This is a genomic window from Acinetobacter sp. YH12235 (genome assembly GCF_013417705.1).
Lineage (GTDB): Bacteria > Pseudomonadota > Gammaproteobacteria > Pseudomonadales > Moraxellaceae > Acinetobacter.
This window is the reverse complement of the sequence record NZ_VPDL01000006.1, coordinates 57,672-114,152: the sequence shown is the minus strand read 5'-3', so window position 1 is coordinate 114,152 and position 56,481 is coordinate 57,672. Positions and strand designations below refer to the sequence as shown.

Here is a 56,481-nt window from a genome sequence, read left to right as displayed (position 1 = left end):
GATCTCCATCACATTCTTAATTCCCAATTGTTCTTTTAATTGAGCTTTAAGTTCGTCGTTGTAACGTGCTTTAAGTCTGGCCATTGCCTTTTTCAACCTATTACTTCGCTACCGCCACTGATTCACCATTAGATTTGAATACGCGAGTTTTCACGCCGTCAATCGTTTGGTAACCAACACGGTCAGCCTTTTGGGTTGTAGCATTAAAAATTGCCACGTTTGAAATGTGAAGCGAAGCTTCTTGAGTTACGATGCCGCCTTCAGCGCCAGTAACACGGTTCGGCTTTTGATGCTTCTTCACCAAGTTAAGGCCTTCAACCTTAACGCGGTCATTAGAAACAGACAGAACAGTACCCTGTTTGCCTTTTTCTTTACCTGCGATCACAATTACTTGATCGCCTTTTTTAATCTTAGCCATGATCGCCTCTTATAGAACTTCAGGAGCCAATGAAATAATTTTCATGAACTGTTCAGTACGAAGTTCACGAGTCACTGGTCCGAAAATACGAGTTGCAATCGGCGCTTTGTTGTTGTTCAAAATAACAGCAGCGTTATCGTCGAAACGAATCACTGAACCGTCTGGACGACGGATACCGAATTTTGTACGTACAACTACTGCATTCATCACGTCACCTTTTTTAACACGTGCGCGTGGAATTGCTTCTTTTACAGTAACTTTAATAATGTCGCCAACAGAAGCATAACGACGATGTGAACCACCAAGTACTTTAATACATTGTACGCGGCGAGCACCACTGTTGTCTGCTACGTCGAGCATAGTTTCGGTCTGAATCATTGCCCTACTCCAAAACCGAGCATCACCGGTCACAATTTCGAAAGGCTCAAAGAGTACTCGAAATTGACCGATGATGCAACAAGAACGTTAATTACTCAGCAGCTGCTTCAACAACTTCAACTAAAGTCCATGACTTAGTTTTAGACATTGGGCGGCTTTCTTTAATGGTTACAACGTCGCCAACTTTAGCTGTGTTGTTCTCATCATGAGCATGTAATTTTGTTGAACGGCGGATTGATTTGCCATACAACGGGTGTTGAACACGGCGTTCGATAAGAACAACGATAGATTTTTCCATCTTGTCGCTTACTACTTTGCCTGTTAACGTGCGGACTGTATTTTCACTCATTGTCCGTTCCCCTGTTTTTCGGTAAGGAGGGTCTTGATACGAGCAATAGTCTTGCGAGTCAATTGCACTTCGTGCGATTTACCCAATTGACCAGTTGCTTTCGCCATACGAAGACGGAATTGGTTTAGCTGTTGCTCATCAAGCAAAGCTGTCAACTCTTCTACCGACTTTTCACGTAGATCTTTAGTTTTCATTACATTACCGTCCGAGTCACGATAGTGGTTTTAAACGGAAGTTTAGCAGCAGCAAGCGTGAACGCTTCGCGAGCTAGGTCTTCGTTAACACCATCAATTTCGTACAAGACTTTACCTGGTTTGATTTGGCAAACCCAGTATTCCACAGAACCTTTACCTTTACCCATACGCACTTCAAGTGGTTTAGAAGTAATTGGCTTGTCCGGGAATACACGGATAAAGATTTTACCACCACGTTTAATACGACGGCTAATTGTACGACGCGCTGCTTCAATTTGACGTGCAGTCATTTGACCACGTTCGATTGATTTAAGTGCGATAGTACCAAAAGATACTGAGCTACCGCGGTGAGCTAGACCAGTGTTACGGCCTTTTTGCACCTTACGGAATTTAGTACGTTTAGGTTGCAACATGGATTATTCTCCTTTTTCAGCAGAACGATCATTGCGACGACCACGACGCTCTTGACCTTCACCACGACCGCGACCGCGTTTAGCTGGACGTTCTTCAGCTGGAGCTGGGTTCATGACTTGTTTCATGCCACCCAAGATCTCGCCACGGAAGATCCAAACTTTAACACCAATCGTACCGTAAGTAGTCTCAGCACGCATAGTCGCGTAGTCGATATCTGCACGAAGAGTATGTAGAGGTACACGACCTTCACGATACCATTCAGTACGAGCAATCTCAGCACCACCTAAACGGCCTGAAACTTCTACTTTGATACCTTTCGCACCAGCACGCATAGTGTTTTGAACCGCACGCTTCATAGCACGACGGAACATTACACGTTTTTCCAATTGAGAAGCGATAGCTTCAGCAACTAGACGCGCGTCTAAGTCTGGACGATCAATTTCGTTGATACTTACTTGCGCAGGAACACCCATAATAGATGTTAATTCGCGTTGTAATTTCTCAATGTCTTCGCCTTTTTTACCGATTACGATACCAGGACGAGCAGTGCTAATAGTTACTTTAGCAGCGCCTGTTGGACGTTCGATAAGAATATTGCTGATCATTGCATTCTTAAGTTTTTTAGTTAAAAACTCACGAACTTGCAAATCTTTAAGCAAGTATTCAGCGTATTGTTTCGGACTCGCATACCAGTTAGCGTTATGACGTTTCACAACACCTAGGCGGATACCGATTGGATGAACCTTCTGACCCATATCAAACCCCTACCTTAACGGTGATGTGACAAGTACGCTTAGTAATACGATCTGCACGGCCTTTAGCACGTGGCATAATACGTTTCAGGCTCATGCCTTCATCAACGTAGATCGTAGAAACTTTAAGGTCGTCTACATCTAAACTGTTATTATGTTCAGCGTTTGCAATTGCAGATTCCAACGCTTTCTTAACCAATACTGCAGCTTTTTTGTTGCTGAAGTTTAAGATGTTAAGAGCGTGCGCAACAGATTTGCCGCGGATAAGATCTGCAACCAAACGAGCTTTTTGTGCCGAGATAGCGGCACCGCGTAATTTAGCAGTTACTTCCATCATAGCACCTATTAACGTTTAGATTTCTTGTCAACACCGTGACCACGGTAGGTACGAGTCGGTGCAAATTCACCAAGCTTGTGTCCAACCATATGTTCAGAGATGATCACTGGAACATGGTTACGGCCATTGTGTACAGAAATTGTTAAACCAACAAAATCCGGGAGGATCATCGAACGACGCGACCAAGTTTTGATCGGCTTACGGTTATTAGCCGCGATAGCCGCTTCAACCTTAGCGAACAAGTGCGCATCGACGAATGGGCCTTTTTTCAGAGAACGAGGCATTGTCAGATTCCTTTACTTGTTACTTAACGCGACGGTCGCGAATAATCATCTTAGTCGTACGCTTGTTGGTACGTGTTTTGTACCCTTTAGCTTTTTGACCCCATGGGCTTACAGGTTGAATACCTTTGTTACGCCCTTCACCACCACCGTGTGGGTGATCAACTGGGTTCATCGCCATACCACGAACGGTAGGACGAACACCACGCCAGCGTGATGCACCAGCTTTACCTAGTGAGCGAAGGTTGCTTTCTGAGTTAGATACTTCACCTAACACAGCGCGGCATTCAACATGAATTTTACGCATCTCGCCTGAACGAAGACGAACGATAGCGTAGGAACCGTCACGACCCAACAACTGAACAGAAGTACCAGCTGAACGAGCTAACTGCGCGCCTTTACCGATTTTAAGTTCGATGTTGTGAAGAGTAGAACCGATAGGCATGTTGCGAAGTGGCAAGCAGTTACCTGGACGGATTGGAGCATCGTTACCAGATTGAACTGAATCACCAGCGCGTAAACCTTTAGGCGCGATGATGTAGCGACGTTCACCGTCAGCATACTTCAACAACGCAATGTGCGCAGTACGGTTTGGATCGTATTCAATACGCTCAACTACAGCTGGGATGCCGTCTTTGTTACGTTTGAAGTCGATTAAACGGTAGTGTTGTTTGTGACCGCCACCAACGTGACGAGTCGTAATGTGACCGTTGTTATTACGGCCGCCAGTACGTTTTTTAGCTTCAACTAGTGGAGCATAAGGCGCGCCTTTGTGAAGGTGATCATGAACCACTTTCTCTACAAAGCGACGTCCTGGAGACGTTGGCTTACATTTTTGAATAGGCATAGTTTTCGTCCTTATTCCGCTGCGCTTTCAGCGGCATCGCCCAAGTCAGCCATTTCAACATCTTGGCCAGCTTTCAGGGTGACGTATGCTTTTTTAACATCAGAACGACGTCCTAATGTTTTACCAAAGCGTTTAGTTTTACCTTTAGTGATCGTAGTGTTAACTTTAACAACTTCTACACCAAACAATTGTTCCACTGCTTTTTTGATTTCAAGCTTGTTTGCATCAAGTGCAACTTTGAATACTTGAACACCAGCAGTTTCACCTAAAACTTGTGCTTTTTCTGAGAAAACAGGTCCTTGCAGGACTTGATATAAACGTTCGTTGTTCATCCGAGTTCTACCTCAATTTTCTTAGCAGCAGCTACAGACATAACAACTTTATCGAACGCGATCAAGCTAACAGGATCGATTGCAGTCGCATCAACCACATCAACGTGTGGAAGGTTACGAGCAGCTAGATACAAGTTCTCATCAACAGCATCAGTAACGATCAATGCACGAGTAGCATTCAAGTCGTTAAGTTTTGCAAGCAATTCTTTAGTTTTTGGAGCTGCAACAGCAAACTCTTCAACTAGAACTAAGCGATCTTGACGAACAAGTTCAGCCAGGATGCATTGCATAGCACCGCGGTACATTTTACGGTTTACTTTTTGAGACCAGTCTTGTGGACGAGCAGCAAAAGTTTTACCACCGCCAACCCAGATTGGGCTACGAATAGAACCAGCACGAGCGCGGCCAGTACCTTTTTGACGGAATGGTTTTTTACCACCGCCAGAAACGTCTGCACGTGATTTCTGAGCTTTAGAACCTTGACGACCACCAGCTAAGTAAGCTGTAACAACTTGGTGTACAAGAGCTTCATTAAATTCACGACCGAACGCAACTTCTGATAATTCAACAGCAGAGCCGGAAACAGTATTTAAATTCACGTTATTTCCCCTCAGGCCTTGATCGTAGGACGAACAGTTACGTCGCCACCAGTAGCGCCAGGAATCGCACCTTTAACTACTAGAACTGAACGTTCTGCGTCGATAGATACAATTTCAAGACCCTGTACAGTTACGCGTTCAGCACCTAAATGGCCAGCCATTTTTTTGCCTTTGAACACGCGACCAGGAGTCTGGTTTTGACCTGTAGAACCTAGAACACGGTGAGAAACAGAGTTACCGTGAGTAGCGTCTTGAGTACGGAAGTTCCAACGCTTAACACCACCTTGGAAACCTTTACCTTTAGACTGACCAGTTACGTCAACAATTTGACCCACTGTGAACAGATCTACACCGATAGTAGCGCCAACTTCACGACCTTCAAGCTCAGCTTCTGAAACGCGGAATTCTTGAACCAGACGACCAGCAGCAACACCAGCTTTCGCGAAGTGACCTTTCTGAGCGTTAGTTACGCGAGATTCGCGACGTTCACCAGTAGTGATTTGAATCGCTTGATAACCATCAGTTTCAAGCGTTTTGATTTGAGTGATGCGGTTAGGATCAACCTCAATCACTGTAACAGGCACAGAAACACCAGCATCTGTAAAGATACGTGTCATACCGCACTTGCGACCGACTAAACCAATAGCCATGTGCATAAACCTCTAAAAAAGCGGCCTAATTAACTTAGAGCGTTAATTAACCCGAAAGCCTTAACCCAATGCGATCTGAACATCAACACCAGCTGCAAGATCTAACTTCATCAATGCATCTACAGTTTTGTCTGTAGGTTGAACGATGTCGATCAAACGTTTGTAAGTGCGGATCTCGTATTGGTCACGCGCATCTTTGTTAACGTGTGGTGATGTTAAAACGTTAAAACGTTCAATGCGTGTAGGCATTGGAATTGGACCACAAACTTGTGCGCCAGTACGTTTTGCTGTTTCTACGATTTCTTGAGCTGATTGATCAATAAGACGGTGATCAAAAGACTTAAGACGGATACGAATTCTCTGGTTAGACATACCAGTTAACTCCAAGCCAAATATATAAAGAATCACTCTTGACGCATCTCACCCCACTATTTTAAGGCAAGTGTCAAGAGCAGTGAAATATCACTAAGGTCGTGATCGATGCCACGACTGTAACGATAGTTAACTACTTTCTTCGCAGTTAACCCCCTTCCTCTCGAAGGGTCGCTTATTATAGCCATTGTTTATTGCATAAGCAAATCCCTTTTACGGTTTTTCTTGCTGTATTTCAATTTATTCGGGAAATCAATTGTTTATTTTTTACTCACTAGGCTGTTTTTTCCAAAACATACTGAATAGCTTGATTTAGTATTTGATTTCCTTGGATAAAATTATTTTTGGTTGTTCTTTTCAGTTGTTGGATGTTCTGTACATATTTTCCAGAAAATTGTGAAATTTCTTCTTCATTTTCCAAAAACAGCTTTAAAGTTTCCGGGGTGATTTCCGGATGAAACTGGAACCCCAAGACATTCTTGCCGAGTTGATACATCTGATTACGACAGGCTTCATTTTCTGCCAGATGAATTGCCCCTTTAGGTAGTTCAAAGGTTTCACTATGCCACTGCATAATTTCAAACTGTTCAGGTAAAATAAAACAATCCTCGGGTACATGCGCGACTTTGCGTACCGTGGTCCAGCCTAACTCCTGCTCCTGGTTACGGCTGACGGCCGCACCCAAGGCATTGGCAATCAGCTGCCCACCTAAACATAGGCCAATCGCCGGTTTGCCTTGAGAAAGATAACGGCGTAACCAGCGTTTTTCGATCTTGAGCCATGGATAATTTGCCTCATCATTGACACTCATGGTGCCTCCCATGATGATCAGCAAATCAACTTCTTCAACTGCTGGTAAAGCTTCTATATCGAGTGGACGATCGACGGGTAAAGCAAAGAATTCAGTCGCAGTAATTTGCGCCTGATGCTGCTTTAAAAAATCAATACAACTACCAAAACCCTCGCCAGCAATATGCTGAAAATAATGTACTTTTAACTGCGACTTCATGCGCCTAAACCTTTTGTTGTAGCTCTCTGATTTTAGGTTTTGCAAAAATGAAGCCAACTTTTTAGCAATGTCAATTTTTTCAACATTTCACAACATAACTGGCAGCAATAATGAGATTCTCTTAAGCTAAAGCAATATTTGATTACATTTAAGAGCATTCACGTGAAAAAAAATCCTCAAACAGCGCTGATTCATGCACCACGAAAGGCCCCGCAATATATTTCCAGTATTCAACCTCCCCTGTTTCGTGCATCCACCATCATCTTTAACAATACTGATGCCCTATTTAATCGCCACTGGACTGATGACTATGACTATAGCTATGGCACGCATGGTACACCGACGACATTTACCTTAGGCGATAGCATTGCCCAGATCGAAGGCGGTCAATATTGCTTGCTGGCACCGAGTGGTTTATCCGCGATTAATCTCGTGAATTCTTGTTTTTTAAGCCAGGGCGATGAAGTGTGGGTTGCAGATAATATCTATAGTCCAAACATGGAACATCTACGCAATCTGGAAACCCGCTATGGTATTCAGGTCAAAGTCTATAATGCGATAGACACGGATACTTTTCAGCCCTCGGAAAAAGCCAAACTGCTTTGGCTGGAAGCGGCGGGTTCCGTGACTTTAGAATTTCCTGATTTGAGTCGCTTGGTCAAGAAGGCTCAAGCCAACAATATCCTCACTGCGCTGGACAATACTTGGGGCGCAGGTCTCGCCTTTAATGCATTTGATTTTGGTGAGGATCATTTAAGTGTCGATATGACCGTGCATGCCCTGACTAAATATCCAAGTGGTGGCGGTGATATTCTGATGGGTTCAGTGGTTACCCGCGATAAAGAATTACATCACAAATTGTTCCGTGCCCATGCCATTCAGGGTATTTCAGTATCAGGTGATGATGTCGCTCAGGTACAACGTAGTCTGGCTTCAATGCAACTCCGATATGAACATCAATCACAAAGCTGCTTAACCTTATTAGACTGGCTCAAACAACAACCAGAATTTGTTCAGGTCTTACATCCGGCTGATACTGACAATGCTGGCCATAAAAACTGGAAAGAAATTTGCAAGCAAGGACACAGTGCCGGAGTGGTCAGCGTAATTTTTGACAATAACTACAAGTTGCAAGATATTCGCAATTTCTGTGACAGCTTAAAACTGTTTAAGCTTGGCTTTAGCTGGGGTGGTCCTGTCAGTCTGGTCATGCTATATAACTTAAAAGAAATGCGTGTGCTTGAACATTCACATTTGAAGGAGGGTTTTCTGGTTCGTTTCTGTATTGGTCTGGAACATCCGGAAGATCTGATTGAAGATATTCAGCATGCACTACAAGAAATGAAAAAACTTAAAAATGAATAAATAACAACAGGAAAATTTATGGGTACACCAATCATTATTGCAAAAAAAACCAGTGATACTACGCAAGATATTGTACTGCACTCACAGCTTGCCAACCGTCACGGACTGATTGCCGGCGCGACCGGAACCGGCAAAACGGTAACCTTGAAAGTTTTGGCAGAAAACTTTTCTCGCATTGGTGTACCCGTGTTCCTTGCCGATGCCAAAGGCGATGTTTCCAGCCTGGCCAAGCCAGGCGAAAGTAATCCTAAGTTTGATGAACGTATTAAAAGTCTGAATATTGATTCGATTCCTTTTGAAGCTTCGCCGGTCGTATTCTGGGATCTGTTTGGTGAACAAGGCCATCCGGTCCGTACTACGATTTCTGAAATTGGGCCACTCTTGCTTGCCCGCATCCTGAACCTGAATGACACGCAAGAAGGTGTTCTCTCGGCAGTCTTCCGGATTGCCGACGATCAGGGCTTGTTACTGATCGATTTTAAAGACCTGAAAGCCATGCTCAGCTATGTCAGCGAACATGCTGCAGACTTTAAAGCGGAATATGGCAATCTCTCCCCCGCCAGCCTCGGTGCGATTCAACGCAATTTATTGGCACTTGCAGATCAAGGCGGGGATAAATTCTTTGGCGAGCCAGCACTCGACCTGATGGATTTCCTGCAAACGGATAGCCAAGGCCGCGGCAATATCAATTTGCTGGCTGCCGACAAGCTGATGAATACACCGAAGTTGTACGCCACTTTCCTGCTATGGATGCTGTCAGAGTTATTTGAACAGTTACCAGAAGTGGGTGATCTGGACAAACCGAAACTGGTGTTCTTCTTTGATGAAGCCCACCTACTCTTTGATAATGCCAGCCCTGCCCTGCAAGAAAAAATTGAGCAGGTGGTGCGTCTAATTCGCTCGAAAGGTGTAGGGATTTATTTTGTCACGCAAAATCCGTTGGACTTACCTGAAAGTGTCTTAGGCCAGCTCGGCAATCGGGTTCAACATGCTTTGCGGGCTTTCACTCCCAAAGATCAAAAAGCAGTGAAAACCGCAGCAGAGACTTTCCGAGCCAATCCTGAATTTAAAGTCGATCAGGTGATTACCGAACTTGCTGTCGGTGAAGCCCTAATTAGCTGCCTGGATGAAAAAGGCATTCCGCAAATAGTAGAGCGTGGCTGGGTCATGCCGCCGCATTCATCCTTTACACCGATCTCGCTTGAAGAACGCAAGGCTCTCATGCAGCAAAGTATTGTCGCCGGTATTTATGAGCAGCCAGTCGATCGGGATAGCGCCCATGAAATGCTGCAAAACAAGGTCGCAGAACGCCAGCAACAGGCTCAGGCCGCCGAACTTGCCAAACAGCAAAGCAAGGAACAGGAAGCTCTTGCCAAGCAGCAAATTAAAGAACAGGAACGTCTGGCACGAGAACAGCAAAAAGAAGCTGAACGCGCAGCCAAGCAACGAGAAAAACTGACTCAGGATATTGTCGGCACCTTTGCCAAAAGTGCAGCACGTAGTCTAGGTGGTAGTACCGGACAGAAAATTGTGCGTGGTCTATTAGGTTCCCTCTTCGGGCGCAAATAACCTTCCTTTCTCCGATCGAAAACATCATTTTTATGGGATATTTTTATATCCCATAATTTTTTTATGGTTTTATGCTTTTACTATATTGTAAAAGCATTTTATAAGATGTATTCTAAATACATCTTATAAATAACAGCCATGAGAGATCAGCTATGACTCCACAGCAAATTGACCTTGTAAAAGCCACTGTTCCTGTACTTCGTGAAAATGGGGTTGCCCTGACCGGTTATTTCTATAACCGCATGCTAGGCAATAATCCTGATTTGAAAGAAACCTTTAACATGGGACATCAACGCAGTGGAGCTCAAGCACAAGCCTTGGCAGGTGCGGTTCTGGCTTATGCTGAAAATATCGAAGATCCATCTGTGCTGTTACCCGTGGTTGAGCTGATCGCACATAAACACGTGAGCTTAAACATTAAGGCACCGGATTACGGTATTGTTGGGGAAAACCTGTTGCATTCGATCAGTGAAGTGCTGAACATTTCGATGGATGATCCATTGATTGATGCTTGGGCTGCAGCGTACGGTCAACTGGCGGATCTGTTCATTGCAACTGAAAAAGCGATTTACGACCAGCATGAACAGACTAAAGGCAGCTGGTTAGGCTGGCGCAACTTCAAGATTGCCAAGAAAGTCGTGGAAAGTGACGAAATCACTTCTTTCTACCTGGCTCCAGTCGACGGCGGTCCATTACCGAAATATGAAGCTGGCCAATATATCTCTGTACGTGTGTTTGTACCTGAGTTAAATCTGAGACAACCACGCCAATATACCCTGTCGACTTGCCCACAAGCAGACTACCTGCGTATCTCGGTGAAACGTGAAGACCAGAAAGGCGACATGGTTCCAGGTTGGGTATCGAATACTTTACATAGCCTTCCAGAAGGTTCAGAAATTGAAGTCTCTGCACCGACAGGTAACTTCTACCTGATTGATCCGAATAAACGTAATGTGTTCATCAGTGGCGGTGTAGGTCTAACTCCAATGGTGGCCATGCTAAACCAGCTGGTGACTCTGGACATGCCACAACCTGTGACTTTCATCCATGCCTGCCGTAGCAAACAGGTTCATGCGATGAAACAGCATATTCATGACCTGAAAGCCAAATATCCACGTTTAAGCACAATGACTGCTTATGAATTCCCGCACCCAAGCGATAAACTGGGCGAGGATTATGATGTTGCCGGTCGACTGGACTTAAGCACTGTAGATAGCGCATTATTACCAGCCAATGCAGACTACTATCTCTGTGGCCCAATGCCATTTATGGCTGAACAGCAAAAGGCGCTTGTCGCTCGCGGAATTCCTGCTGAGAACATTCATAGCGAAGCCTTTGGCACAGGTGGTGTACGCCACTAACTGCTTCTTCAGCTTAAAATAAAAACAGAGGGTTAGCCTGGTATGCTAGACTAACCCTAATTTTTTTCATCAAAAACATCAGTATTATCATGCAACTGAATAAATTTACTGACTATGCGCTGCGCATACTGATGTATGTTGCACAACCCCGCGATCTGCCTTATACGATTGCCGAGCTGGCGGAGCGCTTACAGATTTCACAGAACCATGCCATGAAAATTGCCTACTTTATGGCGAAACAGGACTGGCTCATTACCTCTCGCGGTAAAGGCGGTGGAATCCGTCTTAATCCGGCTGCCCTGAAAGTTCAGCTAGGACAGATTGTGCGTATTCTGCAACGTGACAACCAGATTGTGGAATGTAATGATCCACCCTGTGTATTACGTACCAATTGCGGATTAAAAGGCATTCTGGATCAGGCGGTGGAGCAGTTCTACACCAGTCTCGATCAATATATTCTGGGTGATGTCGTTGAACCGACCAAGGAACATTTTAGTATCCAGTCACCAATTAGCCTGATCAATCTCTAATACCCTTATTCTATTGGGCAATTCTAAAGTTCGCTTGCCCGCCCGACTTCCTTTATAATAGCTTCTTGTATAATTAGTCATTGAAGTTGAGCCATGCATCACAGCAGAGGAAAGTCGAAAAACAGTAAGGCATCAAATGCCCCAAAGCAAAAGATCAGCTATGAAAAAAAGGTCGATCCAGCCATTACTGAATATTCGGTACAAGCCCTCAACTGGTTACGCAAAGCTGAGTTCCTGATGAGTGCACCCAAGCTCAGCTTGTGTGTAGAAGATACCGGTTATGAGGTGGCTTTTGCTGGCCGTTCCAATGCGGGTAAATCGAGTGCCATCAATGCCCTGACCAATCAGAAACAGTTGGCCCGTGCGTCCAAAAAACCAGGCCGTACCCAGATGATCAACTTCTTTAGCCTTGGCAATCCGGATCAGCGTCTGGTCGATTTACCGGGTTATGGCTATGCAGCGGTCCCAGAAGCCATGAAAATTGTCTGGCAGAAAGAACTGGAAAACTATCTGATTCACCGCAAGAGCCTGCAAGGTCTGGTGTTGCTGATGGATATCCGTCATCCGCTACAACACTTTGATGTGATGATGCTGGAATGGGCCTATTCACGTAAATTATTCGTACATGTGCTGCTGACCAAAGCCGACAAGCTGAACCGTGGCCCTGCTTCGAAAGCGCTACAAGAAGTGAAAGCCAAACTGAAAAAGATGAAGCTGGATTTCTCGATTCAACTGTTTTCTTCTCTAAACAAGCAAGGTCTGGAAGAACTGGCCAGTGTGATGGGCGGGCGTTTGAACTTCACTTTGAATCAAGCACCTGAATTTGATCTGGACAGCATTCCTGAAGCTTCAATGCATGATTTAAACGAAGCTGATGAACCAATTGAATTATTAGAAGATGAAGATGAGACCAACAGCGCTCATGAAGTCAGTGCCAGTGAACTGAATGATCTGGACGCGCCTGTGGAAGTCGATCCAACAAAGATTGTCGAACAGGATCCACAAAAATAAGCCGAATGTGTTTCATCGGATAAAAGAATGTCCCGTATTGCCTGCTGCAATTCGGGATATTTTTTTCATACTGTCTTGATCAAGCAGTGATGGATTCACACCATGTCTTTACTTTCGCGCTTCAAAACAACAAGAATTGGCTCTTCCATTTCCTATTTTATCCAGCCTCGCAAAGTCAGCTTTGAATGGCAAGACACTCCAGTCGACTGGATTCCTGATCAGCCCTTTGCCAGTTACTTCGTCAATGAAATTAACAATATTCTGCCCGCGGGTGAACTCTGGTTCTGCCGTTTATATAACAAAGTCCTCCCCCAGATCACTGACGAAAAATTAAAGCATGATGTGCAGGCATTTATCCGTCAGGAAGCCATGCATGCCCAAGCGCATAATTCGGCCAATAAAGAATATTTATCTGAACGTCAGATTGATATCCAGCGCAATCTGCACATCATGCATTTCCTATTTAACAAGCTGCTCGCCGATCAGCCATTCGGTCTCAAAATTCCTAAAATCTTAGAACACCAATGGGATCTGTTCCGTCTCGGTATCATTGCGACGATAGAACACATGACCTGTGTCCTAGGTAAATACGCACTCTACAATACTGAATGGGAACGTCTGGGTGCTGATCCGAATATGCTGGATCTGGTGAAATGGCATGGTGCTGAAGAAATTGAACATCGTAGTGTGGCTTTTGATTTATATCGTCACCTAGGTGGCGGCTATATTGCCCGTTATTATCTAAGTGTGGTGGTCATTATTGGTGTAATTGGCCTTTGGGTGGATGGTGCTGCACATCTGTTATCGCAGGATTCACGTTTCAAGCAGTATAAGCCAGCCGTATATAAACCCTGGATCTGGAAAGAATGGTTGCGTATTTCCCAGTCAGATAACCGCCTTCTGCCTAACCCGCTGTGGTTAGTATCCCAACAGCTCGGTTATTTAATGCCTTGGTATGATCCGGTGCATGAAGGCAGTACCGATGATGCGCTGCATTATCTCAACCATTCACAGGCAGCCAAACGCGCTACTCTCAAAGTCGCTTAAGCTTGCCTGTTATTACAATTTCTAACAGCAGGGATCGCTTCCCTGCTTTTTATTTGTCCTAAGATAGAAATATAACAATCATAATCAGGAGGGACTTATGCAAGCACGGATTTCTGTGATTACCCTCGGTGTGCTCGATCTGGAAGCTTCACTACGCTTTTACCGTGATGGACTGGGTTTTCCCAGTGAAGGAATTATGGGTGAAGAGTTTGAATATGGCGCGGTGGCTTTTATTCAATTACAACCTGGTCTTAAGCTTGCCTTATGGCCAGAGCGTAGTATCCAGCAAGATACCGGTCTGGAGCCAAGCCCAATCTGTCCGACGCAAATGACTCTGGGGCATAATGTCTATAGTCCCTTAGAAGTCGACCAGGCAATGGCACAGGCTGAACGTGCCGGCGCTAAAATTATTAAACCTGCACACACGACTTTTTATGGCGGATATGCAGGTTATTTTCAGGATCCCAATGGTCATCTCTGGGAAATTGTCTGGAATCCGGACTTAGATAAAGCTGAATTAGACAAAGATTAAACCGGCACTTCAGGCTCGCGGGTATGTCGATCTACCACCACACTAATCATCATATCGCCCTGTACATTCACTACTGTACGTACCGTATCGAGTAGACGGTCAATCGGAAGTAAAATCGCAATCGCTTCAGCAGGTAAACCCACTGATTGCAGTACCATGATCATAGTGACCATGCCAGCGCTTGGAATGCCTGGTGCACCTAGGGACGCAATCATTGCCGTGGCACAAACCACCAGCTGCTGACCTAAGGTTAAATCCAGTCCCATCAAATTGGCAATAAACAAAGCTGCTGCAGCTTCATAAAGTGCCGTTCCATCCATATTCAGCTGCGTGCCAAGAGGAATCACAAAACCAGCTGTTTGCGGACGTACGCCCAGATTTTCCTGCGCGCATTTTAAAGAAATCGGCATGGTTGCCGAACTGGAGCTGGTGGCAAAGGCAGTAATTAATGCACTACGGGTGCCTTTAAAAAAGGTCAGCGGATTCATTTTTCCGAAGATCCATAGCAATAACGGCAACACCACTATTCCGTGGAAAATTGTAGTGCCTGTCACCACTGCCGCAAACTCGGCCAGACGGCTCAGCACTGAAATATCTTCAGTGGCAATTAACTTGGCGAGTAATGCAAAAATCCCAATCGGTGCCAGTTTCATGATCCAGCCAATCATCAACATCATGATGTCAAAAAACTGGTGACTCAGCTTACGCACAGTACGGAAGCTGTCTCCACCTGCGACCAGCGCCACACCGATAAACAGAGCAAAAATCACAACAGCCAAAACATTGCCATCAGCAAAGGCTTTAAAGGGATTGATCAGGGTATTCTGAATAAAATTGGTAAAGAAAGACGACGGCGTTAAAGTATCAGGAGTCTGATGCTGAGCCATAGCATCCTGAAACATCACCACATCCACACCTCTCCCCACATTAAACAGATGCGCACAGGTTAGCCCTAAAATCAGTGCCAATGAGGTGGTGGTCACACAGCACAGCAAAGTAATTTTCCAGGTTCGACTCAGCTGTCCCCCCGCCTGCAGATTAGACACCCCAACTACGATTGAGGTAAAAATCAGGGGAATCAAAATCATTTTCAGCAGACCAATAAAAAGGCTACTGGCAATTCCGATCCCGTACAGGCCGATATCAAAAAATGTGCTTTGCGGAAATAAAGTCAGTAAAAATCCAAACAGTACCCCCAATACGGCGGCAATTAAAATCTGCGTATTTAAGCTCATTTTACATGCATTTTTAATATTGATCTTAAAGGCACTATGCCATGCAAGTACTGGAGAATCGAGTAATTTTTTATAAAGAGCCGTGTTTAAAAATGTATAAAGCCGGATCTGGGATCCGGCTTTATTTAAATTAAAAGTATGCTTTATTGAGTTTCAATTTCACGTAAACGGATCAGGCCTTCTTGTGTGGTACTGCAGACCAGCTCACCATTTTGCCACATGCGGCCAAAGTTCAGACCACGTGAACTGGCACTTTGAGTAGCATCCATGTCGTATAACATCCATTCATCTACCCGGAATGGTTTATGGAAATACATGGCATGGTCAATACTGGCACATTGCAAGCTTGGAGACAGATAACTTAAACCATGCGGACGTAGCGCCGTGGTCATTAGGGTAAAGTCCGAATAGAAAGCAGCAATCGCCTGATGCAAGGAAATTTCATCCACTTCTGTAGCGATCTTTCCATGAGTACGGATATAGTGCGCATAATTTGGCGCTTCCGGTTGCGGCTGGAATGGATTCACTGGCATTACAGGGCGAATTTCGACATGACGGTCACGCATGAAAGACGCACGCACATTTTCCGGAATAAATTCAATAATCTGCCGGGTGAGCTCTGCTTCATTTTTCAGGCTTTCTGCTGGTGGATACTCAGGTTCTGAAATCTGATAGTTCAGACCTTCTTCCTGATGCGCAAAGGAAACCATACACATGAAAATGGTACGGCCATGCTGAATGGCGCGAACCTGACGGCTGACGAAACTTTTACCATCACGGATACGGTCCACTTCATAAATGATCGGTGCATTGACATCGCCACCAAACAGGAAATAGGCATGCAGTGAATGCGCAGGACGATCTGTGGTATAAGAGGCAGCACGTAGGGCCTGTCCCAGAACCTGCCCACCAAATACGCGCTTGCCTACCAGATTACGGCTAATTCCCCGGAAAATATTTTCTTCTAACTTTTCTAAACTGAGCAGCTCGACCAGTTCCTGTGTTAAGGCATTCATAAGCAACCTGTGTGATATTGGCAAGATCCAGAAGTGTAGAAATAAATCTATACAATTTATTCTGAATATTCTGCCATAAAATCCAAGCAATCTTCTAAAGATTGATTGACTGTTCTGTCAACTGATCTTGCAACTTACTAGGAAAAACATCTGCTTTCGCGCTAAAATTGAACCACTTCGATTGAATTTGTCAGAAAATGACATATTGTTTGTTTTTATAATCAATCAAAATAAATTCCCTCAGAAATTCTGTAGTTTTGGTCAGTAAAATTAGGAGTAACTATGTCCAAGAGTGGCTTTGGTCAAATGTATCGCAAGCTTTCAAGTAAGCTACTTGATCTTGTGGTCACCCCGCATGTTCTTGGGGAAGTACCAAGTGAAGTGACAACTCCTACTGCTGACCAGACTCCGGCAGCACAGCAGAAAATCGTCTGCTATATCTTGCAGAATCATTCACGCAGTAATGCATTGGTGGTCGATGCGGAAACTCGCCGTTTAAACATGCCGCCCGCGCTTGACCCTCTACAGATTGGTGACAGCAAGGAAAAGGCTTCGGTGCTGTTCCTGCAGCATCATGATGAGAATAATCTGCTTAGCTCACCACCACATGCTTTTCCTCCGCGCCTGTTACGCCTGATTGAAGTCCTAGAAAAAAATCCCGAACTGGATGTGGAACTGGTACCGGTGACTGTACTTTGGGGTCGTGATCCTGAAAAAGAAGATTCTTGGTTCAAGCTTTTATTTACCGATACCTGGTCTACGCCAAGCCGGGTCAAACAGCTGGTCAATATCGGTCTGCATGGTCGCCAGTCTTATCTGGAGTTTCATGAGCCACAATCTTTGCGCGCCCTCATGGAATTTGCCAAAGAAACTTATCCAAATTCAGCGCCAGCGACCTATATTGTCAGCCGTCTGAATGACTATTTGGATGCACAGCGTGAAGTGATCCTCGGCCCTGACCTGTCAGACCGCCGTAATGTGATGCATGGCCTGATTAAATCTCCGGATGTACAGGCGGCTATTCGTAATGAAAGCATCCGCAGCAAAATCAGCATGCTGGAAGCAGAACGTCGTGCGATTGGCTATCTGAATGAAATTGTATCGGACTACTCTCACTCTACCGTACGTTTCGCCGATAAAGCCCTGACCCGTTTATGGACCCAGCTCTATGACGGCGTGGAAGTACATAATTTCAGTACCGTGCGTGAACTGGCCAAAGATTACGAAATTGTCTATACGCCATGTCACCGCAGTCATATCGATTATTTGTTATTGTCTTATGTGATTTATCGTCGTGGTCTGATGGTGCCTTATATTGCGGCAGGTGATAACCTGAACATGCCATTTGTGGGTCAGATCTTACGGGGTGGCGGTGCTTTCTTTATCCGTCGTACCTTCCGCGGTAATGCACTCTATACCACCGTATTTAAAGAATATCTGTATAGCGTGCTGTCGCGTAATACCCCACTGGAATACTTTATCGAAGGTGGCCGTTCACGTACTGGTCGTCTGCTGCCACCAAAAACCGGCATGCTGGCGATGACCGTACATGGTCATTTACGTGGCAAAGCTAAGCCAATTGTCTTTGTTCCGACTTATATCGGCTATGAACGCCTGATGGAAGGTGGTACTTATGTCGGTGAGATGAATGGCAAGCCGAAAGAAGCAGAATCTATTTTTGGCATCCTGAAAACCTTGCGCAAAATTGAACGTATTTTTGGCAAGGTCCATCTGAACTTCGGTGAACCGGTATTTCTGGATGACATCCTGAAACAGCATGGTGCAGAACATATCAAAATTGAAAAGAATGATGATCCGATTCCGCAGCCAGTATCCGACGCAGTCAACAGTTCTGCCCAAGCCATTCTGGAAAATATCAACCGTGCAGTCGTGGTGAATCCGGTTTCACTGCTGTCACTTATTTTATTGGCAACACCGAAACATACGCTGGACGAAGAAATCTGTATCAAGCAGCTGGATACCTACCGTAATCTGCTGGTGGCTTTACCTTATGATGAGCGTATGCAAATTACCTCACTTTCAGGTAAAGAGATTATTGCCTATGCAATGAAGCTCAAGCTGATTAAACGGGTGAAACACGTTCTGGGCGATATCATTGCCATTGAAGATAATCAGGCCGTATTGCTGACTTATTTCCGTAATAACATCGTGCATAGCTTTGTATTGCCGTCCCTGATTGCGGCACTGGTAGAACACAATGGCATGATTCGCCGTGAAGATGCGATCAACGCTAGCAGTACACTCTATCCATTCCTGAAAGCTGAGCTATTCCTGAAATGGAAAGAAGACGAAATTCAGCAACATGTTGATGCTTATATCGATGCTTTACTTGCAACCAATCTGATCAGTGCAGATGGTGAAAATCTGGTAGCGCCAGCACCGAATACTGAAGCGCATCACCAGCTTGAAGTTCTGGCTGCTCCAGTAACCCAAAGTCTGGAACGCTATTACATGACACTGGCTTTGATCACCCAGCGTGGCCCAGGCAATATTTCAACCCGTCAGGTGGAAGAGCTGAGTCATCTGGTGGGGCAACGTCTTTCTGTACTGTATGAATTCAACTCGCCAGAATTCTTTGACAAGGCCTTGTTCCAAAGCTTTATCAAAGTTCTGACGCAAAAAGGCTATATTTGTACCAACGAAGACAATGCCATTGTCTATGATGAGCAGCTGACCAATGTTGCGCAGTATGCAGATCTGGTACTGGATGAAGTGAAGCTGCAAATGCTGCATCACATCACCTCCTTTACCGATGAAGAGTTGAAAGAAGCACTAGATGCGGTTGCGGCTGAACAAGCCAAGAAACGTGCGAAACGCAAGAAAAAGTAAAGTTTACTTAAAGAAAAAGAGAGGTTTTGGCCTCTCTTTTTTTACTTGAGAATTAATAAAAATGATAAATATTCCCTCTCCTTTTAGGAGACAAGCAGCACTGCTGCGCAAGGGAGAGGTGATTTTAAAAAAACCCTCCTCCTAACCTCCTCCCAGAGGGAGGAGGAACTTCCAAATTTATAAATCAGTCTTATTCATCAACTCTAAATAATCCTGAAAACAATCCTGATGCTCTAACTCAAAGCCTATCTTTTCCATTCTTGTGGCATACAGCTTTTTACCCGCCACCCTGTCACTTTCCACTTTCAATATAAATAAACCCATCTGCTGCTGAAACCATTGCAAGACTTCATGCAAAAGTTGTGGCTGATTATTAGTCAAAATATATGAAGAATCAGGATGTTCCACGTGAATCATATGAGCTAGAAAACGTGATAAGTCTTCAATATGAATACGATTCGACCAGTGCAGATTTGGATAACTGATCATTGAGGTTGCCATTTTCTGCATACGTGCCACAGAAGTCCCATAAATCCCACTTGGGCGGATAATGGTACATTGATCAGGATAAGCCGCGAGATACGCCTGTTCCATGTGATGCAGAATTTCACCTTGAGCATCATTCGGATGAATTTCAGTTTCATCATCCACGCTTTCACCTGCATTCTGTCCATAAACCCGGGTTGATGAAACCACCACAATTCTTTTTACCGGATGGGATTTCAAGGCAGTGACGATTGGCTGAACCGAATCCAGATAAATGTGCTGATAGGCTTCGACACCACTCTGTTTGGGACTGAGTAACACATAGACCCAATCAATCGAAGCGACTGCACTTAAATCTAGAGTATGCACATCCTGAATCAGATGAGTTGCGAATGAATCTGTTTTGGGACTTTGGCTAATTGTGCTAATTTGATGACCTTGCTCAAATAATTGTTTAGCTACCCGCTCGGATGTTTTACCATAACCAATAAATAAAATATGCATTCGACACCGAATCACAGACCTGGTTGAGGGGACATGGCTGCAGTCCATCAGTTACAAGGCGTTGGCAATGCCGCCGCTGCTTTACTCGAAAAACTAAATATCTTTAATACTGATGATTTGCTTTTTCATCTACCACGTGACTATGAAGACCGTAGCACGATCATTCCCATGAATCAATTGACAGTGGGACGCAGCTATTTGCTGGAAGGTGTCGTGAAAGGAATTGACTTCCCACCTGGTAAACGTAAGTCCATGGCAGTTTTACTGGATGATAATTCTGGCAAAGTAACGTTGCGTTTTTATCATATTTATAAAGGCATTACCGATCGCTGCAAGCTCGGTAACCGTTTAAGAGTCTTTGGTGAAGTGCGAGTCGGTGCCCGTGGTCTGGAAATGTATCATCCAGAGCTGCAAGTCATTACTGAACATACGCCTCTGCCTCATACCCAACTCACCTCGATCTATCCGGCAACCGAAGGACTGACTCAGCCCAAGCTGCGGGAATATATTAAACAGGCACTAGAACTGCACAGTGATGATTTGCCTGAACTGTTGCCACAAAAATTTAGCAATGGTTATGGCCTGAAGCAGGCACTGGAATATATTCATCATCCGCCATTGGACGCCAATATGTTGCAGCTCACTCAAGGCTCACATCCGGCACAGCAGCGTCTGATTTTTGAGGAACTGGTGGCACATCAAATCAGTTTGCTGACCCGGCGTGCTTTTATTCAGCAGATTGAAGCCCCTTCATTTTCTCCAAGTAAGACCTATGCCAAACAGCTTTTGGCCGGTTTGCCTTTCGAAATGACCGGTGCGCAAAAACGCGTATCTAAGGAAATTGCTATAGACCTGAAACAGAATAAACCGATGCTACGTCTGGTGCAGGGTGATGTGGGTGCAGGAAAAACCTTGGTTGCCGGCGTAGCAGCCTGTCATGCCCTAGAAGAAGGCTGGCAAGTCGCGCTGATGGCGCCAACTGAAATTCTGGCCGAACAGCATTACCTCAACTTCAAGCGCTGGTTCGAACCACTCGGTTTAAATGTCGCCTGGCTTTCCGGCAAGCAGAAAGGTAAAGCGCGTACTACAGCAGAGCAAGTGATCCGTGATGGTAGCGCGCATCTGGTGGTGGGCACACATGCCCTGTTTCAGGAAAATGTCGAGTTTGCCAAACTGGGCTTAGTAATTATTGATGAGCAGCATCGTTTTGGGGTCGATCAACGCTTAGCCTTGAGAAATAAAGGCTTGGATGGCATGTCGCCGCATCAATTGGTGATGACCGCAACCCCGATTCCACGCACGCTTGCTATGTCGGCGTATGGCGATCTGGATACGTCAATTATTGATGAATTGCCACCGGGTCGTACTCCGATCCAGACTGTGACCATTCCGCTGGATCGTCGCGAAGAGGTTCTGCAACGGATTGCCACGAATTGTGCTGAAGGTAAACAGGCTTATTGGGTCTGTACTTTGGTGGAACAGTCGGAAACTCTGGATGCTCAAGCCGCAGAAGCAACCTTTGCCGAGATCAAGGAACGCTTCCCTGAACTGAATATCGGTCTGGTACATGGCAAAATGAAAGCCGATGAAAAACAGGCAGTCATGCAGGAATTCAAAGACAATAAACTGCAGCTACTCATTGCTACAACTGTGATCGAAGTCGGTGTTGATGTCCCGAATGCTTCGATTATGGTGATTGAAAATGCCGAACGGCTTGGCCTGTCACAACTACATCAGCTGCGTGGTCGGGTGGGTCGTGGTGCCAAAGCCAGTTTCTGTGCCCTGCTCTATAAAAATCCATTGTCACAAAATGGTCAGGAACGTCTGCGTATCATGCGCGAAACCAATGATGGCTTTATCATTGCCGAGAAAGACCTGGAATTACGTGGTCCGGGTGAATTGTTAGGAACCAAACAGACCGGTGATATGGGTTTCCGTGTAGCCAAACTGGCACGTGATGATCACTTGCTGAATCAGGCGCACTATGTCGCCCAGCAGATGTTAAAAGATTATCCGAAACAGGCGGATGCATTATTAAAACGCTGGCTACCTGAGGCTCCACGCTATGCCTATGTTTAAGCTGTTACAACAGGGTAAACTCTGGCTGAATCGTTTACAGCCTTGTCAGCTGTGCCAGACAGATTATCAAAACCTGCATTCTGTCTGTCAGGATTGCTGGCAAAAGTTACCTTGGACACATCAGACTATTCAGCATCAGGAAATGCAGTTTCAGGTGGCGTGTGACTATGCCTACCCGATGGATCGCCTGATTCAATTATTTAAATATGAGCAGAAGCTGCATCTGGAACCATTATTGGCAGGTGCATTACTAACCTTAAAATTTCCTAAAGTCAGTGCAGTGGTTCCTATGCCGATTTCAACCGAACGACTGGTTGAACGTGGCTATAATCAATCTTTGTTGCTGGCCAAGCATGTAGCTAAACACTTGCAAGTTCCCGTCTGGCAACCAATTGAACGACTCAAGCAACATTCACAAAAAGGCTTAAGCCGTCTGGAACGTATCGAAGATATTGAAGCCCAGTTCAGGGTCACTATCTCTTCAAAAGTCCGTTATCGTAAGGTTTTAATTATTGATGATGTGGTTACGACTGGCAGCTCAATTCGAGCTTTGAGCCAGCAACTGGAAAAACTGGGCTGTCAGCAGATTTATGCCGCCTGTCTGGCGGGAGCCAAACTTTAAATCAGGCTTGTGCCAGTAAGTTCTTTTTAACCCAAGGTATGACAATTTCTGTAGTCAGTGGTGCAAGTTTTACATCTTCCCGATCTAGATCCACCCATTTCATCTCGGCAATCTCAGCCTCAATATGTGGCTCGCCATCTAATTGCACCAGATAAACATAACTGACCAGTTGATGATCCGGTTCATTGGCAGTTTGAGTTTCAAAACACCCGATAAATTGCTGGATCTCAGCCTGACAACCAATTTCTTCCTGAATTTCATGTAGCATGGTGCGTTCAGGTGCTTCATCCGGTTCCAGCTTGCCACCAACTTGCATAAAACAGTCAGTATTTTTCTTGCAAACCACCAGCAGCTGCTGATCTGAATTCAAAATAATGGCAGCTGCGACAGTAATAATTTTCATGAATTCGGAACGATCAAATGGGAAATACTTATTTTACGAGATCTTCCTGATCGACCATACCCCATTTCGCTTCAGGCGGCTGGTAGTCTTGAAATTTCTGCAAAATTTCTTCGAAATCCTCACTTACGATCAGGGATTTAGTAAAACGTGGCTTGGTAAAACCTTTGTCCGTGGTCATCTGAATGAATTTAAGCAAATCATCATAAAAGCCATCGACATTGAGAAAAGCACAAGGTTTTTTATGAATCCCGAGCTGTGCCCAAGTCCATTGCTCAAAAATTTCCTCGAGCGTTCCTGCACCACCCGGAATGGCAATAAAACCATCGGAGAGTTCTGACATTTTGGTCTTACGTTCATGCATATTATCGACCACATACAGCTTGGTAATATGTGGATGTGCCAGTTCGCGATTCACTAGGGGTCTTGGAATGACACCAATGACCTCGCCCCCTGCAGCTAAGGCACTATCCGCTACAATGCCCATCAATCCGGAACGACCACCACCATAAATCAGTGTTTGCTGTCTTTTTGCCAAGGTTTGGCCTACCTTTTCGGCAATTTGTTTATAACCAGGTTCAGAACCTAGCGCTGAGCCACAGAAAATTGCGATAGAATTCATCATTTTCACCATTGCATTGCCGGTATATAGTACGCAGGCAGCGCCTGAGAGTTTTTTTTCAAAAATAACTGCACAATCAGTGTTTTTATTCAATTCCTTGTCTAAAATACACGCATTTAGATTAACATACTGCGCAAGGGAGAAAAGACAGCATGCTTGAAGCCTTTTACGCCACAGAGCGCGGTAGCCTAGAAGATGCCACCATCAATGGTGATTTCGACCTGCATCCGGAACTGGTTTGGATAGATTTAATTGCGCCTTCACAGGAAGAACAGCAATGGATTCTGGATGCCTATGAGCAAAACCTGCCCACCTTAAAATCTCTGGAAGATATTTCTTCGAGTGCCCGATTTTACCGTGATGATGACGGTATTTTGCACATCAGTACCTATTTCTTAACGAAAAATAAAAATTATCAGGTCGAAAGTGAACATGAGGATGATGCCAGCATCCTCGCGACGGTTCAGACAGTCGCTTTCATTTTGCATAAGGACCGGCTCTTTACCCTGCGTGGTGAAAAGCTGGTAGCTTTCCGGGCCTTTCGTGCCCGTGCGCGTCGCAATGATTATGATATTGACTATAAAGATCCAACTTGGATTCTGCTGGGTTTGCTCGAAGCTAAATTGGATGAGTTGGCCGATATTCTGGAAGACGTACATAAGGATCTGGAAAAATACTCAACCGAAGTTCTGAATAACCGGCATCGTGAACAGATCCTTGATCTGGATGACATGATTACCCGTCTGGCCCAACTGGAAGATATGCTCGGGAAAGCTCAGCTCTGTCTGATCGATTTACGCCGTGTACTTACCTTCCTGTCACGTCCACGTGCCTTAGGCAGTCATATTTATGATGCGGATATTCGAGAACTCAGTGAAGACGTCCGCTCACTGGTCGAGCATGATGCCTTCCTGTTCCAGAAAGTCCGCTTCTTGCTGGATACCACGTCCGGATTCATTAACACTGAACAGAATGATACGATCCGTCGCTTCTCGATTTTACCGAGTATGCTTGCGCCACCCATGCTGATTGCCAGTATTTACGGGATGAACACTGATGTCTTGCCCTTCGCTCAAGGTTCGATGAGCTTTGTGATGGTGAACATTATTATTATGGGCTTCCTGATTGGGCCATTGATTTACTTTAGATGGAAGAAGTGGATTTGAGCGAGCTTTAAAGCACTGCTTTTAAAGCGAAGTGCAAGAAACGCTCCTCATCTGATTCATGCTTATTTGAAAAACAATAAAAAAGCACCTTTCGGTGCTTTTTTATTTACTGAATGATCTGTAAATCATCCTGCAAATGACAGGCCTGAATAATCTTCATCATTTTCTCAGGAACCGCTTTAAACTGTAGCCCTCGTGCTTGCGGAGTTTGGCGCAACCAGCGCACCAGAACTGCCAAAGCCAAAGTACTTCCCTGCTCAAGTCCAGCCAAATTAACTATCACAGGAAACTTGTCCTGTGACTGAATGACGCGCAGACCATCTAGGTAATAGTTCTGCGCATTGTCAGCGTCAATCTTGCCTGAAACCTGCAGTTCCTGATTATTGAATTGAATCACAGCTCACCTATCTTATTTTTTCTTGTCAATCGCCGCTTCTGCATCTGGCTTGAAGTTAGCAATGGCTTTATCCAGATTACCACCATTACGTTTTACTGTAGCCGCAAACTGGTTACGGAACTGCAGACCTAGGTCAATACCAGAAACATTGATGTTACGGATTTTCCATTGTGAACCTTTATCAACCAGCTGGAAAGCAACCGGGATTTTCTCGCCTTTGTTATTAAAGTCGATAGTCACCACAGGATTTTTGCTGTTAGTCGCCTTGTAAGGACGAACGCTGTAAGTCTGGTTACTGAACTTAGAGAAAGCCGTACCATAATTTTCAATCAGGGTTTCACGGAAGTTCTTTTCAAACTGTGCACGCTGCGCCGCAGTACTATACTGATTGGTCGCATAAGTCCCCATCACAATCCGGGTAAACGATTGTGAATCGATATACGGGTCAAGGTTCTGACGGACAATCGTTTTCACAAGCGCAGGATTATTCTGCAATTTGGCATGATCGGTTTTAAGACGATCAATCAAATTGTCTGCAACTCTTTTAATAAAAGCAGGTGGGGCTTCAGACGGTGCAGCAAACACTGTACCAGCAACCATTGTTGAAAGAATGCTTGCAGCAAGCGTTTGTTTTACTAAAGTCTTCACTCAAATCTCCTCAATCTGTTATTCAACAAATGCCGGTTCTGCATTTGTTGTTTCTGAAAATGCAGCTTCTTCTGAGGCACTTTCCTGACTATCTGACGATTTTCCGGCACCACCGGTAATAAATTTCGTCACTAAATCTTCAATTTCCATGGTGCCTTGAGTGTTCGCAATCTGCTCACCACGTTTCAAGTAAGTCAGACCGCCACCTGGAATAATTTTCAGATACTTTTCACCCAATAAACCATTTGTTGCTACCATAATGTAAGCATCTTCATCAATATTGGTGATGGATTTCATGTTATCTAATAGTTGTTTTTCCATTGTTTTTTGTTGCGCAAGATCGGCTGCGGTATAGTCTGAACTATAACGTAACTCTTCCAATGCTTCCTGCTGAACCTGCTTGAGCTGCTCGGCATTAAAAGAAGTCAGAGAGCCATCTAGCGTCATATGGACAGTGGCTAAACGGGTCACCGGATCCAGTGTAATTTTATCGACCTGACCGACTTTCACCCCACTTAAAGCAACTTTAGCGCGTGGCTTGATGCCATTTACATTTTCAAAAGTCGCTGTCATCTGATAGCTATCAGAAATATTGGTGCCCACCAGACCGCTGACACGCATCGCCAAGAAGAACAGGGCGATACCGAAAAGAATGACAAAAACACCAACGGCCAGCTCACTAGTACGTGATTTCATTAAATACCTCCGAACATGACCGCAGTCAACACGAAATCAAAACCTAATACGCACAGCGAAGAATAGACGACCGTACGTGTTGTAGAAGTTGCGATACCTTCTGATGTTGGTTCACAGGCATAACCCTGATAAACCGCGATCCAGGTACAAATTAATGCGAAAACAAAACTCTTGATAATGGTGCCATTCAGGACATCTTTATAGAATCGCACGGTACTTTCCATGCCACTCCAATATGCGCCTTCATCTGCACCTAGAAAATCAACACCCACCATTTTTCCGCCCATAATCCCGACCGCAGCAAAGATCACTGAGAGCATGGGCAAGCTAAAAATACCGGCCCAAAGGCGTGGTGAAATCACCCGTTTTAATGGATCGACCCCGATCATTTCCATACTGGATAATTGCTCGGTCGCTTTCATCAAACCAATTTCGGCAGTTAAGGCAGAACCGGCACGACCAGCAAATAGTAAGGCAGCAACCACAGGTGCCAATTCACGTAACAAGGTTAAAGCCACTGCAGTACCAAGCATCGCTTCACTACCAAATGTCGACAGAATGGTATACATCTGCAAACCGAGTACTGAACCAATAAACAAGCCAGATACCGCAATGATCAAGAGCGACAGTACCCCGACCCGATACATCTGATAAACAAACAGCTTTACTCCAAGCCAGGTTGGCATGGAAAAGAGAATCTGCAACAGCATCAGTGTTGCAACACCAATTCCCTGAACACGTTCAATAACGCGTCTACCTAAGGCAGCAATGGCATTCATGAACGTACCTCATCACTTAAATAAGCCTGATGACTAAACTGATAATCTACCGGGCCTTCAACCGAACCGGTTAGGAACTGCTGCACAAAGGCTGAAGGATGATTTTTCAATTCTTCTGCTGTGCCCTCACCCTGGATTTTGCCTTCTGCGACTACATAAATGTAATCGGCAATCGATAAAGTCTCTGCCACATCATGCGAAACAATAATGGTTGTTAAATCCAGTGCTTCACGTAGAGAGCGGATTAGTCGAGTTAAAACCCCCATCACAATCGGATCCTGCCCGGCAAAAGGTTCATCGTACATGATCAGTTCAGGGTCCAGTGCAATCGCGCGAGCCAACGCGACACGGCGATTCATCCCACCAGACAGCTCTGAAGGCATCATTTGCTCTGCACCACGTAGTCCTACTGACTCGAGTTTCAAAGCCACAATTTCAGCAATCAGATGTTCAGGCAATTTGGTATGCGCACGAATCGGAAAGGCAACATTTTCATAGACGCTCATGTCGGTAAACAGAGCGCCACTTTGGAACAGCATCCCCATACGTGCACGTGCGGAAAAAAGCTCGGAACGGGACATCTTGGCAATATCTTTACCGTCCAGTAAAACCTGACCCTGTTCAGGCGTCAGTTGCCCACCGATCAATCTTAATAAAGTGGTTTTACCAGTTCCGGAAGGTCCCATAATGGCGGTAATCTGCCCACGACGAATGTTTAAACTGACATCGTCATAAATTACACGCTCACCCCGCTTGAAACTCAAATTCTTGACTTCAATCAAAGACTGAGGATCCTGCGCTGTTTGATTTTTCATAGCTGAGTTTATTCCTGCATTTTTTCAGCATGCATATGACAAAAGAACGAAGTTCAACATGTTAGCATTTGAAAATGAAGGGTCAAGTTCATGGAAAACATAATGCTCCATGCCTGGCCATATATTTCTAGTAATCAAAAATTTTATTTCGACGCGATTTTAACAGACTATGATCCATTTAAAAAACGATATACATAATAAATCAGATTGAACAAAAGCAAAGTTACCGCAATGTAGGACATGTACCCCTCAATAATATGAAAGACTATAAAAAGACACTTTCAGATTACGGATCATCATAAACCTAGAAAAAGTTAATGAATTAGGCATTTTATGCTGAAAAAACAAAAAATCAATGCATAAAAAAAACCAGCACTCAGGCTGGTTTTTTTTTCAGACGTTATTCAATTAGTCATTGAATTTACGACGTGGACGATCTTCACCGAATGAACGCTCGCCACGTGGCTTGTCATCAAAGTTGCGACGCGCTGGACGGTCACCAAAGTCACGTTTTGGACGGTCATCACCGAATGAACGTGCTGGACGATCACCGAAACCACCTTCGCGACGTGCTGGACGATCACCGAAATCACGTTTAGGACGGTCACCGAAACCACCTTCACGACGTGGAGCAGGACGATCACCAAAATCACGTTTAGGACGGTCACCGAAAGAACCTTCACGACGTGGTTTGTAATCTACACGATTACCGCGGTTGTCATCATTACCTTCGAAACGAGGACGGTCACCGAAGTCACGACGTGGGCGATCATTGTTAAACTCGCGACGTGGACGGTCTTCATTGAAGTCACGACGTGGACGATCACCGAAACCGCCTTCACGACGTGGACGATCGCTGTTGAAGTCACGACGTGGACGATCTTCGCCACCGAACGCAGGACGTTCGCCACGAGGTTTGTCATCGAAGCTACGACGTGGACGGTCATCACCACCTTCACGACGTTTGAAATTGCTCTCGCCTTCGAAACGACGACCACCACCGAAGCCACGACCGCCATCACGACGACCGCCACGACCACGACCAGCGCCATCACGGCTACCGCGTGCAGGAGGTGGAGATGGCTCAAGACCTTCAATTTCAGATACATTTAGACGAGCTTCAAGGAAGTCTTCTAGTGCACGGATTTTACCGCGTTCACGATAAGTCGCTAAAGTAATTGCTTTACCGGTACGGCCCGCACGACCTGTACGACCGATACGGTGTACATAGTCTTCGTTCTTCATAGGAAGACCAAAGTTGATCACGTGAGAGATTGTCGGTACGTCTAGACCACGTGCTGCAACATCAGTTGCAACCAGGATTTTTGCACGACCTTCACGGATACTGCGCAGACGACGGTTACGAACGGTTTGTGGCATCGCACCATGCAGAGCAACAACTGATAAACCTGCTTCAGCAAGTTCTTCAGCCAGCATATCTGTATCTTCTTGAGTAGAAGCAAAGACCACTGCCTGATCAACATCTTCTTCGTTTAACCAGTGAGTAAGAAGTTTTTTCTTGTGCTCAAAGCCATCAGTCCAGTGTAAAGTCTGGGTAATGTCAGTATTGGTAGAGTGACCAGTTTCAATTGCAATACGCTCTGGCTCATTCATCATGCGTTCAGCAAGGGTAATGATACGTGGAGCGAAAGTTGCAGAGAACATCAGTGTTTGTTTACGGTTTGCAGCCAAGTCACCGATTGCTTCCAGGTCTTCAGAGAAGCCAAGGTCTAGCATGCGGTCAGCTTCGTCGACGATCAGCGAGTCAACTTTGTCAAGTTTGATTTGACGACGGTTAACAAGGTCAAGTAAACGGCCTGGAGTTGCTACAACAACCTGTGCACCTTTTAACTGCTGGATTTGTTTACCAAATGGCATACCACCCATAATTGCAGCAATACGAACACCTTTCATGTGACGTACAAATGCAATCGCGTCTTGGCATACTTGTTGTGCCAATTCACGAGTTGGTGAAATCACCAGAATAGTTGGTTGAGTCACCGCTTTCATACGTTCTTTAAATGGTACGAAAGTATCTTGGTTAGCAAGTGCGTTCAAAGTTGGGAGAAGGAACGCAGCGGTTTTACCCGAACCTGTCTGGCTAGATACTAAAAGGTCTTTACCTTCTAGTGCAGCAGGGATAGATTGTTCTTGTACAGGAGTCGGAGTAGTAAAACCTAAGCCTTGAAGGGCTTGTTGTAACGATTCATGCAAAGAAAATTCAGCAAAAGTTTTGCTCATAGAGTATTCCACCCGGAAATTGGGTGCTCCATTAAAAATAAAGTCAAATGGACATCGACAAAAAGCGGTACAGCAATTAAACGCTGAAAAGAGATGATTCAGCGGCGATCCGAGTAACGACGATGTGATATAACGCACGCATGATTACGGCATAACCTGAAGGAATCGCTTTAGCGATTGGGGCGCGAGATATCGTCCTCTCTTTGGACCGCACGCGCATACACAATGATAAGAAGAGAAATGTTCAGGTGACGAACAGAAATTAAGTGCGTGCGCAGATTATAGCAGGATTATTCATAAAGTCATCCGCTTTTCAGATTATTTTGTTTAACTGCTAATTTCTTCATCAATTTCCAAGACTTAACCAAGAAAAGAAATGTAATTAATTCTCCAGCTGGTCAATTTTCTTTTTATCAAGGCTGTGAATCATCTAAATATGAAGATATTTATCCCGTAATTATTTTCAAAAAATAAAAAAGGCATCCCGAGAGATACCTTTTTAATATTCGATTTACGGCGTTAAACCCGATTATTTCGCTGCCTCACCCCAAGCAGGAACAACTGCTTGCATAAGAGGTTTCAGCATTTTCATTGAACAAGCCAAAACTTGACCATTTTCCATAGAATCGCTACCACCACGCGCATCAACCACAGTACCGCCCGCTTCTTTCACGATTAACTCGCCTGCTGCAATATCCCAAGGTTTCAAGCCAAGCTCGAAGTAACCATCAAGACGACCGGCAGCGACATAAGCCAGATCCAAGGCAGCTGAACCACCACGACGGAATTGTGCACCTGCCTCAGTCACATTGAGCAATGCATCAAAATGATTCTTGGCATAAGAGACTACTTCACCATTACGTTTAGTACGGTAAGCATGACCTACTGCCAGGAAAGTATTGTTCAGACTGTCTTTAACATTTACACGGATACGGCGCTGGTTCAGCATTGCACCACGACCACGGCTCGCAGAGAATAGCTCATCTTTCACCGGGTCATAAATAACACCGTGTTGAGTTACACCTTTGTGCTGAACTGCGATAGAGATACAGAAATGCGGAAAACCGTTGATAAAGTTTAGTGTGCCATCAAGTGGATCGATCACCCAACACCAATCAGCGTCGTGACCTTTACCTTCTTGCAGACCAAATTCTTCACCAAGGAAACTGTGATTTTTATAGCTTTTACGTAGAGTATCGATGGTCAACTGTTCCAGATAACGATCTACACGCGTTACCGGACCATCAATGCCTTTTTCTTCGACTTGCAGATCGAGTTTATGACGATTTTGATGCGCTTTTAAAAGCTCTTGACCAACTAATTGAGCCGCACGCGCAGCCATCACCACCATAGGTTCCATTGAACACCCACTACAAATTTGAAGATACTGATAAAGAATAATGCATAAAAGCCCGCATATTTTAGCAAATATCCGGGCTTTTTGGGAAAAAATGTGTCGAAACTTTTTAAGAGTTTAAAATAGGACGCTTTGCCCGAGCTTTGACCAGGCTTCATTGATTGATTTTTCAATGCCTTGGCTATCAAGTCCCGCCTGCTGCAACATCTGGCTATGTGTTGCTTGTGCCATGAAGGTATCCGCCAAACCTAAATTTAGAATTGGTTTAACGATCTGAACTTCAGCCAGGTACTCATTCACAGCACTTCCTGCACCGCCCATGACTGCATGTTCTTCAACAGTGACAAACAGTCTGGTTGAATGAGCCAACTGGTTTAATATTTTGGTATCCAGTGGTTTGATAAAACGCATATTCACTACGCGTACGCCCACATCATGTTTGCTGGCAAATACCTGAGCAGCTTCCACTGCGGCTTGAACCCGACTACCGAATGCCAGAATCGAAACATATTCATCATATTGTTCGTTCAGACTGAGCAATAATTCTGCCTGACCGATCTGCATCTCGGTCATGGTTTTCTGGATTTCCACACCCAGTCCATTCCCGCGCGGATAACGCACTGCTGCCGGACCATGATACAGATAAGCCGTATGCAACATTTGACGGCATTCATTCTCATCTTTTGGCGCCATGATCACCAGATTCGGAATGGTACGCATATAGGCATAATCATAGGCACCAGCATGCGTTGGACCATCTTCACCAACCAGACCGGCACGATCGATCCCAAACGTCACATCCAGATTTTGCAGCGCTACATCATGCACCAACTGATCATAACCACGTTGCAAGAAAGTTGAATAGATAGCGACGACCGGTTTTAAACCTTCACAAGCCATACCTGCTGCCAGCGTCACTGCATGTTGTTCTGCAATGGCCACATCAAAGAAACGTTCAGGGTATTCTTTGGCAAACTGCACCATACCTGAACCTTCACACATCGCCGGAGTAATCGCCAATAGGCGTTTATCCTGTGCTGCTTCATCACATAACCATTGTCCAAATACATCGGAATATTTCGGTGCTGGATTAGCTACTGCAACTGCATTGAGTTTACTAATCGCATGGTATTTAATCTGGTCACATTCTGCTGGTGCAAAGCCCTTACCTTTTTTGGTATAGATATGAATTAGGCGCGGACCTTTACGTTTTTTCAAGGCTTTAAAGACATGTACCAGCTGTTTAACATCATGGCCATCATAAGGACCAAAATAATCAAAACCAATGGCTTTAAACAGGTTATCTGCGGCATCAGTTGCAGCCTGATGTAAACGAGAGTTATATAGCCATTCCGGATGTGGCTGTACATAAGCCTCACCATCTTCAGTCACGTTGACGAATTCGCCACGTTCCCAGATTGCAGCAAGATGCTTGGCAAAACCACCAGTACTGCAAGAGATCGACATATCATTGTCGTTCAGAATCACCATCAGGTCAGCCTGATGTGCCACAGCATCATTCATCGCTTCAAAAGCCATGCCTGCTGTCATGGCCCCATCACCAATGATTGATACGACTTCACACGGATTGTTCTGATAACGGCGGGCCAAAGCCATGCCAAGGCCAGCAGAAATGGCGGTAGATGAATGTCCTACCCCAAAAGTATCAAATTCAGATTCTTCACGCGCTGGAAATGCGGCCAGACCATCTTTGGCACGGATTGTAGTGAGCTGTTCACGACGTCCAGTCAACGCCTTATGCGGATAAGCCTGATGACCCACATCCCAGATCAGGCGATCATGTGGCGTATTAAAGCAGTAATGTAAAGCGACTGTGAGCTCAATCACACCCAGATTGGCCCCAAAGTGTCCACCACTCTGACCCGCAGCATACAAAATGAATTGACGTAACTCATCTGCCACTTGAGTGAGCTGGCTTTGCTCGAGTGCACGCAGTTGCTCAGGATGATCGATCGCATCAAGCAACGGTGTTACAGGGCGTTGAGTTGGTATTTCTGTATACAGCATATATGGCAAAGCCTTCTAAAGCCTGGCAAAATCTTAAGCTAGGTCAATGGGGAATAACCGATCATATAGTTGAATTGTAGCAGCTTCAATTCAGCTACGCTTCTAGCGATGCAATATTAAACAGCGATCTCGTCGGGGTGAAAAATTTGCAGGCTACGATTATCCTGAATAATCTTACTATTTATCAACTATTATCGTTCGCTTTCTACAAAAAAGAAAATGTTCTTCATAAATTCAGCTGAGCAATTCTACTAATGTTTAAGCATTACGCTATACTTTAGCTACTTTATTAGGATTTTACGGGTTCAGCTGTGCCTATCGAATTTGTCGCAACTTCAAGATTACCGACCGCTCATGGTGAATTTAAAATTACTGTTTTTCAAGACCCTAAAACTGGCGAAGAACATGTCGCTCTTTCTAAAGGCCTCGAAGAACCAAGTGATGAACCTGTGCTGGTCCGTGTACATTCTGAATGTTTAACCGGTGATGCCTTTGCTTCATTAAAATGCGACTGTGGCCCTCAACTCCAGGCAACACAAAAACTGATTAATGAAGTGGGTCGCGGTGTCATTCTTTATTTACGTCAGGAAGGACGCGGAATTGGCCTGACCAATAAAATCCGTGCATATGCCTTGCAAGACCAGGGTCATGATACGGTCGATGCCAATCTGATGCTGAATTTACCGGCAGATGCACGTCAATATGATATGTGCAGCATCATGCTGGATCACCTAGGTGTAAAAGCCGTCCGCCTGATCACCAATAACCCTTTAAAAATTGATGCACTGAAAGAGCAAGGCATTAATGTAGTGGACCGTGTACCACTCACTGTGGGTCTGAATCCATTCAATGAGCAATACCTCAAAACCAAGCATGAGCGTATGGCACATATGTATCAGAAGGAAGATTTTTAAAAGAATCTCCCCCTGCCCCCTCTTTTTCAAAGAGGGGAAATTTCCTTTTATATAAGTATAGGGAAGCCTCCCTTTTTTAAAGGGAGGTTTGGAGGGATTTATAAGATCCTAAGAGGGATTCTTAAATCGTCATTGAGAAAATCCGGTTCTCTGGCATACGACGCTTTAAACGTAAATCAAAAGCCATGCAAATATTGCGTACAAATGGTTTCCCTTTCTCCAAAATCGTGACTGAAGAGTCTTCAATTTTGATTAGCTGATCCTGCTGCATTTCCTCAAGCTGCTTTAGCACTTCATCAATTTCAGCAAACTGTATGTCTCCACTTTCCCATGAAGTAGTAAAACTACACATCAGATTCAGGATATGTTTACGAATGATCAGGTCTTCCTGAGTCAGGATATGCCCTTTTACCACTGGAATCTGATTCCGCTCTAGCAGTTCATAATATTCTTCAATGGTTTTCACATTCTGTGCGAAGCTATACCAGCTATCACTAATCGAAGAGATTCCGAGTCCGATCATCACCTGAGTTTTAGACGCGGTATAACCCATAAAATTGCGGTGCAAAGTTCCGGATTGAAAGGATTGGTACATGCTGTCTTTTTCTAGCGCGAAATGATCCATACCAATTTCATGATAACCATGCGCTAGGAGCTTTTTCTTACCCTCTTCATAACATTGACGCTTGATCTCATCTTTTGGCACATCCGCATCTTTAAAACCGCGCTGGCCATTCCCTTTAATCCAAGGCACATGTGCATAGCTATATAAGGCCAGACGGTCTGGTAACAATGAATTGGTCTGATCAATAGTATTTAAAACATCATCCAGACTTTGAAATGGCAGACCAAAAACCAGATCATGCGAAATCGATTCATAACCAATTTCACGTGCCCATTCAGTCACCTGTTTAACATTTTCATAAGGTTGAATGCGGTGAATGGCTTTTTGTACGGTTTCATTATAATCCTGCACGCCATAACTGACCCGACGAAAGCCCAAGTCATATAAGCCTTGCAAATGCTCACGCGTGGTATTGTTTGGATGACCTTCGAAGCTGAATTCATGTTCTGCTGCAATCTCGGCTTTGGACAAAATACCTTGAATGAGCTGGGTTAAATTTTCAATAGAAAAGAACGTTGGTGTCCCACCGCCGAGATGAATTTCTTTGATGATGGGTTTCTCTTGCAACAGCTCACAATATAACTCCCATTCTTTCAGCACAGCTTGTATATAAGGCAGCTCGACTTCATGACGTTTGGTCACCCGTTTATGACAGCCACAAAAGGTGCATAAGCTTTCACAAAATGGTAGATGGATATACAGGCTAACGCCTTCAGTCGCATTCGACTCCTGAAAAGAACGTTTTAATGTCTGCTTCCAAAGCTCTAGTGAAAATCCTGACTCTTCCCAATAAGGTACAGTTGGATAACTGGTGTAGCGAGGACCGGGGACATTATATTTTTGAATGAGAGAATTTGCCTGCACAGTCATGAATGCCTACCACCTTATCAGTCAGGTTAATGCGCTGCATAGAGCGCTGTTAGGGTTATTGTGCGGAGCTCAAAAAAAGAATTCAACCTAGTAGTGTGGTCGGATTTGAGCTGAAGCAAATTGCTCTAAAACATTAGATTGAATGTTGTTACAGATGGTGAGCCTCCAGAAAAACACCTTAATTTTTAGGCCATTTTATGCTTTGATGTAAGCAGTCTTTTTATTTCCCTATGAGGGTTCTGATGCAGCATCCTACCTCTGCAGATATTCAACGCGTTCGCGATTTTCTCCTCGACCTGCAAGCCCGGATTTGTGCCGCGCTGGAACAGCAGGAACGTGCCGGTGGCGGCACGGCTGAATTCGTGATTGATGACTGGGAACGTCCTGAAGGTGGCGGTGGCCGTTCACGCGTGCTGCAAAATGGTAAGGTGATTGAAAAAGGCGGTGTGATGTTCTCTCACATCAATATTTCCAAACTGCCCGCTTCTGCCACTGAACGCCATCCGAATATAGCCGGAGCTAAAGCCCAAGCCATGGGTGTATCTTTAGTTATCCATCCTAAAAATCCGAACGTCCCGACCTCACATGCCAATGTACGTTTATTTGTGGCGGAAAAAGAAGGTCAGGATCCAATCTGGTGGTTTGGTGGCGGTTTTGACCTCACCCCTTTCTATCCAAATGATGAAGATGTGCTGTCATGGCACCAGACAGCGCATGATCTCTGTGCGCCTTTTGGCGAAGAGGTTTATCCAGAACATAAAAAATGGTGTGATGATTATTTCTATCTAAAACATCGTGATGAGCAGCGCGGTGTCGGCGGTCTATTCTTTGATGACCTGAATCAATGGGATTTTGAAACCTGTTTTCAGTATATGCAGGCTGTAGGCAATGGCTATTTAGAGGCCATTCTGCCAATTTTCCAGCGTAACCAAGACAAGTCTTATACTGAAGCACAACGTGATTTCCAGCTGTATCGTCGTGGCCGTTATGTGGAATACAATCTGGTATATGACCGGGGCACACTATTTGGCCTGCAGACGGGTGGCCGGATTGAATCAATTCTAGTCAGCCTGCCACCTCTTACCGGCTGGTTATACCGTCCGGAATGGGCCGAAGGATCACCAGAAAAACGCTTGACTGATTACTACCTTAAACCACATGACTGGTTAACAGAATTAAAAACAAAATAAAGCAATCAAAATATTTAAATACAAATTGCCCTCAGATCGAGGGCTTTTTTAATGGATAAATCCTCTATACTGCAACTCAGAAAGATATTTCAGGATCTACTCCTTGATCTTGACTCTGATAAAGATAAATTCTGCTAGGTAAAAATAACAATGTTTAAGCTTCACCTTAATCCTGCTACGTTGGCCTTTTGGCTATTTCTGGCGCTTGGTATTAGTGCGATTAGTACCGCTGTCATCAGTCATAACCTGATTCTAGATGTAGTTGCCATTTCTGTGAGTGTTCTCACGATTGCCGGAACCTTATTTAGTATGGCCTTGCTTTTTGTCGAACATATTATTGAGATTTGCAGTTCCTAAACCTTTAATCTTTAGCCTGCTTTTCACTGCTGACAGGCTTTAGCCCTCCTGCATTTTCACGTATATTAATGGCCATTTCCGCACATGGACATGGTGAAATGAGCAAGCAATTTGCCGTCATTGGCAACCCCATCGAACAATCACGCTCTCCTGAACTGCATCAGGCTTTCGCTGCCAAAACCGGGGTCAATCTGACCTATACCAAACGCCTTGCCCCTCTGGATGGTTTCACAGCCAATATCCAGGAATTTTTTGCTCAGGGCGGTATTGGCATGAATGTGACTGTGCCCTTCAAAGAACAGGCCTTTGCCCAGTGCCAGGTCCTTACCGAACGCGCCAAAATCGCCAAAGCCGTGAATACCCTATGGATGAAAGATGGCATTCTGCATGGTGACAATACTGATGGACAAGGCTTAGTCGAGGCTATTCGTGCTCTTGACTGGACTCTGGAAAATACCGATATCCTGATTATTGGTGCTGGTGGCGCGACCCGCGGCGTGATCTATCCATTGGTACAGGCTAGTGTGAAGAAGATTGTTATTGCTAACCGTACTTTGTCACGTGCAGAACAACTGGTTGCCGATCTAAAAGACGCTGTGCCTCAAGCGGAGTTACAAGCCATTGCCTTAACTGATTTAGCTGGTGAGTTTGATATCGTGATTAATGCGACTTCTGCCAGTCTTAGCGGTGATGCGCTGGTACTACCTGAAGCTCTACAGTTTAAACATGCCTATGAAATGGCCTATGGCAAACCGTCCACGTTCTTAGATCAAGCCAAAGCCCGTGGCGTCCCTACCTCTGAAGGTTTCGGCATGCTAGTCGGTCAGGCCATTGAATCTTTTTATATCTGGAACGGAGTAAAACCTGAGCTGAAAGATTTTCTTTAATTCTGAATATTTTTGAGATGAACGGGTTAGCCATTAATCCGTTCACTCTTTTCCTTTCATTAAAAATAATAAAATTAAATTGGATTTAATGACATGATTTATCCAATGATTAGCCCCTAACATTCGTGTACAATTCATACAAAAATACCCCTAGACAATCTCCCTAAATATTGATTAAAGTCCAGACAGATAAGCATTTTTCAATATAAGTGCCTTATTTAAAGATGGAGAGTTCCGTTATTTAATCTTTAAACTTGTCTGATCTTCTCGATTCGCTTTTCTGACATTTTTATTTGTTGTCTTTATCAATGTTTTTTTATCCCCAATGTGAATAATCATAGAATCGATACAGATAATCCAAAACTATTTTAATCAGGATTAAACGCATGCCAGCATATAAAGCTCCTTTACGTGATATTCGCTTCTTAATGAATGAAGTGCTTGATTACCCTGCACATTACCAAAAACTGTCAAATGGCGAATATGCCGATGCAGATACGGTAGACATGATTCTAGAAGGTGCGGCAGATTTCTGTGAAAATGTACTTTCTCCACTGAACCAGACCGGCGATGCAGAAGGCTGTCATTTTGAAAATGGCGAAGTACGCACACCTAAAGGCTTCAAGGAAGCTTATGATCAGTTCGTACAAGGTGGCTGGCAAGGTCTGTCTTATCCTGAAGAATTTGGCGGTCAAAACCTGCCGATGTCTTTAAACCTGATCAAATCCGAAATGATGGGTACAGCAAACTGGTCTTTCCAGATGTATCCAGGTTTGAGCGTGGGCTGTATCAATACCATCATCCAGTATGGTACTGACGAGCAGAAAAACACCTATCTACCGCATTTGGTTGCAGGTACCTGGTCAGGAACCATGTGTCTGACTGAGCCACAATGTGGTACCGACCTGGGTCAGGTAAAAACTAAAGCAGAACCGCAAGCTGATGGTACTTATGCGATTTCTGGCACTAAAATCTTCATTTCTGCGGGTGAACACGATTTAACTGAAAATATCGTGCACATCGTTTTGGCACGTCTTCCAGATGCGCCACAAGGCACTAAAGGCATTTCCCTGTTCATCGTACCGAAATTTATTGCCACTGAAGATGGCGGTATTGGTGAACGCAATGCGGTGAACTGTGGTTCGATTGAACACAAAATGGGGATCCGTGCCTCTGCAACAGCGGTACTAAACTTTGACAATGCAGTAGGTTATTTAATTGGCGAGCCAAACAAAGGCTTGCATGCCATGTTTACCTTCATGAATACCGCGCGTATTGGTACCGCAATCCAAGGTATCTGTCATGCAGAACTATCGTTCCAGGGTGCATTGCCATATGCCAAAGAACGTATGTCGATGCGTGCCCTGTCTGGTAAAAAAGATCCAGAAAAAGTGGCGGATGCGATTATCCACCATGCTGATGTACGCCGTATGCTGTTGACCCAGAAAGCGATTGCTGAAGGTGGTCGTGCCATGATCTATCATGCTGCACAAATCGCAGATAACATGAATGATGCTCTGCTGCGTGGTGATACTGCTGAATTTGAACAGCAGGATGATCACTTAGGTTTCTATACCCCTATTCTGAAAGGCTTCCTGACTGAAATGGGTTATGAAGCAGCGAACCACGGTATGCAAGTATTTGGTGGTCATGGTTACATCAAAGAATGGGGCATGGAGCAAATCGTTCGTGATTCACGTATCTCTACCCTGTACGAAGGAACGACTGGCGTTCAGGCACTTGACCTGATTGGTCGTAAGGTCCTGCTAACCTCTAAAGGTAAAGTGATTCGTGATTACACCGCTGAAATTCTGAAATTCTGTGGACAGCATGCACGCAATAAATACATGCGCCGTTTTGCCTGGGACCTGACCAAGCTATGTGCACAGTGGAATGCGTTAACTGTACGTATCATGCTGGCAGCACGTAAAGACCGTGACATCGTATCCTCTGCTTCTGTGGACTTCCTGATGTTCTCAGGCTATGTAATGATGGCTTACTTCTGGGCACAACAAGCTGCAGTGGCTTCAGCGAAACTGGTTGCTGGTGATGGTGCAGAAGTTCCAGAGTTCTACAAAGCGAAAATTAAAACTGCTGATTTCTACTTTGAGCGTTTATTGCCACGTGCCCAAGGCCATGCTGAAGCAATGGTGAATCCATCCAAAACCATGACTTCACTGGCAGCAGAACACTTCAGTTTTGATTACTAAGTCAAAAGTTTAGGTTTTAGCTTTAAAAAGAGCGCTACGGCGCTCTTTTTCATATGTCAAAATGATGACTGGATACAAAGAAAAATCTGCTGCGTACACAAACTACACAAATTTATATCTATAATTTTCAGACGTCTATTAAATAATCCATATAATTTACTTGAATATCTATAAATACAGGGTATGATGGCGATAACTAGAAAAATTCTTGTTTTGGTTAGTCTTCTTTTAAGTATCGCAGTTTTAGTCATAAACCTTCGTTTTAAAGATCAATAAGCTCCATCCTTTTTATTTTTCAAAGTTACAGCTAGTCATCTGAAATTTTGACTATAAATCCATAAGATTCAATAGGTTATATTATGTCTAACACAGTTACCGGTACAGTAAAGTGGTTCAACGAAACTAAAGGTTTTGGCTTCATTCAACAAGACAATGGTCCAGATGTTTTCGCTCACTTCAGCGAAATCCAAGGTTCAGGTTTCAAAACTTTAGCTGAAGGCCAAAAGGTTTCTTTCAGCGTAGCTCAAGGCCAAAAAGGTCCTACAGCGACTAACATCACTGCAATCTAATATTGCGAAGATGAAAAAAAGCACTCATTAGAGTGCTTTTTTTGTACCTTAAATTGGCTAATTTTAGTTTCTAGATCAATTAATTAAATTTTAAAGATAATTAAAAATATTCGCTTTTCATTCATCATCTTGTCCTAAATTTCTTCATCTAAATTTATTCAGGTTAAAACATGAAGAAACTGAGAAGAATTTTGATGATTTTAAAATCAAAAATTGCCCATAAAAATATAGAAGTTTTAATTAAAAATATTATTTATTAATTACTTAAATAAAAAGTTTAAAGAAATCCTAGAATTTACAAAAGTCTTGTCTATAGCTCCATTTTCCCTACATCACTGACTCCTATGATGAACTCATTGAATAAATATGAGTATGATCATGAAAAAACTAGTTTCTTCTTTAATGATTGGCTTGATCGCAACAACAGCTACCATGTCAGCAATGGCGGCTCCTGGACCGGATCATCGTCATCCAACGCCATCAGCGCATCATTTTGATAAGAAACCAATGCCGCATAAAGGGGGTTTCCATAAAGCACCTCCTAAAGCGCATTTTAACCAGCATGATCGTCATGATAAATTTGGCAAGAAAGACCATAAGGGCTTCTTCAACAAAAATCATCACAATGGCCCGCATCACAAGTTGCCACCTAAGTATCGTTAATCCGAATGGCTTAAATGCATAGTGGAGAGAGAAGAAAAAGCCCGATGTAACTCATCGGGCTTTTTCTTTTTAAACTGGATTAATTATTCGGATAGATTAGGCAATTAAAGAAACTCTTCCAGCACAGAGTTTAAAAAGATGTGACCTTGCTCAGTACATGCCAGACGTTCTGTATCTTCTACCATTAATTGACGTTGGCGCAATGAAGTCAGCAATTCATCCAGTGTATCCAGACTATAGCCTGTTCGCTCAAGATAAAGCTTCGCTTCCACACCCTCATTTAAACGTAAGGCATTCATCATAAATTCAAACGGCATATCTGCCGCTTCGATGCGCTTAAACTGCAAATGTTCTGCTGGCACTTTGGCTAAATAGTCTTTGGGCAAACGGGTTTTCTGGAAACGGTAAACACCATCCGGTTGAGTCACTTTGCCATGCGCCCCTGCTCCAATGGCCAGATAATCACCAAATTGCCAGTAATTCAGGTTATGTGCCGATGGTAATTCTTCACGCCAGGCAGAGACTTCATAATTGATAAAGCCATTGGCTTTTAAATAAGCCTCGCCCTGTTCCTGAATCTCTTCCAGTACTTCATCGACCGGTAAAATCGGCTGAGTACGGAAAAACACAGTATTCGGCTCAATAGTTAACTGATACCAGGAAATATGCGTAGCACCATTCTCGACTGCCAGTTTCAGGTCATTGAGTGCCTGCTCTAGTGTCTGTTCAGGTAAGCCATGCATCAAATCCACATTAATCCGTTGAAAACCAGCATCACGCGCCAGGCCAATCGCCGAGATCGCATCTTCATTGCTATGGATTCGGCCCAGCTTTTTCAGATGCTCGGTATTAAAACTTTGCACGCCAATAGAAAGACGATTAATACCAGCTGCTAAATAGCCAGCAAATGGATCATGCTCCACCGTACCTGGATTGGCTTCCAGTGTGATTTCACAATTCTCTTCAAAAGGAATCAGTGCTTTCAGTTCGGTAAACAGCCACTGATAACCTGCAGCAGAGATCAGTGATGGCGTTCCCCCTCCGATAAATACACTATGAATCGAACGGCCTTGGGCAAAATCAACCTGAGTTTTAAAGTCCTCTACCAGCGCATGCAGATATTCCCGCTCCAGCTCGAGAGACAACTCCCCATCAGGCACGGCATGCGAGTTAAAGTCACAATACGGACATTTACGTACACACCACGGCATATGAATATACAGGGATAAGGGAATAAGTGCAGGATTCAATTCAGCCAAAGAACTACTCAAAAACAACTACAAGATCTAGCGTAATTTTAACATGACTCGGCAACAACACTGCTAAAATTAAAATCGCCATCGCCTAATGCCTAAAAATTTAAATAGAATTAGATAGTTAAAATTATGAAAATATCTTCCCAGCTCCTCATTTTACTGCCTTTGGTCTTTGCAATCGGGGTCTTGCTGACCTTACAGACGGCTATTAATACCCAGTTAAAAGAATATTTATATTCTCCTATTCAAGCTGCATTTTTTTCCTTTTTGATTGGTACAATAGTGCTTGCCGGCATCGTGCTATTTCAGTCACATCCCAAACCAGGCTTACAGGAGCTGATGGCAGTTCCCTGGTATCTCTGGTTAGGTGGATTTTTGGGTGTTTATGCAATTAGCATGAGCATTTATGCTGCTCCCAAAATGGGCTTCCTGACACTGACTGGAATGATTATTTTTGGTCAGATGGTGATGTCCATGATCGTCGATCAGTTTGGTCTGCTGGGCAATGAAAAAATGCCGGTGAACTGGCAACGTCTTTTAGGTGGCGTGGTGATTTTTATTGGTGTGCTTCTCACTTTACAACGCTAAACCTTATCTCTAAGCACATGATCACTAATGAGTAATTTTTGTGTCGAATGTTTTGACAGCCACAACCCGTCGTTATGAATTAAAACAGCTGTTCCATCTGATGTTGCCCATTCTGGTCACACAATTCTCCCAGGCAGGTTTGGGCCTGATTGATACCATTATGGCCGGGCGTCTCTCACCAACTGATCTGGCAGCGATTGCGGTTGGTGTCGGCCTCTGGATTCCAGTCATGCTACTCTTCAGTGGCATCATGATCGCCACCACGCCTCTAGTCGCTGAAGCTAAAGGTGCACGTACACCTGAGAAAATTGCCACAATTGCGCGACAATCATTATGGGTCGCATTCATCCTTGGGGTGATTGCGGGTCTGGTTTTACAAGTTTTGCCCCTCTCTTTACCTTTACTAGGTGTCCCAGAAAGCTTGCAACCTAAGGCTGGTCTGTTCCTACATGCCATCGGCTTTGGTATGCCTGCTGTGACCATGTATGCGGCTTTACGTGGTTATTCTGAAGCCATTGGTTATCCACGTCCGGTCACTGCTATTAGCCTCATGGCGCTACTGCTTTTGGTTCCATTAAACTTCATTTTTATGTATGGAGTTGGCCCTATTCCGGCACTGGGCAGTGCCGGTTGTGGTTTTGCCACAGCAATTCTGCAATGGTTAATGGTATTCAGCTTGGCGCTGTATATTTTTAAAAATCGGGTTTATCAAAGTAGTCAGCCATTTAGTCACTGGGAAAAGCTGAACGGATATTGGCTGAAACGGATTTTAAAGCTGGGCTTTCCGATCGGACTGGCAATTTTCTTTGAAGTGAGTATTTTTAGTACCGCAGCGATAGTCTTGAGCCCATTGGGTGAAACCATTGTGGCCGCTCACCAGATTGCTATTTCTGTTACCTCACAGCTGTTCATGATTCCGATGTCTCTCGCCATTGCACTAACCATTCGGGTGGGAACTTATTATGGTGAACAGAACTGGGATGCCATGCGTAGAGTGCAAAGCTTAGGTCTGATGACCGCGACGATTTTGGCTCTGCTCATCATGTTATTACTCTGGGTGTTCCGTAGTGAAATCGTAGCGCTTTATACCTCTGATCCTATGGTGACCCAGATTGCGCTTTATCTGGTGCTCTTTGCTGTGGCCTATCAGCTGATGGATGCCTGGCAGATCAGTGCTGCAGGTTGCTTACGCGGCATGCAGGATACCAAAGGTCCCATGTGGATCACCATGATTGCCTATTGGGTGATTGCCTTTCCTGTAGGGGTTTATCTATCCCGTTTTGGAGATATGGGTGCGGCAGGCGTCTGGGTCGGACTGATTGTCGGTCTAAGCGTGGCCTGTGTTTTATTGCTGGCACGACTTTATGGCAATAACAAACGTTTAAGCCAGCGTGCCTAATTCTCTTATTATTTAAAAAGATGCATTGAATTACTGATTTAATGCATCTTTTAATCCCTGTGGAATTTCCGACTCATCCGCCACTTCCTTAATCACCACTTGCCCGACAATGACATCTATTCCATTAAAGGTCATGGTCGGTGCACCATAAAGTTCATAGCCTTCATTGAGTGCCTTGGTCACACGGGCACAAAAATTCACATCATCTTTACCAGTAAAATATCGATAGACTTTCATTGAAATTTCTTGATCTTGAGATGCGATTATTTTAAGACTTTCATCATGGAAAGGCACTTAAAAATCATGCTTTGCTCTCTCCAGAATAATTAAATAATTGATTTAAAAACTGCCGTACATACGCCGAGTTGGTTTAAAAATTGCATAAATCAAATGAACAATATCAAGCAAATATGAATACTTTGAGAAGCTTTGCAACATAACATCTACAATTAAATATAGGCAATTTATAGTTTGTCACCTATGATCAAATACACCCATAAAAATGGTGATTTTGAGGAATCTCGCATGGCAAAAACGGCTCGAACGCCTGGTCGCCGCTTTATGAAATTGGCTGGAATGACCGCAAGTATTGCAAGTAAAACCCTATCCAATTCGATTAAAAATTTAACTGCGGATGAAGAGCAGAAAAATGCTGCACGCAGTAAATTATTTCAGGATATTGGAGTACAGATTGCTGATACCTTGGGGGAAATGAAAGGTGCGGTGATGAAAGTCGGCCAGATTGCCTCACAATATAAAGATATTTTCCCGCCTGAAGTTGCTCGAGCCATTTCCAAATTGCAGCGTCAGGCTCCCCCGATGCCATTTAAAGAGATTCAGTCACAGGTTGAAAAAGAATTAGGTAAATCTTTGCAGGACCTATTCCAGCAGTTTGATGAGCAGCCTTTTGCCGCAGCCTCGATCGGACAGGTGCATAAAGCGACGCTACCCGATGGTCAGCAGGTTGTGGTCAAGGTGCAATATCCGGGAGTGGAAGAAGCCTGTGAAAGTGACCTGAAACAGGTTCGTCTGGCCTTGCGTTTGATGGGTGTACTAAAAATTGACCGCAAATTGCAGGATCAGCTATTCAAGGAAATCCAGCATAGTCTGGACAATGAACTCAATTATGAAATTGAAGCTCAGAATCTGGAAGTGGCACGTGCCTTTCATGAATCGCTCGATCACCAAATTGTGATTCCGAAAGTATTTAGTGAATATTCTTCCCGCCATATTCTGACCCTAAGCTTGGAACAGGGTGAAAGTATGGAAACAGCCAGCCAATGGCCGCTAGAAACCCGTAATGCCCTAGGCCGCCGTTTATTCCGTGCGATTGGTCAGGAAATTTTCTATCTGAAACGTTTCCATTGTGATCCGCATCCAGGGAACTTTGCCTTCCGTGAAGATGGCTCGGTGATTATTTACGATTACGGCGGTGTTAAAACGCTTTCTACCGAGATCATTACTCATTTCAAAGAGTTGATCCATGCAGCCCGTGACAAGGATATTTCGACCATTGAACAGCAACTGGATGCCTTGCATACCCTGACAGAAACCGGAAAATTCCCGGCCGATCTGTATGAACAATGGCTAGAAGTGCTGATGCGTCCTTTAACCACTAATTATGATTTTGCTAAAAACTCAGCACATCATGATGGAATGGAATTGCTCAAACCTTCTCTGAAATATTGGGATGTATTCAAACCGTCGCCAGATACCCTGATGGTGAACCGTACTATTTCCGGACAATACTGGAACTTGATTCATTTGAAAGTACATGATGATTTGAGTGATGTATTTGAAGAAATCGTGCCAAGTCGCAGTTAAGTTGAAGTAATAAGCTTACAAGCTGTAACCCTACTTCACTTGAAATATCAAATGTTACATTATAACATTACTCTTAAATTACAAGAGGAATATTACGATGCGTCCAGACATTCATCCCGAATATCGAGAAGTTTTATTTCATGACACCAATGCTGATGCCTACTTCGTGATTGGCAGCACCATGACTTCTAGCCAGACCAAGGAATATGAAGGTAAGACCTATCCTTATGTCACCCTGGATATTTCGAGTGCTTCACATCCGTTTTATACCGGTGAGCAACGTCAAACCATTAATGAAGGTCGCGTAGCGAGCTTTAACAAACGTTTTGCCCGTTTTAAACGTGGTTAAACTTAAAACCTCCGATTTTTACTCTCAATTTAAATCGCGGTTTATGTCAGGAAATTACCTCCAATTTCCTGACTTTTTTATGCCTGCGCTAAAGCCAGCTGAGTTAAATAGAAGCCCACACCCAGCATCAATACTCCGACAATCACACTAGAGATCACATAACTGAGGGCAATCGTGACTGCACCCTGCTTAAGCAGCTGAAAAGTTTCTAGGCCAAAACTGGAAAAAGTCGTAAAGCCGCCCAAGATGCCTACCATCAAAAATAGCCGTGCTTCAGTTTGCAGGAAACTGTATTTCTGGCTAAGGGCAAAGAAAATCCCGGCACACAGACAGCCTATAATATTGGTCCACCAGGTCGGCCACGGAAATAGCATCTGTGGCTTGGCAATCAACATTCCTGCTCCATAACGCAGTGTTGCCCCGATCGCGCCGCCCATTGCCACCAAAAGCCAGTTCATGTCTACTCCGTCTTTATTCGATCTTAAACCTTTTCTCAGCCACCATGTGGGACGAGAATAATGAATAACATCATGCACCTAAAATTGCAGAATGAACATGGATCTTTGCCAAAAAATTGGTATATTCGACGCCATTCAAATTGATTTAAGTCTAGAGGGAATCCACATGGCTCAGGAATTACTGGTTCAATTGGCTGCGGGCGAAGCTAAATTTGCAGATGTAATTGCATATATCGATGCGCGCTATGCTCATACACCAACTGCTTTTAAAAATGGTCAACAGGCTAATGCTGCCACTGAAAACCAAGGCAGTGCCAAAGTATTTTCATTTGCCAAACTGAATGGTTTGGATCAGGCACAAACCTTGAGCCTGTTTGCAGAACACTATGCGGCTGTACTGGCCACACCAGAAGCAACGGATCACCAGAATATCCGCCAGTTCATGCAAAATGGCTGGGATGGCATTGCCTTTGAAAGTGAAGCACTGGTTGCCAAATAAGCATGTCTTTAAAATAAAAAACCGCCTATTTCTGGCGGTTTTTTATATCAAAATAACAGAACAAAATGACATTCATATTTAAGATTAAAATTATTTTTTGGAAGAAGTAGTTCACTTTAAAAATGAAAAACTATAGGTTTAAAATAAATTAAATATCAAGAAAGCCAAACCACTCAGAATCACCCGAGCACACCTTTCAGAAAGCCATAAGTTTTCCAGTTTTAACCTTTACCCACTTTCTCAATCCACTTGATTGAGCTGACCCGAAACACTTCACAAGCGCCATCACCGGTATCGGTTGGAGTTAAAGAGGATTTCCAGACGAGGTCTTTATCACGTACTTCCACCAGTTCCCCTTGCAAACGCACCAGGTCACCCCGTTTTACCTGTTTAATTGCTTTGGCAATTTGTGGATTGGCAGGGATGATGTGCATATTGGATACCATCTGTTTAGCCTGTTCAATAGGCACTGGCACGCGATCCATTTTCCAGTTCAGGTAACGGTTATACTGATTGACCGTAATGTGGCGGGCAATTTCAGGTTGCGCAAAAAGACCCCAACTCACCGCATAATCGATCGGAGAGAACTTGGCCTGCTCGTCGTCAGTATAAATTTTTGATCCCAGAATGCGGAAATCGCCTTTAAACGGCTGCAAGACTGAAATGGATTGATCTTTGGCCATCGGTGGCAGTCCTTTGGCAACATTATGGTCTACAGAAGTGTGACCATAAAGCGGTAGTAAAAGACTGGCCGCCAAAGCATAGTATCGAAGATATTTGAACATAATTCTGTCTTTATTCCATCAAATCTTTTCAAGAATATCTTGCTTGATAGTACGATTTTTTTAATGAATAAATAGTTGAAATTAGTAACAAGTTGATCAATTTTGGTGAGCGGAGGGCTTTAGCTAATCTGATTATTTTCGGTTAATCTAAGCCTGTCTAAGAATCATTTGAATGCGACCATGCTGTATAAATTCTATCAACAACATATTTTTCCACATTTGCTAAATCAGGTCATGCAGACCCCATCCCTGATGGATTTACGCCGCGAATTATTATTGCCTATTACAGGTGAAGTCCTGGAAATTGGCTTTGGTACAGGATTGAATCTGCCTTTTTATCAGGCCGTCGATAAAGTCTATGCACTGGAACCTAACTCGGACATTTTTAAACTGGCTGAGCAGCGTATCAGTCAAAGTCCTTTTGCGGTCGAACAGATTCAGTCTCGTGCAGAAGCCCTGCCTTTCGCAGAAAATAGTCTGGAAAATATCGTATCAACCTGGACCTTATGCAGTATTCCGGATCTGCATCAAAGTCTGCATGAAATTTACCGGGTTCTGAAGCCAGGCGGCCATTTTCATCTGGTTGAGCATGTGTTAAACCGAGAGCATCTCAACATTCAGCGCTTACAGCATTTACTCACCCCGATTCAGAAGAAAGTGGCAGATGGCTGTCATCTTAACCGGGATATTGAAACCGCTCTTTTAGAGGCTGGGTTTGAACTGGATGAAGTTCATTATATCGATGCAGAAGGTATTCCAAAGATTGGCCAGCGTATGCTGTTAGCTAGAGCGCATAAACCGCTTTAATCCAGCACTTTTAAATCAGTTATTCTAAACAGGCGGCATTGGGCTGATTTTGGATTGCTTTTTCCAACCTGAAATTCTTGCTGGCTGGTCGCTAATTTGACCTGTACCCAGTCACCTTGCAGCCAGATCCGCTGATCTGCTTTTAAACGGCGAACCTTATTGGCAACAGCTTCGCTGGCGGCAATCACACCCAGGTTCAGCAAATGAGGTTGAATGTTCGCAGGATTGGCTTGTGCGTCTGTAGCGGTCATATTAAAACAACGCCTGTCCTGCTCAAGCTTGAATGGTTTAAATACAGCACTGGATACTTCCGGTACTGCTAGTAACAGATCAATATTACTGACATAGGCCAGATCATTAAAACTTCCCACCACCGGACTGGCTGGATGAATGGTACGGCGCTCAGGCCCATAATACTGTTTAGCCAGTACGCGATATTCAGCCTGATGCGGCTCAATCGATTCTACCTGAAAATTTTTGAGTACCCCGGCCTGCTCCAGATTCGGGATCGCCCGAAAGTATTCCGACCAGATCCATAGTCCAAGCGCAAACAGTGCTGCGGCAATAATCAGTTTATCCATAGTGTAGCGTTGAAGCTTGCTGTCCTTCAGTCTTCAAAATCAATCCGGATGGTCTCAAAACGTACCCGTCCTTCCTGAATGGCTTGAGCAATTGCCATCTGGCCTTTGGTCAGACGTGCACCACCACTTTTAATATCAATCAAAACCACTTCAATATCTTCTGCCAGTCCTTCACCATCACGAAAATCGGTATAACCATCAAAGACTACATAATCCACCGGATCGCCTAAAAATTTGGCATCACTAGGTAGATATTGAAACTCTGGCATGATCGGTGCCAACTGCTCGGCCATTTTGCCTTTGAGTACCGCGCGACTGGTATTTACACTGCGTTTTTGTGCAGCGACTAAAGCTTGCTGATGTTCCAGCTCCAGCTCGGCAATATATTGTTCATATTCTGCTTTAATTCGACCATTTCGCGTCTGGCCCAGAATCAGGGTAGTTAAAACCACTCCAATACAGGCACCAATCAGCATAGCCATTCCAATGGACATTCAATCTTCCTAATCTGCTTTATTTTGCTGCCTACCTTCGACTGAAGTTGAAAGGGTCTGCCATCCAGTAAGCCTGCAAAGAATGATATGCTAGGCGGGAGCAGAATTAAATCATCCCGGGTCATGAAAACTATTTTAGTTGCAAATCAGAAAGGTGGCTGTGGTAAAACCATTACTGCGATTAGCCTGGCAGCTGCCCTGGCACAAAAGGGTTATAAAGTTGCTCTGGCTGATGCGGACAGCCAGAAATCGACCTTGCAATGGCTGAAACATCGCCCAAAAGATGCCGCGCCGATTCAGAGTCTGGACTGGCGGAATGCCAAATCGATTGGGGATGCGCCTAAAAACTTGGAATATCTGATTATCGATGCACCCGGAGCGCTGACTGAAGATCATGCCGAACAGCTAATTAGTGAAGCGGATGCCATCATTATCCCGCTGCAGCCTTCTTTTTTTGATATTGATTCTACGCGCCGTTTTCTCAAACATTTGCAGGATATTAAACGTATCCGTAAAGGCAAGGTTGAAATTCTGCTCCTCGCTAACCGCACCAAACCTAATGCAGCCAGTAATCAGGACATTCAGCAATTCTTTAATAAAATTGATCAGCAACCGGTTACCTGGATTTCTGAACGTGCACCCTATAGCCGACTGGCCATGCAAGGCCTGTCTATTTTTGATAAACAGCAGAAGATGTACCGTGAATTACAGGATCAATGGCAACCTTTATTGAATGCCATTATTGACGATCCAAGCCAATGGTTCTAGTTCTGTTATTTTTAGCCTCTTCTTTTTATTCTTGGGAAAATAATCGTACTACTTCCTGCACTATCGTTTTCGATCGCTTTTTTTTCAGTTAATATGCCTGACACGACCTAAAAAAATGAGCTTCTAAATTCAGTGCAACAGTACGCGCCTACACTACAAAAAGTCTTATTATTTGGACTATTTTTCATTCTGATTTTTTTGAGTTTTCACATACTCAAGTATTTCATCATTCCTGTAGTTTGGGCAGCCATTATTGCGTACATGACCTGGCCGCTGTATCAGTCGATCTTAAGAATGAGTGGCAATCGGCCGACACTGAGTGCGACCATTATGATTCTGGGTGTGATTCTGGTATTTGGTTTGCCTTTTATCTTTGCCATTTTTATGCTGCAACACGAAGGCCGGAACCTGTATTTTGAATTGCAGAAACAGGTATTCTCAGGTCATCTCAGCGTTCCAGATTTTATTCGCGGCCTGCCACTTGTAGGTAAGGAAATTACCCGCACCCTGAATGAGATAAATGCCGATCCAAACAGTATTGCACAGACCATTTCAGCCTGGATTCAGGGTCATCTGAATTATGGTAAAGTCGTACTGAATGAAATCAGTAAAAACGTCTTCAAGCTGTGTTTTGCTGTGCTGTCGTTATTCTTCTTCTACCGTGATGGACATACCATTCTGAATCAGGTGCGTAAAGCCTTTGAGATGGTAGTCGGTCCACGTATTCACCATTATCTGGCGACAATTTCAGATACCACACGTGCGGTGGTCTATGGGGTAGGCTTAACAGCGATTGCCCAGTCTTTGCTGGCAGGTATCAGCTACTTTGTAGCTGGCGTACCGAACCCGATGGTACTGACCATTATCACCTTTATTTTTGCCTTAATTCCTTTTGGCCCTCCGGTTGCTTATGGTGCAGTTTCGCTATGGCTATTCTCGCAAGGACAGACTATTGAAGCCGTTGGCGTCATGGTCTGGGGTGTCTGTATTGTGAGTACAGCGGATAACGTGATTCGTCCACTGGTCATTTCAGGCGCAACACAAATTCCATTCCTGTTGATCATGTTTGGTGTCTTGGGTGGCATTGCCAGTTTTGGTCTGGTCGGTGTCTTTATTGGACCGGTGATTCTGGCCGTACTACTGGCCATCTGGCGTGAATGGCTACATGAAAGCAACCTGAATGAACCTTTGATGATGCCTAAAGCCACTATGGCGCATGAGGTTGAACCGAAGAAAAAATTCCGTCTGCGCCGCAACAAGACACCGAAATCACAAGACTGACTGGCTTAAACAAATTAAAACATTTAAGTACTGATTTTCCATAGTGCTTTTGGTCTTGCTCTGTTTCAATAGATTCCGAAAAGCAGAATAAAGATCAAGGTGTGATAATTATGTCTTCATTGTTTAAACTTACAGCTTTGTGCGCAGTCAGTGCCGCACTTTTTACCGGTTGCGCTTCAACCTCTACTTCGACTGAAAATGTTAAAGCCGTGACCCTGAATGCAGTCTCTGCACAGGGCGTCGGTGAATCGATTGGTACCGTATTATTGAGTGACAGTCCGGCTGGCCTGGTGATTCGTACTAATCTGAAACAGCTTCCTGCGGGTGAGCGTGGTTTCCACATTCATGAAAATGGTTCATGTGCACCGGGTGAAAAAGATGGCAAACCAGGTGCTGCACTTGCTGCCGGCAGTCACTACAACCCGAATCAGGCACCTCATCATGGCACGCCCGTGACGGGTCATCTGGGTGATTTACCAGCCCTTAAAGTAAACACTGATGGTACAGCACGTGTGACTCTACTTGCGCCACGCCTGAAACTGGCAGATGTTCAAGGTCGTGCCATCATGGTCCATGCAGGCGGTGATAACTATTCAGATGAACCGCAGCCATTAGGCGGTGGCGGTGAACGTATTGCATGTGGCGTAATCTGATTTATTACAGATTATTAGCATTCAAAAACGGGCTTCTTGCCCGTTTTTTAGTAGATATTTCTTTTGAAATTGGCGCTTAAATTGCATTCAAAACCGGCAGTCAAATACCACGGATCATATTCTTGTGAATAGCTCAGATTCCATATTGCATCCTCTTCAGCACATACTTAAAAAAGCCCTGTTGCCTTTTCAGTCCAGTGCCTTGATGACTTACTGTTTGCAGATGTTCATTGTGCTTTCAGGAACGACTTTTGGTCTAAAGCTTCTCGGCTATGAGACTTTGATTGTTCCGGTCACTTTAGGGGCAATTGCCACCGCCCTGACCGATTTTGATGACCGTTTAAGTTTAAGGCTACGCAATCTGGGGCTGGTCATGCTGCTGTTTTTTGCGGTCAGTAGCATGCTGGAATTTCTGCATCCCTATAAAATCTGGTTTGCACTCTGGCTATCACTTTCTAGTGCCGTATTTATCTTAATGGGGGCTTTGGGACAGCGTTATGCCACCATTTCATTTGGCACTGTATTGCTGTCCATTTACACCATGTTTGGCTTGGGAGAATATGCGCACTGGTACGAACAGCCGCTGTATTTTGTAGTTGGTGTGCTGTGGTATGGCCTGACTTCTATCCTATTTTATCTGATTCGTCCAACTTTACAGGTTCAGGAAAATCTGTCCATCAACCTGCAACAGATGGCAGAGCTGCTATCGACCAAAGCCAAATTATTTGATCCCGATAATCAGAATAATGTCGAACCGCTGCTTTATGAACTTTCCTTAAAAAATACCCAAGTCATTGAAAGCTTTAACCGCACCAAAGATTCTTTACTGACCCGACTCAAAGCCTCGCGCCCAAATCATAAAACTATTTACTGGCTGAATCTTTATTTTCTGACTCAGGATATTCATGAGCAGGCAACTGCTAACTATCTGCATTACGAGCAGATTCACCAGCATTTTAGCCGTACCGATCTGATCTTTCGGATTCAGAAAAATATTCACTTGCAGGCGCTTGCCTGCCAGCAGTTGGCTACTTGCGTATTGCGTAATGAAACTTATCAACTTCCTGAACAGCATCAACTGGCACTCAAAGCATTAGAAGCCTCTATGCAGGACTGGATTGCGCAACACCCCCAGAATATTGAAGTGAAAAACTTACAGCTCATTCTGAGCAATCTGCTGAGTGTGCATGAACAGCTGCAACATTTGCAGGATGGACAAGCCATTTACCGTCCAGATTATCCAAAGTATTTTGATGATTCCAGCCTGTTTGATGATGATCTGCGTGGACCTGCGGATTTCTGGCTGAAATTAAAACCCCATTTGGGACCGCAATCGGCGCTGTTTCGTCATGCGGTACGGATCGCTTTGGTCTTTCTGGTTGGCTATGCCATTTCCCTATTACCCTTTGCCAAAAATGGCTACTGGATATTGCTGACCAGTCTGTTTGTCTGCCAGATCAGTTATTTCGCTACCAAAAGCCGTTTAAAACTGCGGACTTTAGGTACATTGCTCGGCGTCATCCTGGGAATTCCGATCCTGTATTTTGTGCCGAGTATTGAAGGCCAATTGCTGCTCACAGTTATTTTCGGTGTCGGTTTTTTCTATTTGCGCTCCAAGAAATATGCTATGGCCACATTGATGGCAACCTTGGTGGTACTGCTGATTTTTAATCTGAAAGGCGCAGGCTATGCTGTCATTCTGCCGAGAATTATCGATACCCTAATTGGCTGTCTGATTGCCTGGCTGGCGGTCAGTTGTATCTGGCCGGATTGGAATTTCCGTAATATTTCCAGCAATATCAAAAAATCCTCCCAAGCGACGCTGAACTATTTACTGGCTATTCTGGAGCAATATCAGCATGGCAAAAATAACAGCATTGCTTATCGGACAGCACGTCGTTTGGCCCACAATGCCCAGATTGACCTTTCCAATATGATTTCCAGTCTAAGTACCGAACCGAATCCAGATCCGGTGCTGATTCGCAATGCCTTCCGTTATCTGGTTTATAGCCACAGTCAGCTCAGTTATATTTCCGCATTGGGTAGCCATCGTGAACAGGTATCTGATCCGCAAATTCTGCAACTGCTTTCTGCCTGTCAGCAGACTTTAACTAATGCCCTGTCAAATCCTGAAAATGTACCGCAGCAGGACATTCAAGGCCAATT

63 protein-coding genes (2 of these 63 running past the window's edge) are annotated in these 56,481 nt (G+C 44.3%); 28 read left to right on the top strand and 35 right to left on the bottom strand.

Features of this window, described 5'->3' with window-relative positions:
- The 15 genes from rplE to FTV13_RS04880 all read right to left on the bottom strand — a co-directional run.
- On the bottom strand, nt 1–84 hold the start of the coding sequence (gene rplE, locus FTV13_RS04950) for a 50S ribosomal protein L5 (RefSeq protein WP_004786908.1). The gene continues 453 nt to the left of window position 1, outside the view; 84 of the gene's 537 nt are visible here — the first part of the coding sequence; its start codon is at nt 82–84; its stop codon lies off the left edge, out of view.
- 16 nt (nt 85–100) lie between these two features.
- Nucleotides 101–418: a 50S ribosomal protein L24 gene (rplX, locus tag FTV13_RS04945; RefSeq protein ID WP_004786911.1), complete on the bottom strand. Its 318-nt coding sequence runs from the start codon at nt 416–418 to the stop codon at nt 101–103.
- Nucleotides 419–427: 9 nt separating this feature from the next.
- The gene (gene rplN, locus FTV13_RS04940; RefSeq protein ID WP_001982634.1) at nt 428–796 is read right to left on the bottom strand and encodes a 50S ribosomal protein L14; all 369 of its coding nucleotides are present in this window, start codon (nt 794–796) and stop codon (nt 428–430) included.
- A 91-nt stretch (nt 797–887) separates the two neighbouring features.
- Nucleotides 888–1,145 carry a 30S ribosomal protein S17 gene (rpsQ, locus tag FTV13_RS04935; protein WP_004786913.1) on the bottom strand — a complete coding sequence of 86 codons (258 nt, stop codon included), beginning with the start codon at nt 1,143–1,145 and terminating at the stop codon, nt 888–890.
- Nucleotides 1,142–1,339 (bottom strand): 50S ribosomal protein L29, encoded by a 198-nt coding sequence (gene rpmC, locus FTV13_RS04930; protein ID WP_004786915.1) that lies wholly within the window; start codon nt 1,337–1,339, stop codon nt 1,142–1,144. Before rpmC ends, rpsQ begins: the two co-directional genes overlap by 4 nt.
- Nucleotides 1,339–1,752 carry a 50S ribosomal protein L16 gene (rplP, locus tag FTV13_RS04925; RefSeq protein ID WP_004786917.1) on the bottom strand — a complete coding sequence of 138 codons (414 nt, stop codon included), beginning with the start codon at nt 1,750–1,752 and terminating at the stop codon, nt 1,339–1,341. Before rplP ends, rpmC begins: the two co-directional genes overlap by 1 nt.
- Nucleotides 1,753–1,755: 3 nt before the next feature.
- Nucleotides 1,756–2,508, bottom strand: a complete 753-nt coding sequence (rpsC, locus tag FTV13_RS04920; RefSeq protein ID WP_004786918.1) for a 30S ribosomal protein S3 — start codon at nt 2,506–2,508, stop codon at nt 1,756–1,758.
- Nucleotide 2,509: 1 nt separating this feature from the next.
- On the bottom strand, nt 2,510–2,839 hold the full coding sequence (gene rplV / locus FTV13_RS04915; protein WP_001982638.1) for a 50S ribosomal protein L22: 330 nt from the start codon (nt 2,837–2,839) through the stop codon (nt 2,510–2,512).
- An 11-nt stretch (nt 2,840–2,850) separates the two neighbouring features.
- Nucleotides 2,851–3,126, bottom strand: coding sequence for a 30S ribosomal protein S19 (rpsS, locus tag FTV13_RS04910; protein ID WP_004673001.1), 276 nt, complete (start codon nt 3,124–3,126; stop codon nt 2,851–2,853).
- Nucleotides 3,127–3,145: 19 nt separating this feature from the next.
- Nucleotides 3,146–3,970: a 50S ribosomal protein L2 gene (rplB, locus tag FTV13_RS04905; protein ID WP_005233738.1), complete on the bottom strand. Its 825-nt coding sequence runs from the start codon at nt 3,968–3,970 to the stop codon at nt 3,146–3,148.
- 11 nt (nt 3,971–3,981) lie between these two features.
- Nucleotides 3,982–4,302 (bottom strand): 50S ribosomal protein L23, encoded by a 321-nt coding sequence (rplW, locus tag FTV13_RS04900; protein WP_004786923.1) that lies wholly within the window; start codon nt 4,300–4,302, stop codon nt 3,982–3,984.
- Nucleotides 4,299–4,901, bottom strand: coding sequence for a 50S ribosomal protein L4 (gene rplD / locus FTV13_RS04895; RefSeq protein ID WP_004786925.1), 603 nt, complete (start codon nt 4,899–4,901; stop codon nt 4,299–4,301). Before rplD ends, rplW begins: the two co-directional genes overlap by 4 nt.
- A gap of 11 nt (nt 4,902–4,912) precedes the next feature.
- The gene (rplC, locus tag FTV13_RS04890) at nt 4,913–5,551 is read right to left on the bottom strand and encodes a 50S ribosomal protein L3 (RefSeq protein WP_005233737.1); all 639 of its coding nucleotides are present in this window, start codon (nt 5,549–5,551) and stop codon (nt 4,913–4,915) included.
- A gap of 60 nt (nt 5,552–5,611) precedes the next feature.
- Nucleotides 5,612–5,923 carry a 30S ribosomal protein S10 gene (gene rpsJ / locus FTV13_RS04885; protein WP_000070912.1) on the bottom strand — a complete coding sequence of 104 codons (312 nt, stop codon included), beginning with the start codon at nt 5,921–5,923 and terminating at the stop codon, nt 5,612–5,614.
- 274 nt (nt 5,924–6,197) lie between these two features.
- Nucleotides 6,198–6,932 (bottom strand): type 1 glutamine amidotransferase, encoded by a 735-nt coding sequence (locus FTV13_RS04880; protein WP_180011199.1) that lies wholly within the window; start codon nt 6,930–6,932, stop codon nt 6,198–6,200.
- A gap of 162 nt (nt 6,933–7,094) precedes the next feature.
- Between FTV13_RS04880 and FTV13_RS04875 the strand changes: the two genes are divergently transcribed.
- From FTV13_RS04875 to FTV13_RS04845, 7 genes are all read left to right on the top strand, one after another.
- Nucleotides 7,095–8,297 carry a PLP-dependent transferase gene (locus tag FTV13_RS04875; RefSeq protein ID WP_180011197.1) on the top strand — a complete coding sequence of 401 codons (1,203 nt, stop codon included), beginning with the start codon at nt 7,095–7,097 and terminating at the stop codon, nt 8,295–8,297.
- A gap of 18 nt (nt 8,298–8,315) precedes the next feature.
- On the top strand, nt 8,316–9,866 hold the full coding sequence (locus tag FTV13_RS04870; RefSeq protein ID WP_180011195.1) for a helicase HerA-like domain-containing protein: 1,551 nt from the start codon (nt 8,316–8,318) through the stop codon (nt 9,864–9,866).
- A gap of 152 nt (nt 9,867–10,018) precedes the next feature.
- Nucleotides 10,019–11,227, top strand: coding sequence for an NO-inducible flavohemoprotein (hmpA, locus tag FTV13_RS04865; protein WP_004786935.1), 1,209 nt, complete (start codon nt 10,019–10,021; stop codon nt 11,225–11,227).
- A gap of 89 nt (nt 11,228–11,316) precedes the next feature.
- Entirely contained in the window at nt 11,317–11,757 is a 441-nt protein-coding gene (locus FTV13_RS04860; RefSeq protein WP_004786937.1) for an Rrf2 family transcriptional regulator, read from the top strand.
- A gap of 93 nt (nt 11,758–11,850) precedes the next feature.
- The gene (gene yihA, locus FTV13_RS04855; protein WP_125278969.1) at nt 11,851–12,768 is read left to right on the top strand and encodes a ribosome biogenesis GTP-binding protein YihA/YsxC; all 918 of its coding nucleotides are present in this window, start codon (nt 11,851–11,853) and stop codon (nt 12,766–12,768) included.
- 102 nt (nt 12,769–12,870) lie between these two features.
- Complete coding sequence (locus FTV13_RS04850; RefSeq protein WP_180011193.1) at nt 12,871–13,815, top strand: metal-dependent hydrolase; 945 nt, start codon at nt 12,871–12,873, stop codon at nt 13,813–13,815.
- Nucleotides 13,816–13,912: 97 nt separating this feature from the next.
- Nucleotides 13,913–14,347 (top strand): VOC family protein, encoded by a 435-nt coding sequence (locus tag FTV13_RS04845; RefSeq protein ID WP_180011190.1) that lies wholly within the window; start codon nt 13,913–13,915, stop codon nt 14,345–14,347.
- On the opposite strand, the gene FTV13_RS04840 is transcribed toward FTV13_RS04845, so the two are convergent.
- Together FTV13_RS04840 and FTV13_RS04835 are read right to left on the bottom strand one after the other, a co-directional pair.
- Nucleotides 14,344–15,582, bottom strand: coding sequence for a dicarboxylate/amino acid:cation symporter (locus FTV13_RS04840; protein ID WP_180011188.1), 1,239 nt, complete (start codon nt 15,580–15,582; stop codon nt 14,344–14,346). The genes FTV13_RS04845 and FTV13_RS04840 overlap by 4 nt on opposite strands.
- Before the next feature lie 143 nt (nt 15,583–15,725).
- Entirely contained in the window at nt 15,726–16,598 is an 873-nt protein-coding gene (locus FTV13_RS04835; RefSeq protein ID WP_166135531.1) for an acyl-CoA thioesterase II, read from the bottom strand.
- A 282-nt stretch (nt 16,599–16,880) separates the two neighbouring features.
- Between FTV13_RS04835 and plsB the strand changes: the two genes are divergently transcribed.
- Entirely contained in the window at nt 16,881–19,448 is a 2,568-nt protein-coding gene (gene plsB, locus FTV13_RS04830) for a glycerol-3-phosphate 1-O-acyltransferase PlsB (RefSeq protein ID WP_166135528.1), read from the top strand.
- 177 nt (nt 19,449–19,625) lie between these two features.
- Here the strand turns inward: plsB and FTV13_RS04825 are convergent, their stop codons facing one another.
- Nucleotides 19,626–20,438, bottom strand: a complete 813-nt coding sequence (locus FTV13_RS04825; protein ID WP_179992767.1) for an NAD-dependent epimerase/dehydratase family protein — start codon at nt 20,436–20,438, stop codon at nt 19,626–19,628.
- A 33-nt stretch (nt 20,439–20,471) separates the two neighbouring features.
- Here FTV13_RS04825 and recG point away from each other — a divergent pair, with 33 nt between their 5' ends.
- Together recG and FTV13_RS04815 are read left to right on the top strand one after the other, a co-directional pair.
- The gene (gene recG / locus FTV13_RS04820) at nt 20,472–22,517 is read left to right on the top strand and encodes an ATP-dependent DNA helicase RecG (protein WP_179992766.1); all 2,046 of its coding nucleotides are present in this window, start codon (nt 20,472–20,474) and stop codon (nt 22,515–22,517) included.
- Entirely contained in the window at nt 22,504–23,139 is a 636-nt protein-coding gene (locus FTV13_RS04815) for a ComF family protein (protein WP_180011186.1), read from the top strand. The genes recG and FTV13_RS04815 overlap by 14 nt, the downstream gene beginning before the upstream one ends.
- A 1-nt stretch (nt 23,140) precedes the next feature.
- Here FTV13_RS04815 and FTV13_RS04810 read toward each other — a convergent pair whose 3' ends face one another.
- Both FTV13_RS04810 and FTV13_RS04805 read right to left on the bottom strand, forming a co-directional pair.
- Nucleotides 23,141–23,542, bottom strand: a complete 402-nt coding sequence (locus FTV13_RS04810) for an NUDIX domain-containing protein (RefSeq protein WP_180011184.1) — start codon at nt 23,540–23,542, stop codon at nt 23,141–23,143.
- 28 nt (nt 23,543–23,570) lie between these two features.
- A complete protein-coding gene (locus FTV13_RS04805; protein WP_180011182.1) occupies nt 23,571–24,161 on the bottom strand; it encodes a TIGR00730 family Rossman fold protein in 591 nt (196 codons plus the stop codon).
- Nucleotides 24,162–24,313: 152 nt separating this feature from the next.
- On the opposite strand from FTV13_RS04805, the gene FTV13_RS04800 reads away from it, so the two are divergent.
- On the top strand, nt 24,314–25,327 hold the full coding sequence (locus FTV13_RS04800) for a CorA family divalent cation transporter (protein ID WP_159122636.1): 1,014 nt from the start codon (nt 24,314–24,316) through the stop codon (nt 25,325–25,327).
- Between the two features lie 106 nt (nt 25,328–25,433).
- Here the strand turns inward: FTV13_RS04800 and FTV13_RS04795 are convergent, their stop codons facing one another.
- The 8 genes from FTV13_RS04795 to dxs form a co-directional block, all read right to left on the bottom strand.
- Complete coding sequence (locus tag FTV13_RS04795; protein WP_180011179.1) at nt 25,434–25,724, bottom strand: lipid asymmetry maintenance protein MlaB; 291 nt, start codon at nt 25,722–25,724, stop codon at nt 25,434–25,436.
- Between the two features lie 12 nt (nt 25,725–25,736).
- The gene (locus FTV13_RS04790) at nt 25,737–26,372 is read right to left on the bottom strand and encodes a phospholipid-binding protein MlaC (protein ID WP_004786965.1); all 636 of its coding nucleotides are present in this window, start codon (nt 26,370–26,372) and stop codon (nt 25,737–25,739) included.
- Between the two features lie 18 nt (nt 26,373–26,390).
- Complete coding sequence (locus FTV13_RS04785; RefSeq protein WP_179992763.1) at nt 26,391–27,068, bottom strand: outer membrane lipid asymmetry maintenance protein MlaD; 678 nt, start codon at nt 27,066–27,068, stop codon at nt 26,391–26,393.
- The gene (gene mlaE / locus FTV13_RS04780; protein WP_004786970.1) at nt 27,068–27,847 is read right to left on the bottom strand and encodes a lipid asymmetry maintenance ABC transporter permease subunit MlaE; all 780 of its coding nucleotides are present in this window, start codon (nt 27,845–27,847) and stop codon (nt 27,068–27,070) included. The genes FTV13_RS04785 and mlaE overlap by 1 nt, the downstream gene beginning before the upstream one ends.
- Nucleotides 27,844–28,662 (bottom strand): ABC transporter ATP-binding protein, encoded by an 819-nt coding sequence (locus tag FTV13_RS04775; protein ID WP_005233709.1) that lies wholly within the window; start codon nt 28,660–28,662, stop codon nt 27,844–27,846. Before FTV13_RS04775 ends, mlaE begins: the two co-directional genes overlap by 4 nt.
- A gap of 408 nt (nt 28,663–29,070) precedes the next feature.
- Nucleotides 29,071–30,903 carry a DEAD/DEAH box helicase gene (locus FTV13_RS04770; RefSeq protein WP_180011177.1) on the bottom strand — a complete coding sequence of 611 codons (1,833 nt, stop codon included), beginning with the start codon at nt 30,901–30,903 and terminating at the stop codon, nt 29,071–29,073.
- A gap of 529 nt (nt 30,904–31,432) precedes the next feature.
- Complete coding sequence (locus FTV13_RS04765) at nt 31,433–32,263, bottom strand: inositol monophosphatase family protein (RefSeq protein ID WP_004786976.1); 831 nt, start codon at nt 32,261–32,263, stop codon at nt 31,433–31,435.
- Nucleotides 32,264–32,377: 114 nt separating this feature from the next.
- A complete protein-coding gene (gene dxs, locus FTV13_RS04760) occupies nt 32,378–34,288 on the bottom strand; it encodes a 1-deoxy-D-xylulose-5-phosphate synthase (protein WP_180011175.1) in 1,911 nt (636 codons plus the stop codon).
- A gap of 311 nt (nt 34,289–34,599) precedes the next feature.
- On the opposite strand from dxs, the gene ribA reads away from it, so the two are divergent.
- Nucleotides 34,600–35,202, top strand: coding sequence for a GTP cyclohydrolase II (gene ribA, locus FTV13_RS04755; RefSeq protein WP_004786979.1), 603 nt, complete (start codon nt 34,600–34,602; stop codon nt 35,200–35,202).
- A gap of 121 nt (nt 35,203–35,323) precedes the next feature.
- Here the strand turns inward: ribA and hemN are convergent, their stop codons facing one another.
- Nucleotides 35,324–36,697, bottom strand: coding sequence for an oxygen-independent coproporphyrinogen III oxidase (gene hemN / locus FTV13_RS04750; RefSeq protein WP_166135898.1), 1,374 nt, complete (start codon nt 36,695–36,697; stop codon nt 35,324–35,326).
- A gap of 242 nt (nt 36,698–36,939) precedes the next feature.
- On the opposite strand from hemN, the gene hemF reads away from it, so the two are divergent.
- The 6 genes from hemF to FTV13_RS04720 all read left to right on the top strand — a co-directional run bounded on the left by hemF (nt 36,940) and on the right by FTV13_RS04720 (nt 42,573).
- Complete coding sequence (hemF, locus tag FTV13_RS04745) at nt 36,940–37,887, top strand: oxygen-dependent coproporphyrinogen oxidase (RefSeq protein WP_166135895.1); 948 nt, start codon at nt 36,940–36,942, stop codon at nt 37,885–37,887.
- A 150-nt stretch (nt 37,888–38,037) separates the two neighbouring features.
- Nucleotides 38,038–38,244, top strand: coding sequence for a hypothetical protein (locus tag FTV13_RS04740; protein WP_004786985.1), 207 nt, complete (start codon nt 38,038–38,040; stop codon nt 38,242–38,244).
- 98 nt (nt 38,245–38,342) lie between these two features.
- Nucleotides 38,343–39,131: a shikimate dehydrogenase gene (aroE, locus tag FTV13_RS04735; protein ID WP_166135892.1), complete on the top strand. Its 789-nt coding sequence runs from the start codon at nt 38,343–38,345 to the stop codon at nt 39,129–39,131.
- A 386-nt stretch (nt 39,132–39,517) separates the two neighbouring features.
- Nucleotides 39,518–41,341: an acyl-CoA dehydrogenase C-terminal domain-containing protein gene (locus FTV13_RS04730; RefSeq protein WP_166135889.1), complete on the top strand. Its 1,824-nt coding sequence runs from the start codon at nt 39,518–39,520 to the stop codon at nt 41,339–41,341.
- 359 nt (nt 41,342–41,700) lie between these two features.
- Nucleotides 41,701–41,910, top strand: a complete 210-nt coding sequence (locus FTV13_RS04725; protein ID WP_004786992.1) for a cold-shock protein — start codon at nt 41,701–41,703, stop codon at nt 41,908–41,910.
- Between the two features lie 378 nt (nt 41,911–42,288).
- A complete protein-coding gene (locus tag FTV13_RS04720; RefSeq protein WP_166135886.1) occupies nt 42,289–42,573 on the top strand; it encodes a hypothetical protein in 285 nt (94 codons plus the stop codon).
- A 104-nt stretch (nt 42,574–42,677) separates the two neighbouring features.
- Here the strand turns inward: FTV13_RS04720 and hemW are convergent, their stop codons facing one another.
- Nucleotides 42,678–43,832 carry a radical SAM family heme chaperone HemW gene (gene hemW / locus FTV13_RS04715; RefSeq protein WP_166135883.1) on the bottom strand — a complete coding sequence of 385 codons (1,155 nt, stop codon included), beginning with the start codon at nt 43,830–43,832 and terminating at the stop codon, nt 42,678–42,680.
- Nucleotides 43,833–43,958: 126 nt separating this feature from the next.
- Here hemW and FTV13_RS04710 point away from each other — a divergent pair, with 126 nt between their 5' ends.
- Nucleotides 43,959–44,417, top strand: a complete 459-nt coding sequence (locus tag FTV13_RS04710; RefSeq protein ID WP_166135880.1) for a DMT family transporter — start codon at nt 43,959–43,961, stop codon at nt 44,415–44,417.
- A gap of 40 nt (nt 44,418–44,457) precedes the next feature.
- Nucleotides 44,458–45,816: an MATE family efflux transporter gene (locus tag FTV13_RS04705; RefSeq protein ID WP_180011173.1), complete on the top strand. Its 1,359-nt coding sequence runs from the start codon at nt 44,458–44,460 to the stop codon at nt 45,814–45,816.
- A gap of 30 nt (nt 45,817–45,846) precedes the next feature.
- Here the strand turns inward: FTV13_RS04705 and FTV13_RS04700 are convergent, their stop codons facing one another.
- Nucleotides 45,847–46,053, bottom strand: coding sequence for a DUF1737 domain-containing protein (locus FTV13_RS04700; RefSeq protein WP_166135873.1), 207 nt, complete (start codon nt 46,051–46,053; stop codon nt 45,847–45,849).
- A gap of 288 nt (nt 46,054–46,341) precedes the next feature.
- Here FTV13_RS04700 and FTV13_RS04695 point away from each other — a divergent pair, with 288 nt between their 5' ends.
- Together FTV13_RS04695 and FTV13_RS04690 are read left to right on the top strand one after the other, a co-directional pair.
- Entirely contained in the window at nt 46,342–47,640 is a 1,299-nt protein-coding gene (locus tag FTV13_RS04695) for an AarF/ABC1/UbiB kinase family protein (RefSeq protein WP_166135870.1), read from the top strand.
- Between the two features lie 97 nt (nt 47,641–47,737).
- On the top strand, nt 47,738–47,989 hold the full coding sequence (locus FTV13_RS04690; RefSeq protein ID WP_180011171.1) for a type B 50S ribosomal protein L31: 252 nt from the start codon (nt 47,738–47,740) through the stop codon (nt 47,987–47,989).
- A 77-nt stretch (nt 47,990–48,066) separates the two neighbouring features.
- On the opposite strand, the gene crcB is transcribed toward FTV13_RS04690, so the two are convergent.
- Entirely contained in the window at nt 48,067–48,447 is a 381-nt protein-coding gene (crcB, locus tag FTV13_RS04685) for a fluoride efflux transporter CrcB (RefSeq protein ID WP_166135867.1), read from the bottom strand.
- A 166-nt stretch (nt 48,448–48,613) separates the two neighbouring features.
- Between crcB and FTV13_RS04680 the strand changes: the two genes are divergently transcribed.
- A complete protein-coding gene (locus FTV13_RS04680) occupies nt 48,614–48,946 on the top strand; it encodes a HopJ type III effector protein (protein WP_166135864.1) in 333 nt (110 codons plus the stop codon).
- 221 nt (nt 48,947–49,167) lie between these two features.
- Here FTV13_RS04680 and FTV13_RS04675 read toward each other — a convergent pair whose 3' ends face one another.
- The gene (locus FTV13_RS04675; RefSeq protein ID WP_166135861.1) at nt 49,168–49,731 is read right to left on the bottom strand and encodes a hypothetical protein; all 564 of its coding nucleotides are present in this window, start codon (nt 49,729–49,731) and stop codon (nt 49,168–49,170) included.
- Between the two features lie 180 nt (nt 49,732–49,911).
- Here FTV13_RS04675 and FTV13_RS04670 point away from each other — a divergent pair, with 180 nt between their 5' ends.
- Complete coding sequence (locus tag FTV13_RS04670; RefSeq protein WP_166135858.1) at nt 49,912–50,538, top strand: class I SAM-dependent methyltransferase; 627 nt, start codon at nt 49,912–49,914, stop codon at nt 50,536–50,538.
- Here FTV13_RS04670 and FTV13_RS04665 read toward each other — a convergent pair.
- Together FTV13_RS04665 and FTV13_RS04660 are read right to left on the bottom strand one after the other, a co-directional pair.
- Nucleotides 50,535–51,119 carry a hypothetical protein gene (locus FTV13_RS04665; RefSeq protein WP_166135855.1) on the bottom strand — a complete coding sequence of 195 codons (585 nt, stop codon included), beginning with the start codon at nt 51,117–51,119 and terminating at the stop codon, nt 50,535–50,537. The genes FTV13_RS04670 and FTV13_RS04665 overlap by 4 nt on opposite strands.
- A 26-nt stretch (nt 51,120–51,145) precedes the next feature.
- Nucleotides 51,146–51,613 (bottom strand): Holliday junction resolvase-like protein, encoded by a 468-nt coding sequence (locus FTV13_RS04660; RefSeq protein ID WP_004787020.1) that lies wholly within the window; start codon nt 51,611–51,613, stop codon nt 51,146–51,148.
- A 123-nt stretch (nt 51,614–51,736) separates the two neighbouring features.
- Here FTV13_RS04660 and FTV13_RS04655 point away from each other — a divergent pair, with 123 nt between their 5' ends.
- The 4 genes from FTV13_RS04655 to yccS all read left to right on the top strand — a co-directional run.
- Complete coding sequence (locus FTV13_RS04655; RefSeq protein WP_166135852.1) at nt 51,737–52,381, top strand: ParA family protein; 645 nt, start codon at nt 51,737–51,739, stop codon at nt 52,379–52,381.
- A gap of 132 nt (nt 52,382–52,513) precedes the next feature.
- Nucleotides 52,514–53,662 (top strand): AI-2E family transporter, encoded by a 1,149-nt coding sequence (locus tag FTV13_RS04650; protein WP_166135849.1) that lies wholly within the window; start codon nt 52,514–52,516, stop codon nt 53,660–53,662.
- A 110-nt stretch (nt 53,663–53,772) separates the two neighbouring features.
- Nucleotides 53,773–54,315 (top strand): superoxide dismutase family protein, encoded by a 543-nt coding sequence (gene sodC / locus FTV13_RS04645; RefSeq protein ID WP_166135846.1) that lies wholly within the window; start codon nt 53,773–53,775, stop codon nt 54,313–54,315.
- 205 nt (nt 54,316–54,520) lie between these two features.
- On the top strand, nt 54,521–56,481 hold the 5' portion of the coding sequence (gene yccS, locus FTV13_RS04640) for a YccS family putative transporter (protein WP_240904204.1). It continues 142 nt past the right edge of the window; the window shows 1,961 of its 2,103 coding nt (coding positions 1–1,961); it begins with the start codon at nt 54,521–54,523; its stop codon lies beyond the right edge, outside the window.

Excerpts from the sequence above, each read along its gene's own strand:
- FTV13_RS04860 (WP_004786937.1), top strand. The coding sequence starts at position 11,317 with ATGCAACTGAATAAATTTACTGACTATGCGCTGCGCATACTGATGTAT.
- FTV13_RS04700 (WP_166135873.1), bottom strand. The coding sequence starts at position 46,053 with ATGAAAGTCTATCGATATTTTACTGGTAAAGATGATGTGAATTTTTGT.
- FTV13_RS04840 (WP_180011188.1), bottom strand. The coding sequence starts at position 15,582 with ATGAGCTTAAATACGCAGATTTTAATTGCCGCCGTATTGGGGGTACTG.
- hemN (WP_166135898.1), bottom strand. The coding sequence starts at position 36,697 with ATGACTGTGCAGGCAAATTCTCTCATTCAAAAATATAATGTCCCCGGT.
- FTV13_RS04740 (WP_004786985.1), top strand. The coding sequence starts at position 38,038 with ATGTTTAAGCTTCACCTTAATCCTGCTACGTTGGCCTTTTGGCTATTT.
- FTV13_RS04810 (WP_180011184.1), bottom strand. The coding sequence starts at position 23,542 with ATGAAAATTATTACTGTCGCAGCTGCCATTATTTTGAATTCAGATCAG.
- rpsS (WP_004673001.1), bottom strand. The coding sequence starts at position 3,126 with ATGCCTCGTTCTCTGAAAAAAGGCCCATTCGTCGATGCGCACTTGTTC.
- recG (WP_179992766.1), top strand. The coding sequence starts at position 20,472 with ATGGCTGCAGTCCATCAGTTACAAGGCGTTGGCAATGCCGCCGCTGCT.
- FTV13_RS04665 (WP_166135855.1), bottom strand. The coding sequence starts at position 51,119 with ATGGATAAACTGATTATTGCCGCAGCACTGTTTGCGCTTGGACTATGG.
- FTV13_RS04660 (WP_004787020.1), bottom strand. The coding sequence starts at position 51,613 with ATGTCCATTGGAATGGCTATGCTGATTGGTGCCTGTATTGGAGTGGTT.
- FTV13_RS04675 (WP_166135861.1), bottom strand. The coding sequence starts at position 49,731 with ATGTTCAAATATCTTCGATACTATGCTTTGGCGGCCAGTCTTTTACTA.
- rplW (WP_004786923.1), bottom strand. The coding sequence starts at position 4,302 with ATGAACAACGAACGTTTATATCAAGTCCTGCAAGGACCTGTTTTCTCA.
- FTV13_RS04720 (WP_166135886.1), top strand. The coding sequence starts at position 42,289 with ATGAAAAAACTAGTTTCTTCTTTAATGATTGGCTTGATCGCAACAACA.
- FTV13_RS04785 (WP_179992763.1), bottom strand. The coding sequence starts at position 27,068 with ATGAAATCACGTACTAGTGAGCTGGCCGTTGGTGTTTTTGTCATTCTT.
- FTV13_RS04825 (WP_179992767.1), bottom strand. The coding sequence starts at position 20,438 with ATGCATATTTTATTTATTGGTTATGGTAAAACATCCGAGCGGGTAGCT.
- hemF (WP_166135895.1), top strand. The coding sequence starts at position 36,940 with ATGCAGCATCCTACCTCTGCAGATATTCAACGCGTTCGCGATTTTCTC.
- plsB (WP_166135528.1), top strand. The coding sequence starts at position 16,881 with ATGTCCAAGAGTGGCTTTGGTCAAATGTATCGCAAGCTTTCAAGTAAG.
- mlaE (WP_004786970.1), bottom strand. The coding sequence starts at position 27,847 with ATGAATGCCATTGCTGCCTTAGGTAGACGCGTTATTGAACGTGTTCAG.
- FTV13_RS04805 (WP_180011182.1), bottom strand. The coding sequence starts at position 24,161 with ATGAATTCTATCGCAATTTTCTGTGGCTCAGCGCTAGGTTCTGAACCT.
- aroE (WP_166135892.1), top strand. The coding sequence starts at position 38,343 with ATGAGCAAGCAATTTGCCGTCATTGGCAACCCCATCGAACAATCACGC.
- rplP (WP_004786917.1), bottom strand. The coding sequence starts at position 1,752 with ATGTTGCAACCTAAACGTACTAAATTCCGTAAGGTGCAAAAAGGCCGT.
- sodC (WP_166135846.1), top strand. The coding sequence starts at position 53,773 with ATGTCTTCATTGTTTAAACTTACAGCTTTGTGCGCAGTCAGTGCCGCA.
- FTV13_RS04850 (WP_180011193.1), top strand. The coding sequence starts at position 12,871 with ATGTCTTTACTTTCGCGCTTCAAAACAACAAGAATTGGCTCTTCCATT.
- yihA (WP_125278969.1), top strand. The coding sequence starts at position 11,851 with ATGCATCACAGCAGAGGAAAGTCGAAAAACAGTAAGGCATCAAATGCC.
- FTV13_RS04680 (WP_166135864.1), top strand. The coding sequence starts at position 48,614 with ATGGCTCAGGAATTACTGGTTCAATTGGCTGCGGGCGAAGCTAAATTT.
- hmpA (WP_004786935.1), top strand. The coding sequence starts at position 10,019 with ATGACTCCACAGCAAATTGACCTTGTAAAAGCCACTGTTCCTGTACTT.
- FTV13_RS04655 (WP_166135852.1), top strand. The coding sequence starts at position 51,737 with ATGAAAACTATTTTAGTTGCAAATCAGAAAGGTGGCTGTGGTAAAACC.
- FTV13_RS04710 (WP_166135880.1), top strand. The coding sequence starts at position 43,959 with ATGAAAATATCTTCCCAGCTCCTCATTTTACTGCCTTTGGTCTTTGCA.
- rplC (WP_005233737.1), bottom strand. The coding sequence starts at position 5,551 with ATGGCTATTGGTTTAGTCGGTCGCAAGTGCGGTATGACACGTATCTTT.
- rpmC (WP_004786915.1), bottom strand. The coding sequence starts at position 1,339 with ATGAAAACTAAAGATCTACGTGAAAAGTCGGTAGAAGAGTTGACAGCT.
- crcB (WP_166135867.1), bottom strand. The coding sequence starts at position 48,447 with ATGAACTGGCTTTTGGTGGCAATGGGCGGCGCGATCGGGGCAACACTG.
- FTV13_RS04690 (WP_180011171.1), top strand. The coding sequence starts at position 47,738 with ATGCGTCCAGACATTCATCCCGAATATCGAGAAGTTTTATTTCATGAC.
- FTV13_RS04815 (WP_180011186.1), top strand. The coding sequence starts at position 22,504 with ATGCCTATGTTTAAGCTGTTACAACAGGGTAAACTCTGGCTGAATCGT.
- rpsJ (WP_000070912.1), bottom strand. The coding sequence starts at position 5,923 with ATGTCTAACCAGAGAATTCGTATCCGTCTTAAGTCTTTTGATCACCGT.
- FTV13_RS04880 (WP_180011199.1), bottom strand. The coding sequence starts at position 6,932 with ATGAAGTCGCAGTTAAAAGTACATTATTTTCAGCATATTGCTGGCGAG.
- rpsC (WP_004786918.1), bottom strand. The coding sequence starts at position 2,508 with ATGGGTCAGAAGGTTCATCCAATCGGTATCCGCCTAGGTGTTGTGAAA.
- FTV13_RS04775 (WP_005233709.1), bottom strand. The coding sequence starts at position 28,662 with ATGAAAAATCAAACAGCGCAGGATCCTCAGTCTTTGATTGAAGTCAAG.
- FTV13_RS04800 (WP_159122636.1), top strand. The coding sequence starts at position 24,314 with ATGCTTGAAGCCTTTTACGCCACAGAGCGCGGTAGCCTAGAAGATGCC.
- FTV13_RS04770 (WP_180011177.1), bottom strand. The coding sequence starts at position 30,903 with ATGAGCAAAACTTTTGCTGAATTTTCTTTGCATGAATCGTTACAACAA.
- FTV13_RS04695 (WP_166135870.1), top strand. The coding sequence starts at position 46,342 with ATGGCAAAAACGGCTCGAACGCCTGGTCGCCGCTTTATGAAATTGGCT.
- FTV13_RS04845 (WP_180011190.1), top strand. The coding sequence starts at position 13,913 with ATGCAAGCACGGATTTCTGTGATTACCCTCGGTGTGCTCGATCTGGAA.
- rplX (WP_004786911.1), bottom strand. The coding sequence starts at position 418 with ATGGCTAAGATTAAAAAAGGCGATCAAGTAATTGTGATCGCAGGTAAA.
- FTV13_RS04835 (WP_166135531.1), bottom strand. The coding sequence starts at position 16,598 with ATGAATGCCTTAACACAGGAACTGGTCGAGCTGCTCAGTTTAGAAAAG.
- rplB (WP_005233738.1), bottom strand. The coding sequence starts at position 3,970 with ATGCCTATTCAAAAATGTAAGCCAACGTCTCCAGGACGTCGCTTTGTA.
- FTV13_RS04730 (WP_166135889.1), top strand. The coding sequence starts at position 39,518 with ATGCCAGCATATAAAGCTCCTTTACGTGATATTCGCTTCTTAATGAAT.
- rplV (WP_001982638.1), bottom strand. The coding sequence starts at position 2,839 with ATGGAAGTAACTGCTAAATTACGCGGTGCCGCTATCTCGGCACAAAAA.
- FTV13_RS04670 (WP_166135858.1), top strand. The coding sequence starts at position 49,912 with ATGCTGTATAAATTCTATCAACAACATATTTTTCCACATTTGCTAAAT.
- FTV13_RS04765 (WP_004786976.1), bottom strand. The coding sequence starts at position 32,263 with ATGGAACCTATGGTGGTGATGGCTGCGCGTGCGGCTCAATTAGTTGGT.
- FTV13_RS04870 (WP_180011195.1), top strand. The coding sequence starts at position 8,316 with ATGGGTACACCAATCATTATTGCAAAAAAAACCAGTGATACTACGCAA.
- rpsQ (WP_004786913.1), bottom strand. The coding sequence starts at position 1,145 with ATGAGTGAAAATACAGTCCGCACGTTAACAGGCAAAGTAGTAAGCGAC.
- FTV13_RS04725 (WP_004786992.1), top strand. The coding sequence starts at position 41,701 with ATGTCTAACACAGTTACCGGTACAGTAAAGTGGTTCAACGAAACTAAA.
- rplN (WP_001982634.1), bottom strand. The coding sequence starts at position 796 with ATGATTCAGACCGAAACTATGCTCGACGTAGCAGACAACAGTGGTGCT.
- dxs (WP_180011175.1), bottom strand. The coding sequence starts at position 34,288 with ATGCTGTATACAGAAATACCAACTCAACGCCCTGTAACACCGTTGCTT.